The organism is Eisenbergiella sp. OF01-20 (assembly GCF_003478085.1).
Lineage (GTDB): Bacteria > Bacillota > Clostridia > Lachnospirales > Lachnospiraceae > Eisenbergiella.
The window spans coordinates 1-43,740 of record NZ_QUES01000049.1; the positions used below are offsets into that span (position 1 = coordinate 1).

General features: G+C 42.3%; 30 protein-coding genes and 2 pseudogenes. 1 reads left to right on the forward strand and 31 read right to left on the reverse strand.

Annotated features, from left to right (window positions below; genetic code table 11):
- Positions 1-60 precede the first annotated feature (60 nt).
- The 25 genes from DXA36_RS29740 to DXA36_RS29870 form a co-directional block, all read right to left on the reverse strand.
- The gene (locus tag DXA36_RS29740; protein ID WP_118682887.1) at positions 61-300 is read right to left on the reverse strand and encodes a hypothetical protein; all 240 of its coding nucleotides are present in this window, start codon (positions 298-300) and stop codon (positions 61-63) included.
- A 78-nt stretch (positions 301-378) separates the two neighbouring features.
- On the reverse strand, positions 379-906 hold the full coding sequence (locus DXA36_RS29745; protein WP_207666389.1) for a class I SAM-dependent methyltransferase: 528 nt from the start codon (positions 904-906) through the stop codon (positions 379-381).
- Between the two features lie 268 nt (positions 907-1,174).
- Positions 1,175-1,480, reverse strand: coding sequence for a hypothetical protein (locus DXA36_RS33755; protein ID WP_243114777.1), 306 nt, complete (start codon positions 1,478-1,480; stop codon positions 1,175-1,177).
- Between the two features lie 549 nt (positions 1,481-2,029).
- Positions 2,030-2,401, reverse strand: a complete 372-nt coding sequence (locus DXA36_RS29760; protein ID WP_118682889.1) for a hypothetical protein — start codon at positions 2,399-2,401, stop codon at positions 2,030-2,032.
- A 47-nt stretch (positions 2,402-2,448) separates the two neighbouring features.
- Positions 2,449-2,625: a hypothetical protein gene (locus tag DXA36_RS33215; protein ID WP_182479320.1), complete on the reverse strand. Its 177-nt coding sequence runs from the start codon at positions 2,623-2,625 to the stop codon at positions 2,449-2,451.
- A 228-nt stretch (positions 2,626-2,853) separates the two neighbouring features.
- On the reverse strand, positions 2,854-3,426 hold the full coding sequence (locus DXA36_RS29770) for a hypothetical protein (protein ID WP_118682890.1): 573 nt from the start codon (positions 3,424-3,426) through the stop codon (positions 2,854-2,856).
- 207 nt (positions 3,427-3,633) lie between these two features.
- On the reverse strand, positions 3,634-3,825 hold the full coding sequence (locus DXA36_RS33760) for a hypothetical protein (protein WP_182479321.1): 192 nt from the start codon (positions 3,823-3,825) through the stop codon (positions 3,634-3,636).
- A gap of 158 nt (positions 3,826-3,983) precedes the next feature.
- Positions 3,984-6,332, reverse strand: coding sequence for an alpha/beta hydrolase-fold protein (locus DXA36_RS29785; protein ID WP_118682891.1), 2,349 nt, complete (start codon positions 6,330-6,332; stop codon positions 3,984-3,986).
- 15 nt (positions 6,333-6,347) lie between these two features.
- A complete protein-coding gene (locus DXA36_RS29790; RefSeq protein ID WP_118682892.1) occupies positions 6,348-7,505 on the reverse strand; it encodes a serine hydrolase domain-containing protein in 1,158 nt (385 codons plus the stop codon).
- 93 nt (positions 7,506-7,598) lie between these two features.
- Complete coding sequence (locus tag DXA36_RS29795; RefSeq protein WP_118682893.1) at positions 7,599-8,957, reverse strand: extracellular solute-binding protein; 1,359 nt, start codon at positions 8,955-8,957, stop codon at positions 7,599-7,601.
- 77 nt (positions 8,958-9,034) lie between these two features.
- Positions 9,035-10,768 (reverse strand): CocE/NonD family hydrolase, encoded by a 1,734-nt coding sequence (locus DXA36_RS29800; RefSeq protein WP_118682894.1) that lies wholly within the window; start codon positions 10,766-10,768, stop codon positions 9,035-9,037.
- Between the two features lie 42 nt (positions 10,769-10,810).
- Positions 10,811-11,974 carry a serine hydrolase domain-containing protein gene (locus DXA36_RS29805; protein ID WP_118682895.1) on the reverse strand — a complete coding sequence of 388 codons (1,164 nt, stop codon included), beginning with the start codon at positions 11,972-11,974 and terminating at the stop codon, positions 10,811-10,813.
- Positions 11,975-11,990: 16 nt separating this feature from the next.
- A complete protein-coding gene (locus DXA36_RS29810) occupies positions 11,991-12,824 on the reverse strand; it encodes a carbohydrate ABC transporter permease (RefSeq protein ID WP_009253692.1) in 834 nt (277 codons plus the stop codon).
- A 10-nt stretch (positions 12,825-12,834) separates the two neighbouring features.
- Entirely contained in the window at positions 12,835-13,734 is a 900-nt protein-coding gene (locus DXA36_RS29815) for a carbohydrate ABC transporter permease (protein WP_069428629.1), read from the reverse strand.
- A 114-nt stretch (positions 13,735-13,848) separates the two neighbouring features.
- A complete protein-coding gene (locus DXA36_RS29820; RefSeq protein WP_118682896.1) occupies positions 13,849-14,697 on the reverse strand; it encodes an alpha/beta hydrolase in 849 nt (282 codons plus the stop codon).
- Positions 14,698-15,882 carry an MFS transporter gene (locus tag DXA36_RS29825; protein ID WP_069154015.1) on the reverse strand — a complete coding sequence of 395 codons (1,185 nt, stop codon included), beginning with the start codon at positions 15,880-15,882 and terminating at the stop codon, positions 14,698-14,700.
- Positions 15,883-15,910: 28 nt separating this feature from the next.
- Positions 15,911-17,587, reverse strand: a complete 1,677-nt coding sequence (locus DXA36_RS29830; RefSeq protein WP_118682897.1) for an alpha/beta hydrolase family esterase — start codon at positions 17,585-17,587, stop codon at positions 15,911-15,913.
- A gap of 184 nt (positions 17,588-17,771) precedes the next feature.
- On the reverse strand, positions 17,772-18,842 hold the full coding sequence (locus tag DXA36_RS29835; protein ID WP_182479322.1) for a LacI family DNA-binding transcriptional regulator: 1,071 nt from the start codon (positions 18,840-18,842) through the stop codon (positions 17,772-17,774).
- A gap of 269 nt (positions 18,843-19,111) precedes the next feature.
- Complete coding sequence (locus DXA36_RS29840; protein WP_147366660.1) at positions 19,112-21,547, reverse strand: glycoside hydrolase family 2 protein; 2,436 nt, start codon at positions 21,545-21,547, stop codon at positions 19,112-19,114.
- Positions 21,548-21,694: 147 nt separating this feature from the next.
- Positions 21,695-23,992 carry a glycoside hydrolase family 95 protein gene (locus DXA36_RS29845; RefSeq protein ID WP_118682900.1) on the reverse strand — a complete coding sequence of 766 codons (2,298 nt, stop codon included), beginning with the start codon at positions 23,990-23,992 and terminating at the stop codon, positions 21,695-21,697.
- Between the two features lie 86 nt (positions 23,993-24,078).
- Positions 24,079-25,872, reverse strand: a complete 1,794-nt coding sequence (locus tag DXA36_RS29850; protein ID WP_118682901.1) for a hypothetical protein — start codon at positions 25,870-25,872, stop codon at positions 24,079-24,081.
- A 111-nt stretch (positions 25,873-25,983) separates the two neighbouring features.
- Positions 25,984-26,874, reverse strand: a complete 891-nt coding sequence (locus tag DXA36_RS29855) for a carbohydrate ABC transporter permease (RefSeq protein WP_118682902.1) — start codon at positions 26,872-26,874, stop codon at positions 25,984-25,986.
- Positions 26,875-26,887: 13 nt separating this feature from the next.
- Positions 26,888-27,838: an ABC transporter permease gene (locus DXA36_RS29860; RefSeq protein WP_118682903.1), complete on the reverse strand. Its 951-nt coding sequence runs from the start codon at positions 27,836-27,838 to the stop codon at positions 26,888-26,890.
- Between the two features lie 121 nt (positions 27,839-27,959).
- The gene (locus tag DXA36_RS29865) at positions 27,960-30,290 is read right to left on the reverse strand and encodes a helix-turn-helix domain-containing protein (protein ID WP_182479323.1); all 2,331 of its coding nucleotides are present in this window, start codon (positions 30,288-30,290) and stop codon (positions 27,960-27,962) included.
- A complete protein-coding gene (locus tag DXA36_RS29870; protein WP_118682905.1) occupies positions 30,278-32,509 on the reverse strand; it encodes a glycoside hydrolase family 95 protein in 2,232 nt (743 codons plus the stop codon). Before DXA36_RS29870 ends, DXA36_RS29865 begins: the two co-directional genes overlap by 13 nt.
- A 185-nt stretch (positions 32,510-32,694) precedes the next feature.
- Here DXA36_RS29870 and DXA36_RS34335 point away from each other — a divergent pair, with 185 nt between their 5' ends.
- Positions 32,695-32,907, forward strand: a complete 213-nt coding sequence (locus DXA36_RS34335; protein WP_279221572.1) for a transposase — start codon at positions 32,695-32,697, stop codon at positions 32,905-32,907.
- 452 nt (positions 32,908-33,359) lie between these two features.
- Here the strand turns inward: DXA36_RS34335 and DXA36_RS29885 are convergent, their stop codons facing one another.
- The 6 genes and pseudogenes from DXA36_RS29885 to DXA36_RS29910 all read right to left on the reverse strand — a co-directional run.
- Positions 33,360-34,133: a hypothetical protein gene (locus DXA36_RS29885; protein ID WP_118682906.1), complete on the reverse strand. Its 774-nt coding sequence runs from the start codon at positions 34,131-34,133 to the stop codon at positions 33,360-33,362.
- A 12-nt stretch (positions 34,134-34,145) separates the two neighbouring features.
- Positions 34,146-35,546: pseudogene (locus DXA36_RS29890) on the reverse strand (RQC domain-containing protein); the annotation flags it as partial.
- A gap of 61 nt (positions 35,547-35,607) precedes the next feature.
- Positions 35,608-35,823, reverse strand: a complete 216-nt coding sequence (locus DXA36_RS29895; protein WP_118682910.1) for a hypothetical protein — start codon at positions 35,821-35,823, stop codon at positions 35,608-35,610.
- A 4-nt stretch (positions 35,824-35,827) separates the two neighbouring features.
- Positions 35,828-36,784: a CtkA family protein gene (locus tag DXA36_RS29900; protein WP_118682908.1), complete on the reverse strand. Its 957-nt coding sequence runs from the start codon at positions 36,782-36,784 to the stop codon at positions 35,828-35,830.
- A 399-nt stretch (positions 36,785-37,183) separates the two neighbouring features.
- A complete protein-coding gene (locus DXA36_RS29905; protein ID WP_118682909.1) occupies positions 37,184-43,024 on the reverse strand; it encodes an AAA family ATPase in 5,841 nt (1,946 codons plus the stop codon).
- A gap of 283 nt (positions 43,025-43,307) precedes the next feature.
- Positions 43,308-43,740 (reverse strand): annotated as a pseudogene (locus DXA36_RS29910) (DNA helicase RecQ); the annotation flags it as partial.

Here is a 43,740-nt window from a genome sequence, read left to right on the forward strand (position 1 = left end):
ACACCGCTCTGCCAGCGGGCGGAAGGCCATTTTGCTCCTGCGAAGTTTGAGTTCATAATCTTATTTATCGGATTTTGAGAATACTCCCCATAAAGAAAATACAATACCTGTTATTAGCAAAGCAGCACCTATCATTAGCACAGGAAACAAACCTAAATCAGATACTGTCTGCCAATATCTTCCCAACTGGGTATTCCACTCCGTTGTATTTTCTAAACTCATGCTCGCTATTAAAGACGAAAATATCAACATCATTACACCTGTAATTTCAAATCCTATCCCAGCTATTATTTTTTTCATAGTATTCCTCCAAATAATTCCTTATATCATATTCCGATAAATCGATCTGTTTTACTACGCAATAAACTGAAAGTTATATTACTTTTTTGCCGTAATAAGATATAGCGACTTCATCGTATTTGGGATAAGCCTTATACCAATATCCTCAAATCCTGCCGTGTTTAAATATCCGCTTACTCTTTTTTTATCGGTAAAGGATCCGCCATCTAATACTTGCATTAACCATCCAAGAATACGATTGCTCATCCAATCTTCAAGCAACGGATCACCGATTATAAGTCTGCCGCCCTTTTTAAGAACTCTATATATTTCGCTAATTCCTTTGTTTTTTTCTTTCCAATGATGTAACGACAGTACGGTAATAACTAAGTCAAACGATTCTAAAGAAAAAGGCAGTTGTTCAACACTCCCTTTCATAAATGTTATCTTGTCAGATGAAGACAACTTGGGAATAGAAGTGTCAATAGCGGTAATATCACTACGCGGAAATGTCGCAGAAACCGCTTGCGTAAACGACCCATTTCCGAAGCCGACATCTAAAATAGTTTGCGGAATTGTCCGTGTATTACTAATTTCATTTAAAACCGCATAATGTATCGCTCTCAATATCTTCACCTCAATTTCATATTTGAATATCCAAATAAGCCGAACAAAATTCTAACCTAAAAAATATATTTCTTACAGCAAACTAAAGATTCATACTATAATACAAATAAGATCCTGTATATGCACTTTCTGTATTATTCTCTTTTCTGTTATATAATTTAATTCCAACGCTTTCATAGTTCTTAGGAGCAATTAAATTGCTATTCGTACACACTATTATTTTTTGAAGACCATCATATTCTTTAATTCTCCGAATAGCCTCTGCTAACTACATGTGTCCATAGCCTTTTCTTTTAAACTTTTCTCTAATCCCATTACGACCTATCTCAACATATTCTGGTCTGTGTCGATCATCCCATGTAACAAAACCAATGGGAAAATCTTTTATACAAGTTACTAATCCGCATTTATCTGCTATATCTGGATTGTCATAGAAAAAATCTTCTGACTCCTGCCAGTTCTCATCCCATATTATCTTATTTCCCGAATCATAAGAATACGCATCGTGTAAAATATCATATATAGTTCTTCTTGGAAATTCAGTGAATTTCCTAAAACAAACCATATTCCTCACTTTATTTACCTTTTGAAATTCCCATTTTCAGGCCGACAGACTGTGCGCATCGTTTATTTCTATCAACTTCCTTTAACAATTTGAAGATGAAAAGTAACTGTCAAAATACTCTTTGGAAAAATATCGATCATGCAGCGTCTTAAATACCAGTGTTGGAATCGTGATGCTATTTTGAATGGGACTATCAGGAGAAATAAGACATTCAAATACAGCATTCATTACTTTCGTACTGCTCTTAAATATGTACGGATTTCGTTTTATCAGCATCTCATAAAATCCATTGTCCTGCTCACAGTTATATCCATTATATTTGGGCGGCTTTATGGCTAGATGGAAATTAGGCAGTCGGCTAAAGAACCAACTCATAATAGCTATTAAAACAGATTGGTATCACCGTTAGGAATTTGAATATGATTCCACTCCATGTATTTCTTCCACTTCCATAATTCTTAAAGTACCAGCAACTACCGATATCCCGTTCATTCACACTCTCAACAAACTGGATATCACCGCTTCCTGATACCCATTCTAAACATACCTTAAGACAACTCAATCTGCCTTGTAAACCTTAATTTTGTATTCGCCGATAAAATCCTTACACTCTGCTGCTAAAGTATATGTCCCCGAACTATCCAGTGTAAAAAAAGTTTCCAGTGCCTTTGCCTCATCCAGCCTATATACTTCATTTCCAACTGAATCATACAAGACCATATTTAATTCTCCATTCACAATATTGGATCTAAATGAAAACTTTATTCTTTCGCCTGCTTCTCCTGAAAATGAAATATCAGAAGCTGTAGTAATTTGTTCTGTATAGCTGTTCTTCATACTACCTAAAACAGTTGGACGGGTTAGCAGGTAAATGCCTATTACTACAGCTGCTATAATGATAATCCATATTATTATAGTTTTCTTTTTCATCTCAATATCCTTTCAGCTTCTAATTTTTCTTACCAATAAACTATAAGTTAGTTATCTGCTTTTTCTGTAACTTCCGTCACGGTTAACTGCAGCTGATACTCATTTTCTTCGCCATTCAAATCAGTAGTTTTTAACTCAAAGAAAAGATTATTATGCAATTCATCGGTTCCTATTTTTGTTATAATATCCCCGGATATCTTTCCTGTATCACCGGAAATTTCCATCCAAATCGTTTAATCAAACTTCATAAGTTCCCCAATCATATCTAACGGCTTCAGACAGAGCCACCCCTGTTTTCTGAAAATTTCACTGTCATTGTGTTTTCTTTCCTCACATTATTCATATATCCAGCTGAACTCCCGGCAAAAACTCCAGCACTCTGACAGGTAGAAATATCCGCCTTTATTGCTTAAACATCACCGGATATCAAAGTTATCAAATACTAATTTCCATCATCTATGTAGTACTTTGTTAACTTTTAAAAGACAAACAGAAAACAGCATCATTATAATATATACTGCAATCCCTATAAGAACTGCATAAGGAAATGTCAATACATCAGGCTCTGCAAAACCATACACAAATTTACCCGTAAACTGGCAACGAATATAATCAAACAGCAGATAAACAAGCATAAGTACCGGTGTTATAAAATTAGCCACTGATACGATGCGCCTCTCAGCATCATTGCAAAACAGCAGATAGCACCCAACAAAAGCAATGGGATTAATGACATGCAAAAAGAAAAACGCTCCTTTGAAATTAAAATGATAGAATCCGGTCAGGCTTCCAAGACATATAAAAAACACGGTTAAAATACATACACAGACTGCCCGGTACAAATTGGAAGATAAATTCTTTTTCCCGCATATACTTAAGATTCCGTCTATCGTCAAAAGTACTCCGCCGAGCATATTGGATATACAAGTGAGTTCTACCAGATACTCCGGTATTGGCAGATACCCAACAAGAAGTGTTACAAGCATCATTAAACCGATCACCAGCTGAACTATACCTTTATACATTTTGCTTATCTCCCTTACAAATGCTCTGCGTGCTCTATATTATCCAACTCATCTTCGCCGCCATAATACAAGGGAACCACCACTTATTTACATTATCTGTAAATATTTTTCCCGAAATCATAGGCTTCTCTAAGGTGGTCTGTTTTGGCGATCTGCGGTTTCCCATTCGTATCTGCGCATCCTCCGGCAGGCAGTATCCCTTTTTATTTACTCAGGAATCGGCTCAAATTCTTTCAAATCGTCATCCTCAATTACCACCTTTTTGCAGTACATTTCCCCGCAGCTGCGTGCCTTAAAGTGCATTGGATGGTTTGTGGTGCTCATTGTAACATTAGGCGCAATGACAAAGGCGAATATAATAGATATTACGGTTAAAACGGAAACTATTAATTCTGACATATTTGCTGCATATTCTATTAGTATAGCATATAGAAATGAACAAAACCATTAATTTAAAACGGTTGATACCCAACTAAATACAGATAGAGCCCTTTCCACTGTCACCAAAACAGCCGAAAGGGCCCACTCTATCCAGTAAAAGCCATTTTTATCTGAACCTAAATTGTCTTAATAAACAATTTGGGTAAAAACTCTCTGGCACAGTGCCGCCAGAATGTCCAGTCATGCCCTCCCTCTTCCTCAAACACTTCCAATGGTATCCCATGTGCCTTTACTTTCCTTACCGCTTCTTTCGTTGTACTGTAGAAACCGTCCCGTGTCCCGCAAGCTACAAACAGCATTTGGAATATCTTTTCAAAGCTGCTTCTGTCATATAAAATTTGTCTGTAATCAGAATCCTTATCTTCTATAACCAGTCCTCCGCTGAATATCCCTGCCCAGGCAAAAAATTCAGGATTTCGAAATACCGTTCTCTGTGTCTGCATTCCTCCCATAGATAAGCCCGCCATAGCCCTGCTCTCTCTTTCGGGAACAGTACGGTACATATGATCAATAAAGGGGATACAATCCTTTACCAGCTCTTCATCAAAAGAACCTAATGAGTGATGGCTGCTTCCATCCCTGCGAAAAGCATATCCGGAATTCATGACAATAATCATTTCCCGCATCCTGCCCTCCGCAATCAGGCAATCCGCTATATTATCAATTTTCCCTTGCCAAATCCAGCCTGTTTCATTTTCTCCTCCGCCATGCTGAAGATATATGACCGGATATCTTTTTTCTATATTTCGTTCATATCCCGGCGGCGTATATACATAACACATCTTAGTTCTTCCTGTTTGTGAAGACTGGTAATAATTCAGATGTATTTGGCCATGCGGGATATCAGACAATAAATATTCAGGGAAATCTGTTTCCGGCATTTCAAAAAAATTAAGAGCCTTAAACGCGCCATATCCTACAGGGGCCATAGGGTTCAGTACCGGATTCCCATTTACATAATACTCATGATAGTGAAACCCCGGCTCAATACCTTCCAGCCGGACGGTCCAATACCCCTGTCTTCCCTCTTCCCCATCTGCTCTATTTAGTTTCCGCCGTTTCATCCCATAAACTTCAACTTCCACTTTTTCAGCATCAGGAGCCAGAAACCAAAAACTTACTTCTGCCTTTCCCTCTATTTCTACTCCATGATGAATATCACGGTAACGGCCGGCCGGATTTCCCTTATCATCCACTGCAAATAAAATTTTTTTGTAGGCAGGATCAAAAAATAAAACCTGCTCTTCCCATGTCTGTTTCCGCAACATTTCTCCCGAAATTTGTGTCCGCGGTTCACTCCCCTGCTTGTCCATGATATCTGTCGTTATTCCCTCAATACCATCCTCCTTAAACAGCAGTGCAGCAAATTCCCTTAAGCTTTCACGCCAGACATGCCATTCATGGAACCCATTATAGCTGGCCCGGCTGCAGGGGATTCCCTGTTCCAGAAGCTGGCCGCACGCGGCCTGCTGTTTTTCCGCCAGTCTTTCTTCCCCTTTTCCGCAGGATAGAAAAATATGATGGGCCGCATACGTTTTTTCAGTCAGGATTTTATCCAACTCTGTATCTGCCATCCCTGAAAACACACCTAAATATCCAAATAAATCCTGGTGTTTAGCAAACGTAAGCATTGCCTGTGCGGATCCCATGGACAATCCCGCTATTGCCCTGTATGCCCTTCCCTTTTTTACCCGGAATTCTTTTTCGATACAGGGGATACAGTCTTCTGTCAATTCTCTGTCAAAATCCCCGGGATAAAAAACAGGAGCAGTCTCAGGAATAAAGGAATACCCACAACACATTACCACAATCATTTCCGTACATTTCTTTTCTTTAATAAGGTTATCCAAAATAAGGTTTAATTTACCGCTCCATATCCATCCCGTTTCATTTTCCCCAGCCCCATGCTGAAGATACAGAACCGGATATTCCCTGTCTCTTTTCTCTTCATATCCGGGAGGCGTATACACAAAACAGGCTTTGATATGGGAATTAACTTGTGATTTATACTTCATTATCCGCACGTCCCCATGAGGTACTTCCTTCAGATAATAAAAATCCGTTCCTTCTTCAGGCATTTCGAAGAAATTAATAGCTTTAAAGCAGCCATATCCAAACGCACCATGGGGATTCTGCACTTCTACTCCATCCACATACCAATTGTGATAATGGAAACCGGGTTTTATTCCATCTACTGTTGCTGAAAAATATCCATTTCCTTCCGGTTTAAGTGAGAAATGTTCATTTCCCATCGTCCCTCCCAACCCGGCCACCTCTACTGTTTTTGCTTCCGGGGCAAAAAAACGGAAACGGACTTGTCTGTCCTCCTGCACCTCAATAGCCCCGGGATCTTCCATATACTGCAGGGAATCGATATTACCGCTTTCCTTCATATATACTTTTTTATTTAACGGATCAAAAAAAACAGGATGCATCGTTAATGCCTGATTCTTCCATTTACCCATAAACTGCCTCCCTTTTTATTTCAGCGCACCAAACGCCATATTACGTACTCTGTGATGCGTGTATTCTTCCATATTCGGTTCGAGATTGTGCATATAAACAACAGCTGCCTTCTCACTGGGATCTATAGCAATATAGGTTCCCATATATCCGGTCCAGCCAAATTCCCCCACTGATGTATTGCTTCCGGATCCTGGGGATAACATGGTACGTACTCCATACCCATATCCGTATCCGGCCAGATAGGAGCCGCTGAAATCCTTAAGCTGTTGTTCATTCAGCTGGTTTGTACGCATAAGATCAATTGTCTTTCGGCCGATAATATTCCTTCCCTTATAAACACCTCCGCAAGCCATCATCTGCGAAAAATTCAAGTAATCCCGGACCGTGGAAAATAAGCCGGCCCCGCCTGCTTCGTACTTTGCATCCGGCTCATGTCTGTGGTCAAACATTCCTTTGACCGGTATCATGCTGCCATCTTCTCTCCTGGAATATGGCGTCACCATACGTTCTCTGATATCACCAAAATAACGATAACCCGTGCTATTCATTTCCAGCGGTTCAAAAAGTTCACTTTGAAGGAAATCGCTTACTTTTTTCCCTGAAACGACTTCTATAAGTCCGGCAACCAGTTCATGTCCGAAGCCATACAGAAAATGTGTCCCCGGATCAAACCTTACCGGCACCTGGGACATCGCATAGATATCCTGGCGCAGAGTATAATCTCCCACCGTTTCTGCAAGATTCCTGCGGACTTTTTCCATCATCTGATGCGTATAGTCTTCCCCTCCGTATCCAATGCCCATTGCCATGGAAAAACAATCCCTGATTTGTATCGGCCTTTTTGCAGCTCTGATATATATGCCTCCGTCCTCTCCTGTATCCGCAACCATGGTATCCTTCCACTCCGGAAAGTACTCATAAAGGGGATCATCCATAAGGAAACGGCCTCTTTCATACAGCATCATCGCTGCGGTACATATAATCACTTTAGTCGTTGAAAACTGCCGGTAAACAGTGTCCGGCGTAATTATTTTCTTTTTTTCCAAATCTGCATAGCCATAGTAGCCTTCATACAGCAGCTCGTCGTTTTGTACTACCGCGCAGCCACAGCCCGCAGGGCCGTTTTTTACATGCTCTTTCAGAAAATCATCTAAATATATAAAACTGCCCATATGTAACCCTCCCTAATGTTATCGTTCTTTCCATCCTGTACCTCTGATAAGAGGGGAAGGAGTCTCCTCCTCCCCGGCTATCCACTTTATCTGTCAGTTTCCTTCCTGTGCATTAATATCTGTCACAATTTTGTCTGCATTTTTCTGAGCTTCCTCCAGCAGTCCTTCCGTATTATCTTCATACACTACCTGCTCAAAGAATGGTACCATCACATCATTCAGCATACTCATCCATCCACTGAAATTTCCGGGTGCGACCGAATCCGCACAGATATCTGTATCTGTAACCGTAATTGCCTTCAGTTTCGGATTCTCCATGTATTCCGCGGAATTCATAACCGGTATATAGTATGCAGGATAACCTATTTCATCAGACCATCTGTAAACAGCTGTTGCAGTCAGATCCGTTCCTTCATTTCCTGTATGCCACCACTGGATAAATCTCTCGCAGGCCAGCTTCTCCGCGTTATCTGCCTGGTTTGTAATGGAAAAACATTGTGTATTGGAAGGAACATGCTTGCCCCCTTCATCATACGGAAGCGGGGTGATTCCATAATTAATGCCATTGCTGTCCAGATCTGCGGTAAGCCATGCGCCAGTTACATAAAGCCCCAGCTGGTTAGCAATAAACATAGTGTCCATATCTCCTTCAACCGGATTATTCCCGGATTCAAACTGTCCCTTGAACCATTCTACAAATCTTTCATAACCCGTATTTCCGGAAAAATGCGCTTCCCATATGCCGCTGTCATTCTGTTCTACCATAAGTCCGCCAAACATCTGCATCAGACACGCATTCGCCCCAACATTGCCATAAGTCAAACCGGAACCATAAACATGCCTTTCCTGATTCGTTATTTTACCTGCAATTTCTGTCCACTCCTCATAAGACTTAGGCGGCATTTCCGGATCTAAGCCTGCCTCCTGAAATAAATCCTTATTCCAATATACATAATAGCTGCTTATCTGGAACGGTATTCCATACAAACCGTCATCTGTAGCGCAGGCATCCAGATAAGTAGGGACAAAATCCTCTTTATTTAAAGTTGTATTGTCCCAGATATCACTTACATCCGCCAATTGTCCTTCATAGGAATACTTTCCTGCGGCACTGCTCAGAATTAAATCCGGCCCGGCGCCCGCGGCCATTGATGTGACAAACTTGTTTCCAAAATCAGATGAAATATCCATTTCCACCGTTATATCCCATGGATTGTTTTTATTGAATTCATCCACCAGTTCGATCAATACCTGTCCGTCAGAGCCTGTCCACCCATTCCAAAATTGAATTGTTATCGGTCCCCCTGATGCTTCCTGTGAATCCTGTGTTTTTACAGTTTCCGTTTCTGTTTTTGATACCGTTTCCTTTCCATCCTCTTTTTTTTGCCCGCAGCCTGTTAACATACTTCCAATTAATGTGATACAAAGTATTGCTGATACCCATTTTCTCATTTTCCTTTACCTCCCGATAAATTTGCCGTTTCCTTTTTATAGCTCTTTTTACGTAACCCCTTTTTGTGTTGTTACTATTACTTTGATACATTTTTTCCTGCCGGTAAAACGATACAGGATGGATATTCCTCACAATGAAATATTTTTTGTACAGCTTTTTTCCCAGCCGCTTCATACCCTGCTCTGCCCCCCGTGTTCAGATTACAATCTGCATCAGGAAACAGACTGCTGGTTACTTCCATCCGCAGAGCATGCCCTTTTTTCAAAACAATCGCCGTATTTCCGACAGGAATCCTATATTCATAAATCTTTCCCGGCTCCAGCAATTCCTCCTTCCGCCCATTACGGTACCGTGCGCGCACCAGTTTCTTCATAAGGCAAAACGCCGTACCATCCTCCCATACATCAATCAGCTTACAAACATAGTCCGTATCCACAGCTGAAGAAGATGCATATATATAAGCTTCTACGGGACCTATTATTTCCAGTTCCCCATTCAGAGGTTCTGTCGTATAAACCAATACATCATCCCTGTTTTCATTAACCCTCTGATCCTGTGTAACAGCAGCATAAGGATATTCCTTTGTGGGCTTTATCTCTGAAGGTACAGGATTATCCGGATCATATGTATAGCAATCCTCCGGTTCGTCCCCCGGCCTATCCCAGCTTAAACGGCCATCGCCTTTCATGGTATTGGAATGTCCCTCACTGTGTAAATACATTTTCTTATAACAGGTATCCGGAACCGGCCAATCTTTTTCTGTCCGCCATTGGTTGATTCCCATAACAAACAGATGCACCGGATTTCCTGACATAAACTCACTATCTTTTCCTTTAATCCAGAAATCATACCAATCTGCAATTTTCCCCGATATGTCAACTGCGTCTCCGCCGGCCTCTTCGCCAAAATACTGCCCCAGCAAGCTGTCCGACAATACATCACCATGCTGCCACGGGCCTACAATTAGTCTTCCTCCCTTCCTTACTCTTTCATTCCCTCCTCTTTTCTTAAATTCCACATAATTATATATCGTTTCATCGCGCAGGAAATCATTCCAGCCGGTAAGCTCGAAAGCCGGTACCTGAACCTGTTCAAAGCCTTCCGTTCTTCCTATCTCTTTCAGATAATCAATATTTGTTATGTTTTCCAACAGTTCCCTTTGAAAAGAAAGCATAGGGATTTCATCCATACACGCCGCCGGCATATCCTTCAGAGGCCGGAAGCGCAGCTGTTCCTCACTGTCCTTCAGATATTTCTTCATCACCCGTTTTGTCTCTTCCGATAAAACGGGATGGTATTTTTCATTATCAAACGCTCTGCCATATATCCAAAAAAACAATACCGGAGAAAAGATACCAAATCCATAAACAGCCGGGAATTTAGTCCATGAGGTCTGGAATGGGCAAATAGCCTTTAAATGGGGTGGTTGTGCCCGGGCGGCGGCCAGCTGCGAAAAACCGTGATAAGATTCTCCCATCATCCCCACATTTCCGTCACACCATTCCATGGCCGCGATTGCTTCTATTGTATCAAATCCATCTTCGTCCTGATGTCCGGATGGATCCAGGATTCCCTCGGAATTTGCAGATCCGCGTACATCCTGAATTACCACATTATATCCCCTGGCAGCCAGTTTATGGGCATGCATATATCCCGACAGCGGATTGATATTATCTTTTAAATAAGGGGTTCTGTTGACAATTGCAGGATATTTCTTTTCATTATCCGGACGGTACACATCACAGTACAATACCGTTCCGTCTTTCATTGTAACTGGTATGTCATATAATATTTTAATATTTTCTCTCATGCCTCTCCTTCACCCGTTAAAACATGCCATTATTTATAATTTCTAATCCAGACAGCCGTACGCGCAGGCTCTGACCCGTAAATGATGGAATCTCTCCCTATTGGGCGCCATCTGATGCATATAAACCACAGATACGCCCTCGCTGGGATCAATAGATGCCCATGTCCCTGAACCGCCGGTCCAACCAAATTCACCTGGGGAACTGTTGCTTCCTCCCGCTGCCGGATCCAACAATGTCCGTACTCCCAAGCCGTAGCCATAGCCAGCTAAATAAGAATTCTGGAAATCCTTCAGCTGCCTTCCTGAAAGCTGGTTTTTCCTCATCAAATCAATTGTTTTTCTTCCCATTATCCGCTCTTTCTTGTGTATTCCTCCATTGGCCAGCATCTGGGTAAAACTGATAAAATCCTTTACGGTTGAAAATAACCTGGGGCATCCCATTCTATTTTCTTCCCCGGGTTCTGATTTATTGTCCATCATGGCTCTGCCGGGTATAAATGTTCCATCTTCTTTTTTTTCATAAAATACGGCCATCCGTTCTTTAATATCCCCAAAATAAATCATACCCGTATCATTCATTTCCAATGGTTCAAATAAGTATTTTGCCAGCGCATCCTGAATCTCCATTCCCGTTATCACCTCAATCAGCCCGGCTGCCAGTTCACTGCCAAAGCCGTACAGCCAATGTGATCCCGGTTCAAAGGCGATGGGAACCCGGGAAACGGCTCTGATTTCCTCCCGCAGCGTATAATGCCCTCTCTTTTTCAATTCTTCTGTTACCCGGTAAATTTCTTTTCCTGTCGGAGTGTCATCGGGCATATGTCCATACGGAAGCCCGCAGGACATACTCATTATATGCCTGATCTGGATAGCCCTTTCAGCCTGACATATCTGATAAGTGCCATCAATGTCCTTTACATATTTCCTTGTTTCCCTCCATTCCGGGAAATACTCACTGATAGGATCATCCAGCAAAAATTTCCCTTTTTCGAACAGCATCATACAAAGAGTATATATTGCAATCTTTGTCATTGAATACTGTCTGTACACGGTATTCTCCGTAACAGGCAGTTTCCGTTCTTTGTTGGCGTATCCGAAGTATCCTTCATAAAGAATTTCTCCCTTTCTGGCTATAGCACAACCACAGCCAGCAGGCCCATTCTCAACAAAACTCTGCAATAATGCATCCATATCCCTGAATCCCATATTTATCCCCTTCCTTTTAACCTTTCAGTCCACTTGTCGCCGTACCCTCAACAAAATATTTCTGTCCCACCAGGTATAGAATAAACATTGGCAGAATGGATATGAAAGCTCCTGCAAACGCAGCGCCGTATTGAATTGTATTTTCACCCACAAATAACGCAAGGCCATTGGTCAACGTACGCATATCTGTGGAACTCGTAATCAGCAAAGGCCATAATAAATCATTCCATGCCCCATTTACTCCCAATATTATTAATGTCACCATAGTGGGTTTTACCAGAGGAAGCATAACTTTCCAAAACAGGCCGAATTCTGATATTCCATCTATTCTCGCGGCTTCCTCCAGTTCTTTCGGCAATGTTGTAAAGGCGGCCCTCATCATAAACACACTCATAGCTGATGCCAGTTTTGGGATAATCAGGCCCGCATAGGTATCATACATACCCATTTTATATACCTCCATGAACAGAGGGACCATAATAACCTGAAAAGGTATCATCATCGTTGCCAATGTCATGATAAACAGCACATTTTTCCCTTTAAATTCCAGTCTTGCAAAAGCATATCCTGCCAGGGCATTTAAGAAAACGGAAGGGATTGTTGTCCCCAAAGCATAAATCACTGTGTTTATTACATATTTGTCCAGCTTTATCCGCTGCAGGACAGCCGTGAAATTCTGCAATGTCAATGATTCCGGGAAAAAATGAGGCGGAAAGGCAATGATTTGATTCTGCGGTTTAAAAGCACATAAGGTCATCCAGATAACCGGGATTAAAATAATAAGCCCCACTAATACAAGAACACAAAATACTGGTATGTATTGCAGATTTCTTTTCCATTTAGCATTCATACTGCCTCTCCTAATTGTTCTTATTTTTAAACATTTTTCCATACATAATTACAGTTAATACTAAAATCAGTCCAAACAGAAATTCCGATAAAGCAGTGGCATACCCTAACCTGTTCTGGGTCGAAAAAGCGCGGGTATATACATATGTGACCAATGATTCAGTCGTATAGTTAGGTCCTCCTCCTGTTGTAGTAAAAATAATGTCAAATACCTGCAGGGAACCTATCAGCCTGGTAATTAATATGAAGGAAAAGGTAGGCATGATTATTGGAATCGTAATTTTGAAGAACTGTTTTATTTTAGAGCAGCCGTCCAAATCAGCGGCTTCATATAAATCCTTCGGCACATTCTGCATTGCAGAAACGAAGATAATTGTAGATATTCCGAACGTCTTCCATACAGACATGAATATTATTACATAAATGGTAATATCTGGGGAATTCAGGAAATTGACTCCTCTTATTCCCATAAGCTCCAAAAAATATGTGAAAATTCCTACTGACGAATGCAGGAACATTCTCCACATGATAGCGACCGCCGTTGCAGAGCATATAATCGGAAGGAAATAAATTCCCCTGAATATTTTATTCTGTACGCTGTTCTTAGTTACCAGAGCCGCCAAAATCATGGCAACAACCATCTGGATTGGAACCTCCACTACAGCGAATTTTACAGTTACCCAAAGTCCATTCCAAAACCTGGGATCCTGCAAAGCTTCTTGATAATTACCAAGTCCAATAAATTTGATATCCTTCAAAAAAATATCGGCATCGAAAGTGCTTAAAAAGAATGATGCGATCATTGGAATAATACTGAACGTCACAAGCAAAATCATAACGGGCGCAATAAACAAATATGCGATATGTGACGGCTTATTCCAAAATGCCCGAAACCTTTCCCCCAATTTCATTACCTTTCCTCCCTGTTCGCTCTTTGCTAATTTGCAATTACGTTTTAGCAATTATAATGTTAATACACATCTGTTGAGAAGTCAACGTGTTTTTCATATTTCAGCAGTGAAATTTTATCTGTTTCGAATGGGAAGCCATTCGTAAAACGTCTTCTTTAGATAGGCATCCCAAAAAATCCAGTCATGTGAATAACCTTCCGGTTCCTCATATGTAAGACTATACCCCATTTTTAATAAAGCATCCCTGTCTCTTCGGACAACGTCCCGTATAAAATCATCTTTCCCAACTGCCAGAAACAACTCCGGAACCGGAATTTGTTCCTGCATATTGTGTTTGGCATACACTGCCAAATCATATTCACTCCCCGGTATCTGATCCGGATTTCCAAAAGCTCCCTGTAATTTAGGCAGACTTTGTATCGTTTTAATCTGTTCAACCAGGTTATCGGTATCAATGCTGCATCCGATACCGCCGGACAGATCTACACACGCAGCATACAAGTCCGGCCTGCGCATTGACACCTCCAATGCCCCGTTTCCTCCCATCGCCATACCAACCACAAAGTTATCTTCCCTTTCCGGCGAGGACGCAAATAAGGAACGTATCAAAACAGGCAGTTCTTCCGTAATATATGTAAAATAACGAATCCCATATTTCGTATCCAGAAAAAAACTATCCTTCACCTGCGGAGTCACAGTCATAACATTATTCTGCTCCGCATAAAATTCCACACGGCTCATCCTCTGAAACGTAGTATCATCATCGCCGCCGCCATGCATCAAATAGACCGTAGGGAGCTTCATCCCCGGCTGATAACATTTACGTAATTTCCCCGGTTCCCCCATCTGGTTTTCTGAAGGACACGTCATATTATAAGTATACTTTCCCGTGGGATAAGTAACTGTAATATCCGTATACATTCCCAACACTTCCGAATGATAATTAAATCTTAAGACTCCCATTTATTCTCCTCTCCTTTTCTGATAAATTACAAAAAGAATCAGCATACCTCCCATTAATACTGCAATTGTCTGAAACATCATTTCATACCCCCATATTCCGGAAATACATCCTCCGATAACGGGACCAAGCGCATTTCCGATATCAGCTCCTATATAATAGGTACTGGATGCCACACCTATCCGTGATTCATCCACACTCTTAATACAGGCCGATTGCAGCGATATCTGGCCGCCTCCCTGTCCGATTGCTTTCAATAAAGCAGCTATCAGAACGGTTTTCAAAATCATTGCTTTGGAAAGCAATAACATTGATGACAGGCTTACCGCAAGTGAGACTCCTACGATCATCAAAATAGACGATCTGTCTGCCATACGCCCCATAATTATTCTTACCAGAAAAAGGCAGGCAGCATTTACGGTAAAAAAAAGCGCTATGTTTACTATCCCCCGCTCATCCCCCAATAACACCAGAAACGAACTGGTAATCCCGTTTGTCATGGAAAACATTCCTGCAGTCAAAGCATAAAAAAGGCACTCCCACGCAACCAAATACCGAAAGGAAAAGTAACTTTTATTTCTTTTTTCTGTTTTTGACGAATCATGACAGGAACTATCGTATGGGAACAAAAACAACAAAACAACGGCAAAAGCGGATATAACCGCCACGGTATAAAAAAGTGCCCGGAAGCCCATATGTTCCTTCATCGCAACACCGATAACCGGACCAATTACCTGTGAAACCACCTGGCCCAGTCCAAAATATCCAAGGCCTTCTCCCAATCTTTCTTTTGGGATAATTTCGGCAACTAAGGCCATATTGGCAGTACCGCTGATACCAAAAGAAAATCCCTGTATAATCCTGAAAAAAAGCATTACCGCCATATTTGCGGAAAAAGCATAACCCAGAAAACTAAAACAAAACACCACCGTTGCTATAATACAAATCTTTTTTTTATTCAGCGTATCACAAATCAGTCCTCCTACCGGGCGGCTGAACAATGCTGCCATCGAGAAAATACCTGCTATTGTTCCGGCCATTGCGAGTGTTCCTCCCAATTTTACAGCGTAATTAGTAATTAAGGTCGAAATCATACTGTAACTCATTGCTGTCGTTAAACTGATTAAAATTAAAAACAGATAGCCTGTCGTAAATAATTTCGCTTTATACTGCTGTTCTTTTCTCATTATCAGCCACCATATATCCTTTTTCTTATCAATTTATTTCCAGGCTCCCATCTTTTTTCCTGCGGAAATGTTTCACATATTCCCATCCGAAATATGGATCCATTTCTGCGATTTCATGACCTTTATCATGCATCATAATGTAATTATATAAATTGATTGGATCCGGGTCATTACTGTAAAAACGGTTAACAGAATACCAGTGTTCCGCAAAGCGTCCTGAAGAATACCGGATTTCTATTTCATCACCCGGAACTCCCACGCCCCCTGTTACCAAATTCCCTTTTTCCGGAGTTTTCTTTACAGGAATATGATTGTATTGCTTCCAAAAATCATATTGATGCTGCTGTGTACTTCCCCGGAATACGGGGTATGAGGGTTCTCTTGTCCCATATGTATACCATACCGGCATCCGATAATCATACTTCTCTTTCTTACTCATAGCCAGTGCCATAGGACGGATATCTGCATAATCTACTTCGGAAGGACCAACACGCTCCCCAGGCCAATTTCCATCAATCGGGCAGATTGCAGCTATAAGCTCCGGGTACACCATCGCCGTTACCATTGCCTGTGAAGAACCATTTGAAAAGCCCGACAGATATATTCTTGACGGATCAACCGGATAATTGGCAATCATATATTTGATTAATGCTGCTGAATAAGCTGCATCATCCAGTTCCTTATCATTCATAAAAATATTCCAGCTGCAGCGATTGGAGCCCCATGGATAAACGGTAATAAAGCCTTCTCTTTCTCCGATTTCATGAAATCCTGCCATTTCTGCCGCTTCCTCAGGATTATCTGACCCGCCATGAAAAAAGAGCATAAGCGGCACTTTTGTCCCTTCCGGCATACTCTTCACAGAATCGGGCACAAAAGTCAGCCATGTATGGGGCATTCCGTCTTGGTCTCCCAATTCTGTATTTTCAATAAAGTACTCCCCGTTATATTTCGCTATATCCGTTCTGTGCATCACGTTTCCATAACGTCCGGTATTCGTCCGGCGTACTTTCCGAAATAGTTCCTTCCATACCTTTTCCAGAAATACCGGACACATATCTGCCTCAGGATGAATTTCTACACATTGCAGTTGATTGAAAGGACATTCCCACCTGCTTTCATGTAATTTATGAGTTTCATTTGCACGGACAAAATAAGAAACCGTATCTTCATTTGTGTCACACAGCCAAATTGGTACAGGTGCATAAACGGCCTTTTCCAACGATTTTTGCGACAGCTCCCCTCCTATTGCCAGTACTGCGGCAACATTCTGTGGTTTACAGGCGGCCATAGACAACGCCATAGCTGCTCCCTTTTTCCCAATTCCAATAAGATAACGGGTGTCATTCATCAAGTGCCAGGAATCCATCATGGTTTCCCATGTTGGAATTCCAAAATAGGTCTGCACGGGTTCAAATTCTCTTTCCAATGTCATTGCCCCCTGCATCTGATCAATAATATCCAGATCTTTATCATAATCCCATCCATCAGTTCCCGGTTCCGGAAAAGACAATACCAGCTGCTTTTCCTGAGCCAGCTTATCCAGACCGCTTTTCTTAAGGATACCTTCTATCTTTTCTTCATCTGCTTCATCCAGCAAAACAGTCACGCTGCACCGTTTATACGGTGAATGTTTAGGAATTGGCGGAAAATAAAGGTACATTGCCCTGCTGCAGGACTCCAATGTTTTGTACAATAATCCCATAGTCTATACTCCTACTCTCTAATCTGTATTTACGGTTACTATTTTTGCATATGTTATATCTCCAGTATAAATACAATTCGCTGTTGCTAAAAGCAACTTCGTTTTAGCAATTTGTTAAAACGAAACTCTCTTTACAAGAGAGTTCTTTTTTAAACCACATTTTTTCAGCAGATATCCTTCAATTCTATTTTACACTATCCTCCAGCTCAGGAAAATCACCGCAGCTTTGTCTAATAATAAAATCAGGAACTAATATCCTGTTCATAGGTATAGAAATATTATTTTCAATCATTGTCAGCATCATTTCCAACGCACTTTTGGCCATATCCAGCATAGGCATGCGAAGAGAGGTAACTGTCGGCGTCGTATACTCCAAAGCCTCATCATCGCCTGATACAATAATCTCCATATCCTCAGGCACATGGATATTATTTTCTTTCAATGCCATGAGAACCCCTCCTATAAGTCCATTATCCATGACAAACAAAGCGGTAGGCGTGTCTTTTTGAGCCATAAAAAATTTCTTTATTTCCTGATAACCTGATTCGAAGTTTCTTTTCTCTGCAACTCCGGTCCATTCCATCCCTACTTCTATACCGAACTCTTCACACGCTTCTGTAAAACCCAGTTCCCGAAGCCTGGATCCTCTCCCCTTATTCTTCTTATTGAGAATTCCAGCTTTTTTGTGTCCTCTGGCCGCAAAAAGCTTTGCGCATTTCCGGCCTGATTCATAATCGCTGATGGAGACCCAGCTAAATTTATTGGATTGCCTGTTCATTAAAATAATCGGTATATTAAAATTCATTGCCTCCATAAACGAAAGATCATCCTCTGAAGCGCCTCCGATAATCACCCCATTATATCTATTGCTGTTCATGTTCTCTCTGAATTTCTTCAATTCATTGAATTCATATGGCTGTACTACAATCTCCACATTTAACTTACTATTTTTAGTAACCAGATAGGCACCCTGAAAAAATTTCCCCAACAACTCATCCAAAAAATCATTACACCAATACACAGCAATAATATAGGATGCCTTTTCACCAGCAGCTTGCCTTAATCTTCTTGCATTCATATTAGGCTGATAATTCATTTCCTTAGCCATGGCCTGGACACGCTGCTGTGTTGCCTTGGAAATTCTCATACTGTCTCCTCTGCCGTTTAAAACAATGGAAACAGTCCCTGGAGATAGTTGCAGTCTCTCAGCAATCTGCCGAATCTGGACAGTTGCCGTTTCTTTTTTTATATTCATATAGCTACCTCTTTTGCTTCTTTGCAATTTGCTTTTAGCATATATGATATAGTAAGCCATATTACCTAAATTGTCAACTTATTTCTTTCCGTATATCCTGACTTACTTGCGGACCTTGATAAACAAACACATCACAACAGAAGGAGGCCATGTTTTCATGAGTTGAAGTATTTAGCTCCCCGTCAGGCACCTCGCCGGACAGGGGCAGAAACCCTGCATACGTTCCCTGCACAATTCCTGCCCCAAAGATTAAAACCCTGTTATTCCAATTATGCAAAAGCTTCCACCTTGTACACCCCCACAGCCCGCTCCGGGAATCGCACGCAGACATATCTCGTCTTCTCTCCCGGCAGCTGAACCGTCAGGAAATTATCAATATTGGCTTTCTCCGAAGTATAGACGCTGCGGTATGTTTTCCGGTCATCCGTCAGCAGAATCTCATAATCCGCATTTGTCACTTCCGCGAAGACAACCACCACGCTCTGAATCTCCTTCGTGCCTTCCAGATCCACCAAAACCATACGTTCCGTATCCTCCTCTGCCGCTCTCCAGCAGGTCTTCATATCACCATTAGTCACGTTCCGGGCCGGATGCCCTTCCTCTGCGCTTGTACAGAATACCGGACGATTGATGGCTATATTGTCAAGGCTTCTGCGCTTCGGTTCATCACATACATAAGGCGGGGGCTGTAGCTCCACACGCGCGCAGCCCTCCGGCGCTTCTTCACCAAGCACCCGAATCCTGATTTCGTCACAGAGCAGTCCCTCACAAACTGCATGCACCACCGTCTCTCCGCCGTCATAAGCGCGAAGCGTGATGGCTCCAAGCCCCTGAATCAGATTTTCCTTCCCGGAAGACAGGATGAAGTTTTTACCCGTCGGAAATCTGCCCGGGCCGGAAACTACTGTAAGCTCTATCTGTGGATTACAATCGATTCTCTCACCCTCTTCATTCAGCACCTCCGCCACTATCTTCACATCCTCCGTACCGTCACATTTCATAGTATGGCTGCCCGGTGTCAGACGAACTCTGTGGGGTACGCCTTTCTTCGGTATTACCGGACGAGGGACGCCTGCCAGATTCTCACGATACCAATACCATGTATCCAGAGGCAGTCTGTAATAATCAATCATCCCCATATGTCCCATATTGCCCAGAATACTGCCATGATGGAATGCACACCACAAACACTTGCCGCTTCTCCAGGGATAGTCCTCCTCCACACCGTCTCTGTATCTGTGAATAAACTCTCCCGGACGGTCAAGCACACTGCTTCCATACTCGGATACAAAATTCGGAAATCCCGGATTCAGGAAGATGGATGCACCATCACCATTATACCCCGCAATATCACCCAGCGTATCGAAGCCTCCTCTCTGCGCACCACCCACTGCCGCCGGACGGGAATCATCCAGTACGTGACTGTACTCCACTAATTTTCTCACAAGCGCACGTGCCTTATCAAGCACTTCCAGTGCGGAGAAAAACGGTTCATTGCACATACTCCACACGATAATACTGGGATGATTGCGGTTCACCCGAATCATCTCACTAAGTGTCTGCATGCAGCTTGCCTCAAATTCTTCTTCATCTTCTTCATTCACAGGATAACCGCTTGCCGTCCAGTACCCCTCTTCTTTCACCCCTCCGGTTCCCCAGAAACAGTTCTCCGACCAAAAGAGAATTCCCTGTCTGTCACATTCTTCTGCAAAATACGGATGATGGGGATAATGGGAACCGCGGATGAAGTTCATTCCGCATTCCTTCACCATAGCGATATCCCTCGCAATGGCCGTATGCGTCACGGCATCCGACCAGCCCGCCTGATCCTGATGTACATTCGCGCCGTGAATATCATAATGCTCCCCATTTAAGAAAAAGCCCTTATCCGCCGTAAATTCAAAATATCGAATACCAAATTCCGTCTCGTAAGTATCCACGGGCACATCGTCCACATATACTCTGCTGACCATGGTATACAGATTCGGCGTATCCGGATGCCACAACTGCGGATCCGCAAGGAACTGTTCCTGTACCACCTTCGTCATATTCTTCGGCGCGATGGAAAACGCACTCTCCATCCTGCCCGCCTCTTCCCCTTTATACAGAAGGATGGATTCCAGCCTGCCGTCTGCCTGCACAAAAGAAGTATTCTCCACCTCCGTCTCCGCCACGATACGCGCCCTTCCTGCGGACACCTCCGGCGTCGTCACCCGCGTACCGTACCATGCCACGTGCACGTTCTCCTTCACGATGAGGCTCACATCCCTGTAAATACCGCCATTGAAGACATGTTCGCCTCCTCTGGGCGCGATTCTCGCATTCCACAGGTTGTTCACGCGCACGAAAATCAAATTGGCGCCGGGCCGTACAAAGGAAGTAATATCTATCAAAAATGCCGTATAACCGCCCCTGTGCGTGCCCGCAAGTTCTCCGTTCACATAGACTTCCGTGTCCTGAAAGCTTGCCTGGAACTCCAGATACAGCTTCTTCGTATCAAAACCAGTCTCTATCTGCAGCCATTTGCGGTAGCATCCATAGCCTATATAAAATTGCTTTTCCATGAAATACGGAATCCCAAAAGAATGCGGAATCCCGATATCATACCATTCCCTATCATCATATTCCGGCGCTTTCGCCTCCGGAAAATCACCATGCATGAATTTCCAGTTTCTGTTAATTAACATTTTCTGTTCCTGTTCCATTACGATTTTCTCCTGTTTTCCTTCTGTACATCCGGAAACAAAGGAAACTGATATCCCCTTTCCTGCCGCAAATCCATTCCTGATATGCAGCAGCGAAAGAGGATACGCGCCGTCTCCCAAAGCGTTTAATGTTACAGCTGCCGCCGGCTAAAACACAAATTCATATGCTTTCCCTGCTTCCAGCTCCACAGAATACCCGAATTCTTCCTTTTCCCAGGAAAGCGTTTCGTCCCGGCAGGAAATCCGCACAGGTTCCTCACCGACAAACAGCGTTCTGCGGTTCTTATCCGCACGGATTTCTGCTTTCTGCAACGTTCCGTTCTTCCATTCCATATCCACTTCCAGGCCGCCTCTTGCACGCAGGCCCTTCACCTCGCCGTTCTTCCACTTCGGAGGAAGCGCAGGCAGGAAATGCACCCCCGCGTGGCTCTGCAGCAGACATTCCGCCATACCGGACAAAAGTCCCAGGTTACCGTCAATCTGAAATACGTTTCCGGCATTCAGCAAGCTTGCCGTAAAGCTCTTTTCAAACATTCTGTCAATGGCAGTCTGTGCACCTTCTCCGTTTAAGAATCTGGCAAAGAAAGCAATATGCCATGCACCGCCCCAGCCTGTCGCTTTCGCGCCGTGTTCGATTCTGAAGTCCAGGGATTTTCTGGCCGCTTCATAGATCTCCTTATCCTTATTCCAGGAAATCTCATCCCCCGGAAATACTGCCCACAGATGAGAAGTATGTACCATATTCGGAGTGAGTTCTTTCTCTTCCCACGCCCATTCCTTCAATCTGCCTATGGAATCAATCTGATTGGGGCGAAGCTCTCTGATGATTCTCTCAAAATCCGCTTTATAAGGACTTTCGATACCCAGTATCTTCGCTGCCTCCAGACAAGCACTCATCAAGCCTCTGATGATCTGATTATCCATGGCAGGTCCTGCGCAGATCGGTGTATCGGAACCGTCTTCCAAAACAAATCTGTTCTCCGGTGATACCGAAGGGCAGGTTACCAGATACCCTTCCTTATCCTTAATCAGGAAATCCACGAAGAAGAGTGCAAACTCTTCCATCACCGGATATTCTTTTCTCAGGAAATCCTCATCCAAGGTAAAAAGATAATGCTCCCACAGATGCATTGCCATCCATGCGCCGCCCATCTGCCAGAATGCCGCCGCCGCATACATATCCTGCGTACCGCAGTCTCCATAGATGTCGGTATTGTGATGGCACATACTTCCCCTGCAGCCATACATTCTCTTCGCCACATCCCGTCCTCTTTCCTGTACCGTATGAATCAGGTCAAAGAGAGGCTCATGGAGTGTGGACAGATTACAGATTTCCGCAGGCCAGTAATTCATCTGCAGATTGATATTCGTCGTATATTTGCTCTCCCAGCTGGGACAAAACTCATGATTCCAGATACCCTGCAGGTTCATGGCCGTCGCGCCCTCTCTTCCGGCAGATACCATCATATACCTCGCATACTGGAAATACATTCCTGCTTTCTCATCCTCAGGCAGCGCAAGCGTACATCTTTCCATGTAAGAAGTGAAATCCGCAATATGGTCAGCCCTGATATCAGCATACCCTCTTGCACGCGCCGCTGCAAGAGAAGACTTCACGTTGCTGACGAAGTCTTCTTCCCTGTTATCCGTAGAAGCCGCCAGATAAATTACGACCTCGCCCGCTTCATGGGCAACCAGCTTCGCATAACAGTCCTCAATCCGTCCATCCGTCACCACAGTCAGGCCGCAGGCAAATCTTGTACCATTTTCATCCCCTTCCATCATCAGGGTATGGCCCTTTTCGGTATAGATTCTCTCACATCTGGTCACAGGCCATACGCCGGCGCTGACGAATTTCCCCGGTCTCCTGTCATCAGGCAGCCTCTGATCCGTGAAAGGGACACGATTGAGCAGCATATCCAGCCGGATTGCTTTCTCCTTATCGCTCTTTAAACGGATACAGAGTACTCTGTCCGGATTACTGACGAACATTTCCCTTGTATACCGTACGCCCTTGTCTTCATGGGAAATGTAAAGAATACCCTCTTCCATGTTCAAATCAGATACATAATTCTCACCGTCGGACTCCGGCAGCCATCCCATCTGGAACGGAAGCGCGGTATTTAACGCAAGATTGAGTTCACCCAGAGGTGAGAAATTCCTCATATTGCCAGGAGCGGATACCATATGAGAGAACATCAGCTCCTCCGCTTCTTCGAACTTCCTGTCAAGAATCAGTTCCTGGACCTCTTTCAGATGCTCTTTCGCGTTGGGATTGATTCTGTCCCTGAATTTACCATGCCACAGGGAATCCTCATTCAACTGGATTCTGTCCCTGGTAGTATGTCCGTACACCATGGCCCCCAGGAATCCGTTCCCCATAGGCGTTGCGTCCAGCCAGCGGGATCCGGCCTCTTTTCTGATAAAATGTTTCTGTACATTCATAGGAAACACCCTGCCTTTCTTTTTATAAAAAATGAGGGAGTCCGGAGGACACCCTCATTTCCAAAATGAACTTTCTTATTTCATTTTTATTTTGCTGCATTTGCCATATAAGCATCATAATACTTCTGATAGGTATCGATGTACTGCTGCACATTCATCTTCTCCAGAGTTGTCAGATACTCTTCCCACTGGGTCTCAATATCAAGATCGCCAGTGATAAACTGTACCAGAGCCTGATTTACATAACCGCCGATCTGCAGGGTTGCTTCACTGATAATCTGCGCGTCAGGGCCTTCGAATACCAGGTTGGGAACCAGGGTCTCCAGTGCAGGCTCGTAGGGCTGATACAGCTCGCCTGCCTTCTGCAGATAGAACTCGGTATCATGATCAGGATCCGGAATCATCAGTTCGCCGCGTGCTCTTGCAGAGGACCATCTTACGGATGCGTCAGCTGCCCAACGATAATGCTTGCCGTTTTCGCCGGAGTAATCCTTTGCATAGCCATTTCCAAGCCAGTCATAGTCTTCAGGAATAATCAGCTTCTCAACAGTAGGAGTTCCGCCTGCAAGGGAGGTTCCTTCATTGGTAAAGTTCCAGCCAAGGCCTTCCGGACCATAGGACTGTACATTGTTGGCTTCTGCACTTGCAAGGAAGTCCAGAAGTGCGGTTACGATTACAGGATATTCACAGGTAGAGGAAATACTTCCGATCCCCATACCAAAGTAGTTATCAAGATTCTTTGCACAAAGTCTTACACCTTCAGGGCCTTCTACAGGTGCGAATACTTCCCAGTTCTGCCACTCACCATCCTTATTTGCCCAAAACTCATCATCGGTCTGAGGGCCGCCTGCAGGGTAAACTGCTACCAGAGGCGTCTCGTTCTTCAGTGTTGCAGCGAACTGTGTATTGTCCTGTGTAAAGGTCTGAGGATCCAGAAGTCCTTCGGAATACAGCTTATTGATGTAACGAAGCGCTTCTCTGTACTCATCCTTCATTACAGAATACTCAATCTTACCATCGTTTACTACAAGACCTGCAGCGACAGTAGGATTGGTATTGCTCAGAGGGTTATTGCACTGTATGAAAGAGTTAATCATCCATACTGTAGGATCAGAAGACCAGCCGCCAATGAAACCGCTCATGGGAACTTCATCCGCAAGGCCGTTGCCGTTGGGATCTTCGTTTTTCACCTTCTTCAGGTACTCATACAGTTCATCCGTAGTCTCAGGAATATGGCCGTCGTTCAATGCTTCTACCCAAGGCATATAAATGTACATTCTGTTCTGATAACGGCAATGGAAACACTCATTGTTATCGCCGTAAGTATAAATATTACCATCTGACATAACGAGGTCTGCCCTTCTCATGGGGCTTTCTTCATTCATTGCGTTCCAGTTGGGAGCGTCTTCCAGCAGGTCGTTCATAGGAATGATTAATCCCTGCTTACCGTAGTCCTGAAGCTCGGTCTTGGTCCAACCGGTTGCCAGAAACAGATCCGGCAGATTTTTAGGGTCAGTCATTACAAGATTCAGCTTCGTCTTCGCATCATCGCCGTCTACATCATATACGAAATTCAGATGAATGTTGGTCTTTTCCTCAATCCAGTCGGTTACGTAATTGTTCTGATAGGTTCCGCCGCCAGTCAGGGATGCATAAACGAATACGTCAATTGTCAGCTTCTCTTCCAGAGGGAAGGTAACATCGCTTACGCTTTCAAATGCGAAGGCATCGCCGTTTGCAGCTTTTCCGCTATCCGTTGTCCCTCCCGCACCTGCTGCCGGAGTATCCGTGCTGCCGCAGCCTGCCAGGAGAGAAACGCCGAGCGCCAGTACGGCTGCTGATGATAGCAGTTTCTTCCCCCATAATGTTTTCTTTTTCATATTTTTTCCTCCTTAAAAAATTTTTATAAACAACGGGTCTCCCCGATTGATATATAAAATCACATGTACCTGTTCCGTACCCTCACAGTTACTCTGCAAAAATCCATCCTATTAACCCTTTACAGAACCAATCATGACACCCTTTACAAAATACTTCTGTACAAAAGGATAGATAATCATCAAAGGCAGACTGCTGATGATAATCGTTCCGTATCTTAACATCTGGCTTAAGAACTGATTTTCCATTACCACCTTCGGATCAACTGCGGAATTACCGAAATCCACCTGGGACATCAGCAGGATTCTTCGAAGAACCAGCTGCAGCGGATATTTCTCCTGGGAGTTGATATAAATCAAGGGATTGAAGTATCCGTTCCAAAGCGCAACCGCTACCCACAGACAAAGCACTGCAATAATGGGCATGGACAACGGAATAGCAATCTTTGTAAAAAACTTGAAATCAGAACATCCGTCCAGCTCCGCCGCCTCCTGCAGTTCTTTGGAAATCGTCTGATGGAAGAAGGTTCTCGCCACTATGATATTGTAAGCATTCACTGCCGTAGGCAGCACTACCGCCCAGATCGTATCGACCATGCCAAGATTGCGGACCAACAAATAAGTAGGGACCAGACCGCCATTGAACATCATGGTAAACAGAAACAGCTTCATCAGTATACTGCCGCCGCGAAAATCATTTCTGGAAAGCGGATATGCCGCAAAAAGCGTAAGTACGATACTGATAATAGTTCCCACAAAAGTATATACAATGGAATTCAAATAACCTGTCCAAATAGCATCATATTGGAATACCGTCTTATAGCTGAGCAAAGTCGGTTCTACCGGCAAAAATTTCACTCGTCCTGACATCAGCGCTTCTCCGGAACTGAAGGAACAGCTGACTACGTAAATCAACGGATACAGTACAGCAATCGAAAATAAGGCCAGTAATATGTAATTAACAAAATAAACTACCTTATCCTGTGTAATCTTCTTGTTTTTCATTTTCCCTGCCTCCTTAAATGAATCCGTCGCCGGTCAGCTTCTTCGCAATCTTATTGGACAGAAGGATGAGTATCAATCCGACCATTGACTGGAACAAACCGATAGCTGTGGCATAGGAATAATCCGGGAAGGAGGATACCAAAGACACCTTAAACGCATAGGTCGGGATAACCTCCGAAACAGAGAGATTGTTCTGATTCTGCATCGCAAGAATCTTCTCATAACCCATGTTCAGCATTCGTCCGATCTCCAGAATCAGCATAATCACTGCCGTGGGCATAATCGCGGGCAAATCCACATAACGGATTCTCTGAAGCAGGGTCGCGCCGTCAATAATCGCCGCTTCATGCTGCTCCATATCCACACCTGCAAGCGCAGCGATATAAATGATGGAACCGTAACCGACCGTCTGCCACACACCGCTCCATACATATACAGAAGAAAAAAGCTCCGGTGTACCGAGAATATTCATCCCCATATTTTCATAAAAGAAACTTCCGACAGCTCCTACACGGGTATCGAATACCGCATTCAAAATCCCCACAAATACAATGGTAGATATAAAATATGGCAAATATGTTACCATCTGTACAAACTTCTTAAACTTCACCTTCCTGACATAATTTAACGCTAAAGCCAGAATGATGGCGCAGGGAGTATTCACGACCAGAGTGTAGAGAGAAATCACCAAAGTATTTCTCAAACTCTCCATAAAATTATAGTTATTAAAAAACCGTATGAAATTGTCCAATCCGAAATGTGCCGCCCAGGGACTTCCCCAGATGCCGTCCACAATCCGATAATTTTTGAATGCCAGCAGAATACCGTACATGGGTGCATAGGAGAACACTGCCAACATAATCACCGGGAAAGCAACCATCATATACAACTGCCAATGAGCTTTAAAGTAATGGCCAAAGGTTCCGCGCTTTCCAGGCTGCCGAGTCTTTACTTTCGTTTTCAATTCGTACCTCCTTTTCTTGTTTTGCTGAAATCAAATTATCACCTTTTCTTCAAAAAATCATTCTACAATTCTCCCTGTACTACCATGCAAAAATTAAGAAAGCCCGTAAATACGGGCTTTCTCAAGTAGATACACGCTTCTTTTTTCTATATTCCGAAGGGCTGAGCCCCGTCACTCTCTTGAAGGCTCTGCCAAAAGTATTTTGTGCAAGGTAACCCACCAATTCCGAAATCTCACTGACAGACAAATTGGTATTCATCAAAAAATCTTTCGCCTTGTCCACCCGAACCGTTTCCACATATGTGGAGAAATTCGTTCCGTAAGTTTTCTTGAACATTTGGGACAAATACCCTTCACTTAATTTGAAATGCGCTGCCACGGAAGCCAGACATAATTCCGGATTTCCGAAATGAGTATCAATATATGCCGTCACCGCAGAGGAATTCATATCAAACATGCCCCAATGCTTCTGGCTGTCCACATATTCGCATACCTGTCTGTAAAGATTCAGGGTACCTATAAACTGTGTAATCAAGGGCGCATTGTGGTTCTCCTCCAGCTTCGCATAATAGTTCCTGTAATCATCTTCCCCCATCCCCATACGCCCTATGATACGAAAAAGCACAGACTGCAGTTCACTCAGCAACATCTGCTGCAGATACACGGGAAGATTGTTTTCTATGATATATTTCTTCATAATCTCTTCCAGCGCGTCATGCAGACCCCTGCCGTCTCCCGCCATCACAAAATGTCCCAGCCTCACCTGTAAATCCTGCGGCGGATACTTCAGCACATCCACAGCAGTCTCACGATACCAGATAATCGGATTCTCAATCTGGTCATTTTCATCAAAAACCATATAGGATGCGTTCTGATAGGATTCATAAACCTGCTCCAGCTTCTCTGCCCGGTTGCCGCCATAGGCAAAAAGTTTCTCTGCAATGCTGAATGAGATATTCTCCCTGATACGCAGGATAATCTCTTCCACTTCCTCTTGGAACAAACTTTCCCGTTCTTTCGCAATGCCCAGAAGCAGTACCACTTGTTCTTCACCCAAACTGGTATACAGACTGTCCGGAACCTCCTTTTCGATCACTTCCATCAGGGACAGGATGCAGGAGCACATTAATTTCATATCTTCTTCCCTTACATCCCCGGGAAACAGATGAAATCGGAACAAAACAACACCGAACACCCTGTCTCTCCATTCAAAACCCACGTGCTCCGCAATTTTCTCCGCTTCTCCATCCACCTTGAAATCTCCATAAATAAGACGGTTCATAAATGCATTCCGCAGATAAGGGCGCTGGCTCTCAATCGCACCCGCAAGTTTGGTATTCGTAGCCGCAAGGTAATTAAACGTCGTCTTTAAACTGGAAAATACCGACTGATGTCCCTCAAAATGTTCCGTACTCCTGGATACCTGGCGCAGGATATCATTGATCGGAGTAACGCTTCGCATTGACATATAATAGCTGAGCAGTATGCCTGTCACTGCTCCTGCCAGAATAAATACACCGGATACCAACAAGGTGGAAAGTACTCTTTTCATTACCACATCCTGCGGCAGCAATTCATAATATGTAAGTCCGGAACGGCTGGAATCATACTTTACAACCTCATATTCTTCTCCGCCAAATCGGATTTTCAGTCGATCTCCCTTCTTTTCTTCCTGTATCTGCTGCCTCAGTTCCAGGATTCTCTCCTGCTGCCATGGCTCCTCTGAGATATCCTGCCGGAAATAAAGCAGCTGCCCGTTCATATCCACCATAAAGCGAATCCCGCCTTCCACAGGCACAGGCAGCATTTCTTCCAGCGCGGACTCTTCCATATATATCTGAATCCTGCTGCTGGATTCTGCACTCGTCGACATAAGCGGTCTCTCATAATAGCAAAGCTTCAAATATACATCCTTTTCATCTTTTGTATAGTAATACCTTTCTATAGGAGAAAGCCCATAGAGAGCTTTCTCCTCTTTCATATGCGTATACCAATCTTCAAAGCCTGCATATTTGTCCGCATGCATATACAGGTTATAAAATTCTTCATAAGTATACACCGCATTTTTACTTATAACCATTTCACTCTGGTCAAAAAAGATGAAATATGAAAAAATAGACTGATTCATCTGGTACAAATCCGGCAGGGAATCCCGCAGTTCATACACCCGATAGGTATTGGGATAGTCGAATACATTCGTTCTCCTGCTGAATCCATTCACGTAAGAATTAGCAGCGATAGAGTCTCCCAGATACTCGAACTCGTCCAGCACATTGTCCACAAGCACCACGGCATGGGAAAGCTCGCTCTCTTTTGCCCTGATATCATCCTCTGCAATCAGGGACAGCATATAAATATAATAGAAACAGCAGATCAGCATAGGAATAAACAGTACCGCAAGATAAGTCAGCAGGTAGTACCAAAATATTTTATCCTGTTTTATTTTCCGCAATATTCCACACCGTCCTGCAGCTTCACTTCTTCCGTTTTTCCATTTACACATATTACCAGTTCCGTATCCCGTCCGGGCACGATACGGTACCACAGCACCTTTCCGTCTTTCCACTCCATATCCAGAGTTCCGCCGCTTCGAAGTCCCATACCTCTCAATCGTCCGCCCGCCGTCTCAGCCGTCACCGCCGGCAGAAGTTCCAGTCTGTCCGGTCTGCTGTAGGCAAGCATCTCAAGGACAGCCGCCGATGCACCTAGATTACCGTCTATCTGGAATACATAATCATGCTCGCCAAGCGGATGATTGTCCATCAGATTGGGATAAGTGCCCATGGTAAGGATCGCCTGCAGGTTCTCGTACGCTTTCCTTCCTTCTCTGAAATGCGCCCATAAGCCGATGATCCATGCCCGCGACCAGCCGGTATGACCGCCGCCGTTTGCCAGACGCCTCTCAAGCGTCACTCTCGCCGCATCCATCAGTTCACCTGTCTTCTCATAAGAAATGGAACTTCCCGGATACACGCCATATACATGGGAAATATGCCGATGTCCCGGTTCCGGTTCTGCATAATCCTCCATCCACTCCATAAGTTGTCCGTATCTGCCGATTTTCAGCTTTGGGAAGCGCTCCATCACGCAGGCCGCTTTCCTGACCTTCTCTTCGTCAAGCGCAAGCACTCTGCAGGCATTGATATAGCAGGAGAAAAGCTCCATTAAAATCTCTGTATCCATCACTGCGCTCTCACAGAGCACGCCGTACGTTCCATCCGCCCTTTCATAAGTATTCTCCGGCGACATGGACGGGGAAGTCACCAGATTCCCCTCTTCGTCCTCTATCAGGAAATCATAGAAGAAAGTCACGCACTGCTCCAACACATCAAAATGTTCACGCAGGAACGCCGCATCACCCGTATACAGATAATGCTCCCAGATATGGGTGGCAAGCCAGGCCTCTCCCATCACCCAGAAAGTGGAAGTGATGCAGTGATCCTGGGGCGCCGTATCCCCGTACAAATCCGTATTGTGATGGGCAACGCTTCCTCTGCACCCATACATCTTCTGCGCCGTCTCCTTGCCGTTCTCCTTCACCCGCTCAAGCAAATCAAAGAGGGGGAGCTGGCATTCGCTTAAGTTCCCGCTTCCTGCAATCCAGTAATTCATCTCTGTATTGATATTGATGGTGAACTTACTCTCCCACACAGGATAGAGCTTGTCATTCCAGATACCCTGCAGATTAGCGGGAAGGCTTCCCTTCCTGCTCGAAGACATCAGAAGGTATCGGCCATACTGGAAATACAGCTCCATCAGCCCCATATCCCTCTCGCCTGCCTGCACTCTGCGCAGACGCTCGTCTGTTGGGATCTGCTCAAGGCCTGCATCCGTCAGTTCAAAGGAAAGGGCAAGCCTGTTGAAAACAGATCCGAAATCTTCCTTATGTACGGCGCGGATATCCGCTTCTTCCTTCACAGCCGCCGCTCTGATTCTGTCCAGACAGACTTTCCGATAATCCGCTTCCCGGAAGCTCGTCTCAATATCCAGATAGAGATATGCCTCCCGCACGTCCCTCACAAGCAGATGTTCGCCGATGACACGCACAAAACCGCCCACTGCCTTCGCGCAAAGCGCCGCAGCAAAGGATATCCCCTCCTGCCCGCCGTCCACGGTAAAGCAAACCGTATGCTCATCCACCTTTTCCACTTCATCTGTGGCATTATGACAGCGTCCCAGGAGACAATCAAAGGAAAAAGCGGTTCCGTCTTCCGTCCTCAGCACCATCACCATACAGTTCTCCGGATAGGATACATAGCTTTCCCGTATATAACGCACGCCCTGCACCGTATAAGCTACCCGGGAAATCCCCTCTGCAAGCTCCAGCTCTCTTCTATAATCCTGCACCTCATCCCCATGGTGCATCTGCAGACAGCATTCGCCCGCCGTCTGATAAGAACGCTGGGAATTGGGCACACCTGAGAGCGCATACATGGCGAGCCGCTGCGCCTCTTCCACCCGGCCTTCCCGAATCAGCTTTCGAATCACGGGAAGATTCTCCTTTGCATCCGGGTTGATGCGGTTCAGATGCTTCCCGCTCCAGACGCTGTCCTCATTTAACTGAATCAACTCTCTTGTGATACCGCCGTGCACCATGCCGCCTATTCTGCCGTTGCCGATAGGCAGGGCCTCATGCCAGAAACGCGCCGGTTTGTCATACCATAATTTCATAGTTACTCCTTATCTCCCCATTTCAAATTGGCTGTCCTATTTTGTGAATCAGACAGGGATTCTGCCTGTCATTTCGTTCTCCTATTTGATGCTTTTATTTCATTTTTCCACAAGCCCTGGAAGGAATCAATGATTTATTCTTATATAAAATTGATTTATTCTCATATATACAGAATTTACACCGTATGCCAGGATTTATCTGCATCATGCATATGTGGGGCTCTAATCTTTCGTATCATCCGCATATCCATGCGTTATCAACCTGTGGCAGGCTGGATGCAGACCACAACCGGCATCAGAAAAAGGATGGTTTTTTCCGGCCGGGAAAAGCGATGGCCAGGCTTTTTATGGGAAGTAAGAATATTAAAGTACTGAGTCCGCTTGGCCATATCATATAGCAGCATAGCCAGGTCAGAGTAGAGCTGTCTTTTTCCTCTGCTTTCACCTTACTCAATATCAAGTCATACCAATCCTTAAAATCGTCTGTTTCCATAGAATGAATATCCGTTTTCCATGTAATGCCAAACAGCTTATATAAAGTGATAAGACACTTTTTTAATAATACAAATGAGTACAACCGTAGAGAAGAGCAGATATTCTGGCCAGATATGTTATCTATAACCTACGTTCTTACTATTCTAAAAATTTTAAACATTTAATAATTTCTTCAGGTTCAGGTAATAAATCTTTCATATTTTCAGGAAGCGAATTGCTTAACCGATATGTTGAAACACCAATCGGAGCTGAGGATTGTTTTGAGGCATATTTACATATGACTTGTCTTTACTATTTTGCATCCATACCTTCCCATTTGTTACATAGTTCAACTCCTCCGATAAAACGGACGTTGTTACAACAAGGACAGTATCTGCTCTCTTACGCAATTCCATCCATTATTGGAAATATTAAAAATATGATAATGCAAAACACCTTTTTTTAAAACATATTGATCTTTCTCATATCGTGCATTCCAAAATGCTATCTCTTTTTCTGTCGGCGTTCTTTGTTTTCTATTGGTGTGGGCACATCTTAACTGTGACTCTATATTGTCTGAATACAAATAAAATACATGCCAATTTAATCCTTTCAAAGTCCCTAACAAAATATCTACATGGCAAGCCGCTCTTTCAAAAGACACATTATAGTTTTTCATCATGTCATTTATCGGATGGTGCATAAGCGAGCCATCAAAAATGTAATAATCGATTTCCGTATCTATGTCCGCAATAAAATCTTCCCAAACACTCTTATATATTGCTGTGTATTCATCAAGGGGTACTAACCGAACCGGATTATAGCAAAATTCCATTTCTTTCAATTCAGACAATAATGGCTCTTGAAACAGCGGTGTATCCGAATCATAATAACGAAGCAAAACTGCTTCACTTGTCATGATCGAATTACTCTGTAATACGGTTTTGCAGCTTGAATACTTCGCACATAACTCTTTATATGTATCTTTGGGAACATAAGCGGTGCAGTAAAAATCTATGGGATTTGTATAGTCAAATTCTAAATAAGATTTAACCGTATACCCTTTTTCACATAGTTTGTCGGACAGCATCCGCACCATTGTTGACTTGCCCACGCCGGAAATACCCTCTACAAAAATAATCTGAGTCATGCTTTTCCCCCTTCATTTCCCGCTATCCTCCGCCATCATCAGCAGCTCCACAATCCCTCTCTGCGCCTCCTGCGTATAATAAAACACCTCATACTCATTCCCCTTCGAACTAATCCGTGTTTCCGCTTCTATCCCAAACTCCGTCCCATATTCCGTTATCTTCCGCAGCGGCATCCGGTTGACGAATTTCAATTCAAACAGCCCTTCCTCCAGCAGCATCTGCTCCACCGCCTTTATTGTCAGACGCTTCGTCGTGCTCTCATCCCGCAAATCATTCATCTGCCCAACCAAATCACTCAGGGACATCTTTTCCGCATAATGCAGCTGGTCAGCGATCTCCTCCGTCATCACAAAATCCGTCTTATTCTTCTTCCCCGTCGAACTCCTCACAACAGACTTTTCCCCGCTCTTCTCCGCATCCCCTTCATAATCCTGTACCACATCATAATCCAGACTGGAAAACTCCACCGCTCCCAGACTGTCCGGAGCATCCGTCTTTCCATGCTCTTTATTAAATTCGATCACCTTCTGCAGGAACGTTTCCCCATATTTCTCATATTTAAACTCACCCACCCCGGACAGCGAAAGCATCTCATTCTTATCCACAGGCCGTATCACACACATATGTACCAGCGATTTATCCGAGAACACAATATAAGGAGGCACCCCTTCCTTTTTCACCAGTTCTGCCCGCAGGCCACGCAGAATCTCAAACAGCTTCTCATCCTCTTCCTCCAGTTCAAAGGCCGCCGCTCCCCTGCTCTTCTTCCCTTTCTTTTCTCCTGCCGTCTTAGCCGGATGCTCCTGTTCCTTCGCCATCTTCATGGTCACCGTCTCATCCTCTTCCAGGATGAGCTTCGACTTCCCAGTCAGCTTCACAATGGCATATTCATCATTGGTAACGGCCAGATATTCATGCAGCATCAGATAATTCATCACCTGCCGCAGCTTATAAACCGGCGCCCCGGACAGTTCTCCGTAATGCGGATTCTCATCCATCCGGTACTGTCTGATTTTCGCCGTATTCGCCCCATGCACCGTATCGATGATCACATTCGTCCCATACCTCTGCCTGCAGGCCAGCACACATCCGATCAAAGCCCGTGCAATCTCCGTCACATCCACTTCCTCAAACTGGCTCAGGCAGTTCGCACAATTCCCGCAGTAATTCGATCCGTACTCCCCAAAATACCGGAGAATATAATCCCGCAGGCATTCATTCGTAAAGCAGTAGAAGGTCATCTTACGCAGCCGGTCCCGGTCCCTCTCCGTCACCAAATCCCTGGTGAGCGCATCCATCTCCTGGTTGTCCTGGTTATGGTCGATAAAGAACTGGTTCGTCACCACGTCCTGCCCGCCGTACAGCAGAATACATTCCGACGGTTCCCCGTCTCTGCCGGCCCTGCCGGCTTGTGTCAAGTTAATGACAGTAATTTAATTTGTTTTTTTGATAACCTATCAATAAATAGGAACTCTAAGCAATCCCATACTTCCTAAAAATTTTATCTAAATCTTGTTTACTAATTCTGCCACTTAAATAATACGATTTAGCACTTGCCTCAACTACTTCGAAAAGAAGATCAAAATTCAGCCAATCTCCGGATTCATAAAATTTTCTCAGTTCTTCAAAATCCCTCAATAATTCTGTCGGTAAACTCTTATCTAATACAATGGTTTCATCAATATACATAATTTCACCGTTCCTCATCTAAATAACTATCTTCATGATAATCATATCCCCTGTTACATAATTTTTCAAAGGCAGGACAAAGAATCTTTTCATATCTTGTTCTTATAATCGTCTGATAATATCTTTTCTGGATATCTGATATAACTGGTATTTCGCAGATCATATCCTGTATTTTATTCATGCTAAGTGCTATAGCAGGAACCAGTCTTTTTACTGACTCCATACACTCTGAATACTGCTGCTTTTCGATAAAATAATAGGGATTAATTTTCTTCCCTTCCATTTCAAAAATACATCTTCTTCCTTTATATGCCTCTGTTTCAAGCAATTTTTCATTTTCCAATATTAACTGCATTTTTTCATCATCCCATTTACAATTCAAACAATTTCCATTATCATAAACAGGCGCAATTCTCTTCATACCATCTTCTGATATAATAATACCCCAGTTACTGTTATTTCTGTCAGTATTCCCGATGAATGCGTCAATAATAAACATATCCCAAAAATGTCGTTCTATATTAACCATGTCTTTAAAGAAAGGATGTTCTCTGATAGTCATAATTATCTCATACAAATCAACTCCATTCCCATTTGTCTCGTTACCATTAGAATCAAAAAAACGGGGTTCAAACGTAACCTTTATTTTATCAAATTCATAAAGCTTTTCCCCTTCAGCCAAAAAATCTTTACATGCAACTACTACTTTGTTATTCCTTATGCCCAAAATTGTATCATGAGATGGTATTCCCAGCATACTATATATTTGTGAGCCGATGTATTCACATACAGGACTGTTAGAATAACTCATAACTATATTTTTCATTTTTTGTTCTTTTAAGTTTCCAGGATATTTTACTATATAATTACTTCCCTGATAGAATATTCCGATTTTTCTTCCAGCTGTACCTCCATACATTCTATCATTCTGACTATATTCATCAAAATTAATTAGTTCCATAAAAATCACCTCAATCTTTTTTGAAATTTTATATGCTCATATATACCTTTACAGATAGTGACTTAAATCAAAATTTTTTCACATATCTCTATTTTTCTTCTATTCCCACATTATTTGTAAATCCAGACACCTTTTTGACTGTTCGAGACAAGATATATTTGCACAATCTTATATATATTGATTCCCTAATCTGTGCTCTACACAGAAACAGCAAAGAAGCAAAAAGGAAGTAACCATCACTGGTAATAGAACAAATAAGCATAGGAAGGATTGTCTTCATCTTTTTTATTTAGTGAAATACTTGCTGAAATTATAAACCAATATGTAAATTCCCCCAATAAATTTGAATTTCTATGTCCATAAATCCTCCTACCATAAGTTATCAATTATTTAAATAAATCAATAAGTCTGCGTATATGATTGCACACAGGTTTTCATCATCAGTGTTCCAAATCGTTGCTCCAACGTTCCAATATACTCTTTCTTTATATACAACTCAGTACCACTATATAATGGAATTGCATATCCAGGATACTCGCTGTCACCTTTATAACTCGATGACCATTTTTTCATAATAAAGACAATATCATTTTCCTTATTGATTGCAATATATCTCCTATGTAAAAAATCAAATTCAATATGTACGTTAAGTAGTTTACAAACTGACATTCCAGGCCACAGATAGTCTTCATCTTCTAATTCTCGATCTAGCGTTCTAATAAAATCAATCAGCGATTTCGAATTATCTGAAATCATATAGATTTCTCCTTTTTCAACTGCTGTGGCTAAATATTGCTGGAATGGAATCTGATGTTCTTCGTCTTCCTCTCTTACTATTCCCTGATATGCAAATACCAAAGAAACCTGTTGATAATCGATGCGTTTTCTTGTTTCGGAGCATCCTATTAGAATGTATTCATCCTCATTATTTTTGAGAAAAGGCTCACACGAATTATTCTTATCATACAGATGATTCTTTGGTTGCATTTCACGGCACTTAAATAATCTATACATTCCCTGATAGTCAGGCATCAATAGTAGCAAACTCTGTGGAATCAACTCGGGTCTTCTGTCCAAAAAAGCTTTTTCAATGATTGTATGGAGTGCATATTGAATTACATATGATTTGTACACAGTATTTATTTCAGAAATCTTACTTGACACCCCAACAAAATCTTGTATTTTATCATTCAGTTTCCTTGATGCATGTAGTTCTTCATAGAGTTCTACATAGCTAATGCCACAGGTATTGACCACTTGCATAATGGGATCTCGGTATACTGAATTCTTAGCGTATTCATCAGCTCCTTCTCGAGTCTTTTCTTCCCCCAGATCATATAGTTGTTCTGCTAAATAAAACTCAATATCTTCCTGTTCCATATAATCAGGTGCATGTTTATCAGAACACTTTAAAAGAAAGCTCTTATATATTGTAAATTCCGAAAATATGACATCCAAAAGCAAATTTCCGGTTGGATAAACAGCATTAATTGCATTTATCATTCGATCTATATTCAATTCCTTCAAACGATAACCATAACATCTTACTAAATCTGCGATTGCTATTTGTGTCACAAGATTATACTGTTCATAATGCTCCAGACAAAATACTATCGATTCCGTAAATTCTGAATAATTCTCTTCTTCAGCAGCATTCGCCAAATAAGCATAAGCTGCTAAAAACGATTCCTTTCCTCCATCAATGAACCGCATTAATAAGCAGTTACGCAGTCCTAACAGTTCATCCATTTCTTCCAAAACATTGTCAATAGGATACTGATCAAGGTTCGGAAAACGAAGTTTCATAATATCGAATGCACTTCTCCAAATCATAATAATACTATCCTTATCAAATCCAATCGCAAAAAATGCATCCAAAAGACCTTTTGTAATTCTGCCTGAACGTAAAATAATAACTTCAGGTAATTCACGATAAAACGTGTCACAAGCCACATCAGAACTCCGTCGTATACTGTTGAGAAATTCATCCTTATCAATTAAAGAGCTTCCCCGTTCATATGAGTAAAGGTACATCAACATATGAACTTCTGACAATTCTTTATCCTTCAGTCCTAGCCGCCCAATGATTTGCAGAACAGTATCCTTACTTTTCTGACTGTACCTCCATCTATCAGCTTTAGTAATCATAAATCTCAGCATCTCAAGTAAAGTATCTTTATCATTCTGATAATTCTCAAGAAATTCACAGATATCTTGTATATCTCGCTCGATTAAATCATGTGTTTCAAACCATTTCTTTGCGTCCTCTGGAGTTGAGGCTTCAAAATGTGTTTGATTGTCATCAAAAACATCAACTGTTTTCTTACCGTCTTTATTGTCCATATCGTCAGCTTTCTTTATACGGAAATATTCTATATACTGTGAAACATCAAAACCTGCTGACTCGGCTATTAACAAGAATTCTTTGATACTTCCATCTTTCCATGAATCACTTTCTGGCCAAGGCATATCAAGTATATTGAATCTTGAAATAACATTGATAACAAGTTCATTCATACGGCATTTGATCCGTAATCTTTCATCATCGTTTGTTCCTGTGTACATCTGTTCTAGTGTTCTGAATACAGATGTGGCCGCATCAATTATATTTGGGCTTGTATCATTTGGAAGCGACTCAATCAATCCAATTACAATATCCAAATAGCCAGAATTATTGCAATACTTTTCTATAGCAGAACATAACATACCTTCCACAACCCAACTTTTTCCATACTTAATCTGTAACCCAGACAGAAATGTAAGTGCATACCTCGAGTCTGTCTTGAGCAATTTATCAAACCAATGGTTTAGAAAGTGCTTTGTTTCTCTTCCATCAGTATGATTCCAGAGAGCCATTGTCATTTTCGTTATTGTGTCACGTTCCTCTTCTGGATTTCCTGCAACAGATTCAAAAAATATGTTATAAGAATCCATAATCTGCTTCAAAATAATATCTTTGTGATATCCATATGCAACAAGATAACGTGTACACAAATCAAAATACTTTAAAGCCTCAACCTGATTATACTTTGAAATAAGACTAACAAAGCGGAGCTTTGCCGCAGCTATGCAGTCATATACCTCATTTTTTTCTATTTTCTCCTGAGTCCTTAATAAATAAGGTTTTACTATTTCATAATTATCAATAGTCAGAAAACGAGATATTAAGCTCAAAAATTCAGCATCAGTTAAAGGCCCTCCCATGCTATGATCAAAACTTGTTCCAGTTTCATCATCAAGCCGCTCGAGAATACCTAATGCTTTCTCCAGATCCTCTACTGTCCCATTTTTGTTAATCAGTTCTACCGCCCGTTCATATGACCTTGTTAACTCATTCTGAAGAAAATACAAATCACAAGTACGTGGTTCTCCCTTGAAAACTTCCGTATCCTGTAGCAATAATTCTAAATTAGTAATCGCTGATTCACAGATGGATTTAGAATCCATTTGTGCTGTGTGTGTGCACAATTCTGCCATCTTGATAGAATAAATTATCCAATTATAGAACCAGTTAATATTTTTACAATCAGCTAAGACTGCCTCTACAGCTTTTCTGTCCCCCTGATCAGCGAGATGGTATACTTGTGAGAATAATTCCTTGAAAATCTTGATATCTTCTTCTCCTGGCATCTTCAGTTTTTTGATTTTTTCCCAGTTCCCAATTGCAGCCTCAAAAGAAACATCATTTTTCGGATAATATCCAGTTTCAATATATGAAAGATAACTTTTCCAATGAATCAGTTGTTGCTCTTCCGCAATTGAAGCAATTTCATCAAATTCTATATAATCCTGTAGCTCATCATACGCAATCTCAATACATTGATTTCTTATTGAAACATTTTCTTTTTCTATCATCTCCATGAGCTTAGGAATGATGCTAACTCCCTGTTCATCAAGATGATATCTAAAATAGTATTTAAACTCCTCAATCTTGTACTGTTTAGCATCTGTATCTAAATACAGTTCCCACCAAGGTGTAATACCAGCTTTCGAAGAAATATAACATGCCAGTCGACCTGTATTCTTATCAAAGGTTGGTTCTCCATTAATCTGCATCAATTGATTTAGTTTAGAAGCACCTTTTATATCACATATTGCTTGGAAGTATTCTTCACCAGTACTTTCGAATTCGTTCATATCATCGAGCATTGCCAACAATTCACCAGCTGTTACCAACGCAACTAAATTTCTGCTTCTACCTGCGCTTCGAATAATGCAATTCAGATTCATTCTTATACGTTTTCGAGAATACCCCTCTGAGACTGATTTAAGAACAAATTCATTCTCAATCAAAGCAGTATTTTCAACATCCCTCTTGATCTTATACAGTAATTCCGTAAGATAATAAAACGACTTATCAAATTCAAAAAATGGTTTCTCCTGTAACCAATCAGCAAGGATACCATAAACATTTCTCTCTAAATCAACCTTTTTCTCCTTTAATGAGGACAACACAAATCGGCGAAAACTTTCATGATAAATTGAAAAACCACCGCTTAGAATATTTTCAATCAATAGTGGGTGAAGCACCGACATATCGCGTTCTACAAATTCTCCATCTCCAGTAATCTCCATCAAATCATCTAGACTAAGATAGAAGTCTGCCCCACAAAGTGCATTAACTGTGCGATTGTTATGAACCTTTTTATATAAATAGGAATAATACTCAGATAGACTTATATCGTAATCGGGTATTCCGTCAATTAATTCTTTATTTATATTTGAGTTTTGTAACTGACGCAAGATATAACTGAGGTACAGCGCATTTCCCTGAGATTTCTTAAGTAGATATTCACTTATTGATAAACCATCGTCATCTTTGATAGCATCATCAGTAATCTGAAAAGTCGCCATTAAGGATTTCGCTTGCTTAATACCCCATGGCTCAATTTCAAATACACAGTAGCTATTGGCTTTGAATTTATCCAGTGCATCTATTGGCTGCGATGCTATTATGACATAGCAGTTATCAGGAAAATGAATTTCCAACAGTTCCGAAATGATTTCCGTTTCTGAACGTGAAATAAGATCTTTATGTAGATCATATTCTCTGGAGATGTGATCAAGGCCATCCACTACTAAATAGAATTCTTCTCCAATGCGTCGAAGCAGATTTTCAAGCTCTGCTTTATTAGCACCAAAAGTTGTATTCTTATGCTCAACTAATTCTGGGCATTGTTCCACAATCTGTGAAACCAGATTGCCATATAAGGAAGTTACACGTATTCTCTCAAGACTATTTGTGTCCTGCAATGACTGGAAGCAATTATAATGAATAACTTTACTGTCATCATTCTCAAGTTTATCTATATATTCATCGACAAGCCAAGACTTTCCTGATCCAGGATTGCCAGTAATAATAACACGTTTTGAATCACGAATTGTTCCGTGTAGCCTTTCAATTTCATCGTCAAGTATAACCTTATGTGCTGAATCCACTGGAAATCTTTGATCAAATTTCCCATAATCCATTATAAATCCAAGGCGTCCCATTAATGTATTGGTATAAAGTCTATTACCCATAGCTCTGGAGTGCTTCACTTCCGTAGCAAGCTTATAAATAACATCTTCAGCGTTGAGACCATCATTTGGATATATTCCTACACCCAATTTCTCAACTTGCCGAATAATTACATTTTCTATGCCACCAGGATTCTTTAAATCAAGACTTGCCTTAGGCATTTCTAGAATAATTGTGAGTTCATTACAAAAAGATAAAAAGTCTTCTCTAGCGATAAGCCCTGATTTAATTGCCAAATTAAACTTTCTCCACGTTTTTGGAGGTAGATTTTCTACTGGCCAAAACACCTCTCCATCAAACGAATATGCAGCAATTGAAAAAGGCAGGGTCTGTTCTTGAATAGGCTTCAAAAACTCTGTAATCGGATCATCATCAGTTGGCCTGTTCCACGCAAGGCATAACTTTATCTGAGTATCATTTTCAGATTCTTTTCTTGTTTTCCAAGAAGCGAAAAGATCGCATAACGCAGTATCATGTCCATTGCCATTTGCAAAATCATCTTTAGTAAGTTTATGAGAGCTTTCATCATCAGAATACTTAATCTGAAATTCTATGGTACCATTAGGCGTCTTCACCTTTAGATCGTCAAATTTATCTCCGCTGAAATCCTTACGATCAATAATTATTTCAGCATCTGTCTGGCAAAGCATCAGTTGTAGGATTATTGAAACAGTAAAATAATCCTGATATTCATATCCTTCATGAATTGCACTCTGCATTTAATGACCTCCACACATCAACATTAAGTGAATCAACTTTTTAATTCTTCCCCTGTCATTAAGTCATACATTTACTTATGCCCGTATAATAAGATAAATCGCAAGATGACTCACTACCAATAATTTACACAAATTCTGATTTATCGCCCTGTTTTTTATTAGTATAGCATATAAAAATGAACAAAACAAAACTATTATTTATAAGCCGATGATGCCTAATCTAATACAAACAAAAGCCCTCCCGACTGTCACCAAACCAGTCGAAAGGGCCCGCACATCCTCCTTATTTCCCACCCTTCTCCGCCGTCATCAGCAATTCCACAACCCCTCTCTGCGCCTCCTGCGTATAATAAAACACCTCATACTCATTCCCCTTCGAACTAATCCGCGTTTCCGCCTCTATCCCAAACTCCGTCCCATACTCCGTTAGCTTCCGCAGCGGCATCCGGTTGACGAATTTCAATTCAAACAGCCCTTCCTCCAGCAGCATCTGCTCCACCGCCTTTATTGTCAGACGCTTCGTCGTGCTCTCATCCCGCAAATCATTCATCTGCCCAACCAAATCACTCAGGGACATCTTTTCCGCATAATGCAGCTGGGCGGCGATCTCCTCCGTCATCACGAATTCCGTCTTATTCTTCTTCCCTGACGAATTCCTCACACCAGACTTTTCCCCGCTCTTCTCCGCATCCCCTTCATAATCCTGTACCACATCA

Bases quoted from the DNA above. Each gene is read 5' to 3' on its own strand.
- DXA36_RS29795 (WP_118682893.1), bottom strand. From the start codon at position 8,957: ATGAGAAAATGGGTATCAGCAATACTTTGTATCACATTAATTGGAAGT.
- DXA36_RS29895 (WP_118682910.1), bottom strand. From the start codon at position 35,823: ATGTATATTGATGAAACCATTGTATTAGATAAGAGTTTACCGACAGAA.
- DXA36_RS29740 (WP_118682887.1), bottom strand. From the start codon at position 300: ATGAAAAAAATAATAGCTGGGATAGGATTTGAAATTACAGGTGTAATG.
- DXA36_RS29770 (WP_118682890.1), bottom strand. From the start codon at position 3,426: ATGTATAAAGGTATAGTTCAGCTGGTGATCGGTTTAATGATGCTTGTA.
- DXA36_RS29855 (WP_118682902.1), bottom strand. From the start codon at position 26,874: ATGAAAAACAAGAAGATTACACAGGATAAGGTAGTTTATTTTGTTAAT.
- DXA36_RS29820 (WP_118682896.1), bottom strand. From the start codon at position 14,697: ATGGGAGTCTTAAGATTTAATTATCATTCGGAAGTGTTGGGAATGTAT.
- DXA36_RS33760 (WP_182479321.1), bottom strand. From the start codon at position 3,825: ATGTCAGAATTAATAGTTTCCGTTTTAACCGTAATATCTATTATATTC.
- DXA36_RS29815 (WP_069428629.1), bottom strand. From the start codon at position 13,734: ATGAAATTGGGGGAAAGGTTTCGGGCATTTTGGAATAAGCCGTCACAT.
- DXA36_RS29900 (WP_118682908.1), bottom strand. From the start codon at position 36,784: ATGGAACTAATTAATTTTGATGAATATAGTCAGAATGATAGAATGTAT.
- DXA36_RS29825 (WP_069154015.1), bottom strand. From the start codon at position 15,882: ATGAGAAAAGAACAGCAGTATAAAGCGAAATTATTTACGACAGGCTAT.
- DXA36_RS29885 (WP_118682906.1), bottom strand. From the start codon at position 34,133: ATGACTCAGATTATTTTTGTAGAGGGTATTTCCGGCGTGGGCAAGTCA.
- DXA36_RS29830 (WP_118682897.1), bottom strand. From the start codon at position 17,587: ATGGGATTATTGTACAAAACATTGGAGTCCTGCAGCAGGGCAATGTAC.
- DXA36_RS29785 (WP_118682891.1), bottom strand. From the start codon at position 6,332: ATGGGTAAATGGAAGAATCAGGCATTAACGATGCATCCTGTTTTTTTT.
- DXA36_RS29790 (WP_118682892.1), bottom strand. From the start codon at position 7,505: ATGGGCAGTTTTATATATTTAGATGATTTTCTGAAAGAGCATGTAAAA.
- DXA36_RS29810 (WP_009253692.1), bottom strand. From the start codon at position 12,824: ATGAATGCTAAATGGAAAAGAAATCTGCAATACATACCAGTATTTTGT.
- DXA36_RS34335 (WP_279221572.1), top strand. From the start codon at position 32,695: ATGCCAGGATTTATCTGCATCATGCATATGTGGGGCTCTAATCTTTCG.
- DXA36_RS29800 (WP_118682894.1), bottom strand. From the start codon at position 10,768: ATGAGAGAAAATATTAAAATATTATATGACATACCAGTTACAATGAAA.
- DXA36_RS29840 (WP_147366660.1), bottom strand. From the start codon at position 21,547: ATGGAACAGGAACAGAAAATGTTAATTAACAGAAACTGGAAATTCATG.
- DXA36_RS29850 (WP_118682901.1), bottom strand. From the start codon at position 25,872: ATGAAAAAGAAAACATTATGGGGGAAGAAACTGCTATCATCAGCAGCC.
- DXA36_RS29870 (WP_118682905.1), bottom strand. From the start codon at position 32,509: ATGAAATTATGGTATGACAAACCGGCGCGTTTCTGGCATGAGGCCCTG.
- DXA36_RS29760 (WP_118682889.1), bottom strand. From the start codon at position 2,401: ATGAAAAAGAAAACTATAATAATATGGATTATCATTATAGCAGCTGTA.
- DXA36_RS29835 (WP_182479322.1), bottom strand. From the start codon at position 18,842: ATGAATATAAAAAAAGAAACGGCAACTGTCCAGATTCGGCAGATTGCT.
- DXA36_RS33215 (WP_182479320.1), bottom strand. From the start codon at position 2,625: ATGGAAATTTCCGGTGATACAGGAAAGATATCCGGGGATATTATAACA.
- DXA36_RS29845 (WP_118682900.1), bottom strand. From the start codon at position 23,992: ATGAATGTACAGAAACATTTTATCAGAAAAGAGGCCGGATCCCGCTGG.
- DXA36_RS29805 (WP_118682895.1), bottom strand. From the start codon at position 11,974: ATGGGATTCAGGGATATGGATGCATTATTGCAGAGTTTTGTTGAGAAT.
- DXA36_RS29905 (WP_118682909.1), bottom strand. From the start codon at position 43,024: ATGCAGAGTGCAATTCATGAAGGATATGAATATCAGGATTATTTTACT.